This window comes from Aminobacter sp. BA135, assembly GCF_050859125.1.
Taxonomy (GTDB): domain Bacteria; phylum Pseudomonadota; class Alphaproteobacteria; order Rhizobiales; family Rhizobiaceae; genus Aminobacter; species Aminobacter ciceronei.
In genome coordinates this window covers 5,427,074-5,484,744 of the sequence record NZ_CP139572.1, presented here as the reverse complement: position 1 = coordinate 5,484,744, position 57,671 = coordinate 5,427,074, and the positions used below count along the sequence as shown (strand labels likewise).

General features: G+C 59.7%; 47 protein-coding genes, 5 pseudogenes and 1 riboswitch (2 of these 53 running past the window's edge). Of the genes and pseudogenes, 22 read left to right on the top strand and 30 right to left on the bottom strand.

Translation table 11 applies throughout. The features are described 5' to 3' along the window. The 4 genes from thiC to queC form a co-directional block, all read right to left on the bottom strand. Positions 1-858: the beginning of a phosphomethylpyrimidine synthase ThiC gene (thiC, locus tag SLT36_RS26615; protein WP_143974698.1), read on the bottom strand. The gene continues 978 nt to the left of window position 1, outside the view; the window shows 858 of its 1,836 coding nt (coding positions 1-858); it begins with the start codon at positions 856-858; its stop codon lies beyond the left edge, outside the window. 103 nt (positions 859-961) lie between these two features. After that, positions 962-1,078: riboswitch (TPP riboswitch) on the bottom strand. A 281-nt stretch (positions 1,079-1,359) separates the two neighbouring features. Further along, entirely contained in the window at positions 1,360-2,097 is a 738-nt protein-coding gene (gene queE / locus SLT36_RS26610) for a 7-carboxy-7-deazaguanine synthase QueE (protein WP_143974697.1), read from the bottom strand. Continuing rightward, positions 2,094-2,450 (bottom strand): 6-carboxytetrahydropterin synthase QueD, encoded by a 357-nt coding sequence (gene queD, locus SLT36_RS26605; protein ID WP_027055667.1) that lies wholly within the window; start codon positions 2,448-2,450, stop codon positions 2,094-2,096. Before queD ends, queE begins: the two co-directional genes overlap by 4 nt. Further along, the gene (gene queC / locus SLT36_RS26600; RefSeq protein ID WP_143974696.1) at positions 2,450-3,148 is read right to left on the bottom strand and encodes a 7-cyano-7-deazaguanine synthase QueC; all 699 of its coding nucleotides are present in this window, start codon (positions 3,146-3,148) and stop codon (positions 2,450-2,452) included. Before queC ends, queD begins: the two co-directional genes overlap by 1 nt. Positions 3,149-3,678: 530 nt before the next feature. On the opposite strand from queC, the gene SLT36_RS26595 reads away from it, so the two are divergent. The 3 genes from SLT36_RS26595 to SLT36_RS26585 all read left to right on the top strand — a co-directional run bounded on the left by SLT36_RS26595 (position 3,679) and on the right by SLT36_RS26585 (position 7,486). Further along, positions 3,679-3,960, top strand: a complete 282-nt coding sequence (locus SLT36_RS26595; RefSeq protein WP_246135729.1) for a hypothetical protein — start codon at positions 3,679-3,681, stop codon at positions 3,958-3,960. 677 nt (positions 3,961-4,637) lie between these two features. Next, on the top strand, positions 4,638-6,071 hold the full coding sequence (locus SLT36_RS26590; RefSeq protein ID WP_432285004.1) for a phosphomannomutase: 1,434 nt from the start codon (positions 4,638-4,640) through the stop codon (positions 6,069-6,071). Further along, positions 6,071-7,486: a mannose-1-phosphate guanylyltransferase/mannose-6-phosphate isomerase gene (locus SLT36_RS26585; RefSeq protein WP_027055671.1), complete on the top strand. Its 1,416-nt coding sequence runs from the start codon at positions 6,071-6,073 to the stop codon at positions 7,484-7,486. Before SLT36_RS26590 ends, SLT36_RS26585 begins: the two co-directional genes overlap by 1 nt. Before the next feature lie 1,296 nt (positions 7,487-8,782). Here SLT36_RS26585 and SLT36_RS26580 read toward each other — a convergent pair. Further along, the gene (locus tag SLT36_RS26580; RefSeq protein ID WP_027055672.1) at positions 8,783-9,043 is read right to left on the bottom strand and encodes a helix-turn-helix domain-containing protein; all 261 of its coding nucleotides are present in this window, start codon (positions 9,041-9,043) and stop codon (positions 8,783-8,785) included. 791 nt (positions 9,044-9,834) lie between these two features. On the opposite strand from SLT36_RS26580, the gene SLT36_RS26575 reads away from it, so the two are divergent. Further along, positions 9,835-10,920: a cytochrome-c peroxidase gene (locus SLT36_RS26575; RefSeq protein ID WP_097576033.1), complete on the top strand. Its 1,086-nt coding sequence runs from the start codon at positions 9,835-9,837 to the stop codon at positions 10,918-10,920. Positions 10,921-11,538: 618 nt separating this feature from the next. After that, entirely contained in the window at positions 11,539-12,225 is a 687-nt protein-coding gene (locus SLT36_RS26570) for a transposase (protein WP_097576031.1), read from the top strand. Positions 12,226-12,985: 760 nt separating this feature from the next. Here SLT36_RS26570 and SLT36_RS26565 read toward each other — a convergent pair. Further along, entirely contained in the window at positions 12,986-14,479 is a 1,494-nt protein-coding gene (locus SLT36_RS26565; protein ID WP_051355484.1) for an NAD-dependent succinate-semialdehyde dehydrogenase, read from the bottom strand. 290 nt (positions 14,480-14,769) lie between these two features. Then, positions 14,770-15,136 (bottom strand): annotated as a pseudogene (locus tag SLT36_RS26560) (IS6 family transposase); the annotation flags it as partial. Between the two features lie 600 nt (positions 15,137-15,736). On the opposite strand from SLT36_RS26560, the gene SLT36_RS26555 reads away from it, so the two are divergent. Together SLT36_RS26555 and SLT36_RS26550 are read left to right on the top strand one after the other, a co-directional pair. Beyond that, positions 15,737-16,594 (top strand): sterol desaturase family protein, encoded by an 858-nt coding sequence (locus tag SLT36_RS26555; RefSeq protein WP_097576030.1) that lies wholly within the window; start codon positions 15,737-15,739, stop codon positions 16,592-16,594. Positions 16,595-16,796: 202 nt separating this feature from the next. Further along, a pseudogene (locus SLT36_RS26550) lies at positions 16,797-17,002 on the top strand (transposase); the annotation flags it as partial. Between the two features lie 88 nt (positions 17,003-17,090). On the opposite strand, the gene groL reads toward SLT36_RS26550, so the two are convergent. Then, positions 17,091-18,755, bottom strand: a complete 1,665-nt coding sequence (gene groL / locus SLT36_RS26545; RefSeq protein WP_143974689.1) for a chaperonin GroEL — start codon at positions 18,753-18,755, stop codon at positions 17,091-17,093. Positions 18,756-18,820: 65 nt separating this feature from the next. Further along, entirely contained in the window at positions 18,821-19,117 is a 297-nt protein-coding gene (gene groES, locus SLT36_RS26540; RefSeq protein WP_006333965.1) for a co-chaperone GroES, read from the bottom strand. 809 nt (positions 19,118-19,926) lie between these two features. On the opposite strand from groES, the gene SLT36_RS26535 reads away from it, so the two are divergent. The 4 genes and pseudogenes from SLT36_RS26535 to SLT36_RS26520 all read left to right on the top strand — a co-directional run bounded on the left by SLT36_RS26535 (position 19,927) and on the right by SLT36_RS26520 (position 23,537). Further along, positions 19,927-20,202 carry an acyl carrier protein gene (locus tag SLT36_RS26535; protein WP_432285003.1) on the top strand — a complete coding sequence of 92 codons (276 nt, stop codon included), beginning with the start codon at positions 19,927-19,929 and terminating at the stop codon, positions 20,200-20,202. Beyond that, positions 20,203-21,405: pseudogene (locus SLT36_RS26530) on the top strand (beta-ketoacyl-[acyl-carrier-protein] synthase family protein). Positions 21,406-21,725: 320 nt separating this feature from the next. Further along, the gene (fabG, locus tag SLT36_RS26525; protein WP_432285002.1) at positions 21,726-22,463 is read left to right on the top strand and encodes a 3-oxoacyl-[acyl-carrier-protein] reductase; all 738 of its coding nucleotides are present in this window, start codon (positions 21,726-21,728) and stop codon (positions 22,461-22,463) included. A gap of 483 nt (positions 22,464-22,946) precedes the next feature. After that, positions 22,947-23,537 carry a NodA family N-acyltransferase gene (locus tag SLT36_RS26520; RefSeq protein WP_432285001.1) on the top strand — a complete coding sequence of 197 codons (591 nt, stop codon included), beginning with the start codon at positions 22,947-22,949 and terminating at the stop codon, positions 23,535-23,537. A gap of 989 nt (positions 23,538-24,526) precedes the next feature. On the opposite strand, the gene panD is transcribed toward SLT36_RS26520, so the two are convergent. From panD to bioB, 6 genes are read right to left on the bottom strand one after another with little or no spacing between them, the layout of a single operon-like run. Continuing rightward, positions 24,527-24,979, bottom strand: a complete 453-nt coding sequence (panD, locus tag SLT36_RS26515) for an aspartate 1-decarboxylase (protein WP_097576706.1) — start codon at positions 24,977-24,979, stop codon at positions 24,527-24,529. Between the two features lie 56 nt (positions 24,980-25,035). Next, entirely contained in the window at positions 25,036-26,019 is a 984-nt protein-coding gene (locus SLT36_RS26510; protein ID WP_027056584.1) for a beta-ketoacyl-ACP synthase III, read from the bottom strand. Continuing rightward, positions 26,016-27,281 carry an adenosylmethionine--8-amino-7-oxononanoate transaminase gene (locus SLT36_RS26505; protein ID WP_172234426.1) on the bottom strand — a complete coding sequence of 422 codons (1,266 nt, stop codon included), beginning with the start codon at positions 27,279-27,281 and terminating at the stop codon, positions 26,016-26,018. Before SLT36_RS26505 ends, SLT36_RS26510 begins: the two co-directional genes overlap by 4 nt. Then, complete coding sequence (gene bioD / locus SLT36_RS26500; RefSeq protein WP_027056582.1) at positions 27,281-27,916, bottom strand: dethiobiotin synthase; 636 nt, start codon at positions 27,914-27,916, stop codon at positions 27,281-27,283. Before bioD ends, SLT36_RS26505 begins: the two co-directional genes overlap by 1 nt. Positions 27,917-27,927: 11 nt before the next feature. After that, positions 27,928-29,067 carry an 8-amino-7-oxononanoate synthase gene (locus SLT36_RS26495; protein ID WP_432285000.1) on the bottom strand — a complete coding sequence of 380 codons (1,140 nt, stop codon included), beginning with the start codon at positions 29,065-29,067 and terminating at the stop codon, positions 27,928-27,930. Beyond that, entirely contained in the window at positions 29,064-30,059 is a 996-nt protein-coding gene (gene bioB / locus SLT36_RS26490) for a biotin synthase BioB (protein ID WP_143974328.1), read from the bottom strand. Before bioB ends, SLT36_RS26495 begins: the two co-directional genes overlap by 4 nt. Before the next feature lie 47 nt (positions 30,060-30,106). Here bioB and SLT36_RS26485 point away from each other — a divergent pair, with 47 nt between their 5' ends. Next, complete coding sequence (locus SLT36_RS26485) at positions 30,107-30,430, top strand: hypothetical protein (protein WP_208866582.1); 324 nt, start codon at positions 30,107-30,109, stop codon at positions 30,428-30,430. Positions 30,431-30,548: 118 nt separating this feature from the next. Here SLT36_RS26485 and nadC read toward each other — a convergent pair whose 3' ends face one another. The 4 genes from nadC to SLT36_RS26465 all read right to left on the bottom strand — a co-directional run bounded on the left by nadC (position 30,549) and on the right by SLT36_RS26465 (position 34,968). Continuing rightward, positions 30,549-31,430 carry a carboxylating nicotinate-nucleotide diphosphorylase gene (gene nadC / locus SLT36_RS26480; RefSeq protein ID WP_109671345.1) on the bottom strand — a complete coding sequence of 294 codons (882 nt, stop codon included), beginning with the start codon at positions 31,428-31,430 and terminating at the stop codon, positions 30,549-30,551. A 1-nt stretch (position 31,431) separates the two neighbouring features. Then, positions 31,432-32,973, bottom strand: a complete 1,542-nt coding sequence (locus SLT36_RS26475) for an L-aspartate oxidase (RefSeq protein WP_109671346.1) — start codon at positions 32,971-32,973, stop codon at positions 31,432-31,434. Then, the gene (gene nadA / locus SLT36_RS26470; RefSeq protein WP_027056576.1) at positions 32,970-33,944 is read right to left on the bottom strand and encodes a quinolinate synthase NadA; all 975 of its coding nucleotides are present in this window, start codon (positions 33,942-33,944) and stop codon (positions 32,970-32,972) included. The genes SLT36_RS26475 and nadA overlap by 4 nt, the downstream gene beginning before the upstream one ends. A 64-nt stretch (positions 33,945-34,008) precedes the next feature. Continuing rightward, positions 34,009-34,968 carry an NUDIX hydrolase gene (locus tag SLT36_RS26465; RefSeq protein ID WP_027056575.1) on the bottom strand — a complete coding sequence of 320 codons (960 nt, stop codon included), beginning with the start codon at positions 34,966-34,968 and terminating at the stop codon, positions 34,009-34,011. Between the two features lie 178 nt (positions 34,969-35,146). On the opposite strand from SLT36_RS26465, the gene panB reads away from it, so the two are divergent. Together panB and SLT36_RS26455 are read left to right on the top strand one after the other, a co-directional pair. Next, positions 35,147-35,992, top strand: a complete 846-nt coding sequence (panB, locus tag SLT36_RS26460) for a 3-methyl-2-oxobutanoate hydroxymethyltransferase (RefSeq protein WP_027056574.1) — start codon at positions 35,147-35,149, stop codon at positions 35,990-35,992. 191 nt (positions 35,993-36,183) lie between these two features. After that, a complete protein-coding gene (locus SLT36_RS26455) occupies positions 36,184-36,699 on the top strand; it encodes a pantoate--beta-alanine ligase (RefSeq protein ID WP_209444691.1) in 516 nt (171 codons plus the stop codon). Between the two features lie 15 nt (positions 36,700-36,714). Here SLT36_RS26455 and nifA (SLT36_RS26450) read toward each other — a convergent pair whose 3' ends face one another. From nifA (SLT36_RS26450) to SLT36_RS26440, 3 genes are all read right to left on the bottom strand, one after another. Further along, complete coding sequence (nifA, locus tag SLT36_RS26450; protein WP_432284999.1) at positions 36,715-38,457, bottom strand: nif-specific transcriptional activator NifA; 1,743 nt, start codon at positions 38,455-38,457, stop codon at positions 36,715-36,717. 631 nt (positions 38,458-39,088) lie between these two features. Then, the gene (locus tag SLT36_RS26445; protein ID WP_027056572.1) at positions 39,089-40,120 is read right to left on the bottom strand and encodes a LacI family DNA-binding transcriptional regulator; all 1,032 of its coding nucleotides are present in this window, start codon (positions 40,118-40,120) and stop codon (positions 39,089-39,091) included. A 318-nt stretch (positions 40,121-40,438) separates the two neighbouring features. Then, positions 40,439-41,872 carry a dicarboxylate/amino acid:cation symporter gene (locus tag SLT36_RS26440; RefSeq protein ID WP_027056571.1) on the bottom strand — a complete coding sequence of 478 codons (1,434 nt, stop codon included), beginning with the start codon at positions 41,870-41,872 and terminating at the stop codon, positions 40,439-40,441. Between the two features lie 274 nt (positions 41,873-42,146). Between SLT36_RS26440 and SLT36_RS26435 the strand changes: the two genes are divergently transcribed. The 3 genes and pseudogenes from SLT36_RS26435 (at position 42,147) to SLT36_RS26425 (ending at position 46,024) form a co-directional block, all read left to right on the top strand. Continuing rightward, positions 42,147-44,000: a sensor histidine kinase gene (locus SLT36_RS26435; protein ID WP_432288504.1), complete on the top strand. Its 1,854-nt coding sequence runs from the start codon at positions 42,147-42,149 to the stop codon at positions 43,998-44,000. Next, complete coding sequence (locus SLT36_RS26430) at positions 43,997-45,364, top strand: sigma-54-dependent transcriptional regulator (RefSeq protein ID WP_432284998.1); 1,368 nt, start codon at positions 43,997-43,999, stop codon at positions 45,362-45,364. The genes SLT36_RS26435 and SLT36_RS26430 overlap by 4 nt, the downstream gene beginning before the upstream one ends. Before the next feature lie 66 nt (positions 45,365-45,430). Continuing rightward, a pseudogene (locus SLT36_RS26425) lies at positions 45,431-46,024 on the top strand (IS3 family transposase). A gap of 248 nt (positions 46,025-46,272) precedes the next feature. Here SLT36_RS26425 and SLT36_RS26420 read toward each other — a convergent pair. Further along, positions 46,273-46,434, bottom strand: coding sequence for a hypothetical protein (locus SLT36_RS26420; protein ID WP_432288537.1), 162 nt, complete (start codon positions 46,432-46,434; stop codon positions 46,273-46,275). Between SLT36_RS26420 and SLT36_RS26415 the strand changes: the two genes are divergently transcribed. Both SLT36_RS26415 and SLT36_RS26410 read left to right on the top strand, forming a co-directional pair. Next, a complete protein-coding gene (locus tag SLT36_RS26415; protein WP_432284997.1) occupies positions 46,406-46,639 on the top strand; it encodes a methionine adenosyltransferase domain-containing protein in 234 nt (77 codons plus the stop codon). The two genes, SLT36_RS26420 and SLT36_RS26415, sit on opposite strands and share 29 nt — an antisense overlap. 133 nt (positions 46,640-46,772) lie before the next feature. Continuing rightward, the gene (locus SLT36_RS26410; RefSeq protein WP_432284996.1) at positions 46,773-47,939 is read left to right on the top strand and encodes an NAD(P)/FAD-dependent oxidoreductase; all 1,167 of its coding nucleotides are present in this window, start codon (positions 46,773-46,775) and stop codon (positions 47,937-47,939) included. Positions 47,940-48,013: 74 nt separating this feature from the next. Here the strand turns inward: SLT36_RS26410 and SLT36_RS26405 are convergent. Then, positions 48,014-48,387 (bottom strand): annotated as a pseudogene (locus tag SLT36_RS26405) (IS481 family transposase); the annotation flags it as partial. 498 nt (positions 48,388-48,885) lie between these two features. Here SLT36_RS26405 and SLT36_RS26400 point away from each other — a divergent pair. The 3 genes from SLT36_RS26400 (at position 48,886) to SLT36_RS26390 (ending at position 52,159) form a co-directional block, all read left to right on the top strand. After that, positions 48,886-49,875 (top strand): nodulation protein NodZ, encoded by a 990-nt coding sequence (locus SLT36_RS26400; RefSeq protein WP_432284995.1) that lies wholly within the window; start codon positions 48,886-48,888, stop codon positions 49,873-49,875. Positions 49,876-50,017: 142 nt separating this feature from the next. Further along, positions 50,018-51,118, top strand: a complete 1,101-nt coding sequence (gene gmd / locus SLT36_RS26395) for a GDP-mannose 4,6-dehydratase (RefSeq protein WP_109671350.1) — start codon at positions 50,018-50,020, stop codon at positions 51,116-51,118. A gap of 72 nt (positions 51,119-51,190) precedes the next feature. Next, complete coding sequence (locus SLT36_RS26390) at positions 51,191-52,159, top strand: GDP-L-fucose synthase family protein (protein WP_097574882.1); 969 nt, start codon at positions 51,191-51,193, stop codon at positions 52,157-52,159. Between the two features lie 1,025 nt (positions 52,160-53,184). Here SLT36_RS26390 and SLT36_RS26385 read toward each other — a convergent pair. The 6 genes from SLT36_RS26385 to nifA (SLT36_RS26360) all read right to left on the bottom strand — a co-directional run. After that, positions 53,185-54,093 (bottom strand): SIR2 family NAD-dependent protein deacylase, encoded by a 909-nt coding sequence (locus tag SLT36_RS26385; protein WP_432284994.1) that lies wholly within the window; start codon positions 54,091-54,093, stop codon positions 53,185-53,187. Between the two features lie 41 nt (positions 54,094-54,134). After that, positions 54,135-54,347 carry a putative nitrogen fixation protein NifT gene (gene nifT / locus SLT36_RS26380; RefSeq protein ID WP_097574884.1) on the bottom strand — a complete coding sequence of 71 codons (213 nt, stop codon included), beginning with the start codon at positions 54,345-54,347 and terminating at the stop codon, positions 54,135-54,137. Next, complete coding sequence (locus SLT36_RS26375) at positions 54,344-54,670, bottom strand: nitrogen fixation protein NifZ (RefSeq protein ID WP_097574885.1); 327 nt, start codon at positions 54,668-54,670, stop codon at positions 54,344-54,346. Before SLT36_RS26375 ends, nifT begins: the two co-directional genes overlap by 4 nt. A 90-nt stretch (positions 54,671-54,760) precedes the next feature. Continuing rightward, positions 54,761-54,955, bottom strand: coding sequence for a 4Fe-4S dicluster domain-containing protein (locus tag SLT36_RS26370; protein WP_027056561.1), 195 nt, complete (start codon positions 54,953-54,955; stop codon positions 54,761-54,763). A gap of 32 nt (positions 54,956-54,987) precedes the next feature. Continuing rightward, positions 54,988-56,469 (bottom strand): nitrogenase cofactor biosynthesis protein NifB, encoded by a 1,482-nt coding sequence (gene nifB, locus SLT36_RS26365; RefSeq protein WP_097574886.1) that lies wholly within the window; start codon positions 56,467-56,469, stop codon positions 54,988-54,990. A 249-nt stretch (positions 56,470-56,718) separates the two neighbouring features. Next, on the bottom strand, positions 56,719-57,671 hold the 3' portion of the coding sequence (gene nifA, locus SLT36_RS26360; RefSeq protein WP_432284993.1) for a nif-specific transcriptional activator NifA. Its footprint extends 808 nt past the window's final position; the window shows 953 of its 1,761 coding nt (coding positions 809-1,761); its start codon lies off the right edge, out of view; it ends in the stop codon at positions 56,719-56,721.

The window sequence follows — 57,671 nt, the reverse complement described above, 5'->3', positions numbered from 1 at the left end:
CTCCCAGGTAAGGTCCTCGGCAATGCCGTTGACCTTTTCGAGCGCCTGATAGAGCGGCACCGTGCCGATCGGCACCGGCGCATTGCGTACGATCCATTCGCGGATGTTGTGGATGTTGCGGCCGGTCGACAGGTCCATCACCGTGTCGGCGCCCCAGCGGATCGCCCAGACCATCTTTTCGACCTCTTCGGCCATCGAGGAGGTGACGGCGGAATTGCCTATATTGGCGTTGATCTTCACCAGGAAATTGCGGCCGATGATCATCGGCTCGCTTTCGGGATGATTGATGTTGGCGGGAATGATCGCCCGCCCGCGCGCCACTTCGTCGCGCACGAATTCGGGTGTGACGAAATCCGGGATCGCCGCGCCGAAAGCTTCGCCGTCGCGCTGCAGCTTGCCGCGCAGGATCTCTCGGCCGAGGTTCTCGCGGATGGCGACGAACTCCATTTCAGGCGTGATGATACCGGCGCGCGCATAGGCAAGCTGGGTCACCGCCTTGCCCTGCTTCGCCCTGAGCGGCCGGTTACGAATGGGAAATTCCGGTGTCAGGCGCTCGCCAGTCGCAAATCCGTTGTCCTCCGGCCGCACGTGGCGGCCACCATGGGCCTCGACATCGCCGCGCGCCATGATCCAGTCGTGGCGAAGTCGGGCAAGGCCCTTTTCGATGCTGGTTTCGACAGTCGGGTCCGTATAGGCGCCGGACGGATCGTAGACGGTGACCGGCGGCTCGCCGGCTGTCGGATGGACGGAGATTTCGCGCATCGGCACTTTGATGTGCGGATGGAGGACGCCAGACTTGTGGATCTTTCGCGAGGCGGGCAGTGGTCCCGTCGACACGGCGGGGGTGAGGGCATCCATCTTGAGGCTCCTTTGCTCATGCATTGGAGACCCAGTTCTGTGCCGGAAGGATGAAAAGACGCTTCTGCCGACCTGCCGAAACAGGATCTCGGGCGTAAACCCCCGCAAAGCGCTTGCACCGTCCCTACGCCAGTATGAACTGGATCAGGTTCAACGGGTCACTGCGCCGCGAAAGCCAGCAGTATCTCAGCCCCTTGCCGGGACTCCCCTGGTGAATGCGCCGAATTGAACGGGCCGGCGCTATTTTGTCAAGCGCATTCGTCCCGCAGCGGTGATCGGCGACCAAACAAACCCAGCGGAAAAGCATGGTAGTATCGAGAGCAAGTCACGCTCCAGAGGAGCGGTGAAGCGCCCCCAATAAGGCGAGCCCTCATGCTGATTTCGGTGCCTTTTCCAGCACGGTGTTTTCGGGGCTTTCCGGAACAACACTGCTGCCGCCCAGTTGGCTGAGATTGCTATAGATGTCTGTCTTGCTCGTCGTCGGCAATCCTTCCCCTTCGGCTAGACGCCCCGTTTGTTTCCCCAGAGCAGAACATGAAGCTGCGGCAGTACACGCGCCTCGAACCACCTGTCACGGGTCACCTTTTCAACCAGCCATTCCATGCGGCTCATCACACCGGCCATGTCGATGAACGCGTCTTCGTTGCCGGGACGCGGCGGCGTGTGATTGCCGGGCTGCAGATAGACGGGTAATTGCGGGTAGCGCGCCGCGGCGTCTTTGGCATAGGCATAGTCATCATCGTCGAAGACGACGAGCTTGAGCGCCATCTGCGGCTTATCCTGCGCCGCCTCTAAGCAGGCGTCGAACGCGGCCCAATCTGTCGTCATTTCACTTGAGGGCGGCTTGGGGCTGAGCACCAGCACGTCGAGATCCGCGAACCATTGCTTAGACACCGAACCTTGGGTTTCCAATGCAAAACGGTAGCCCTCGCTATGCCCGCGGTCGATCAAATGGCCAAGCGGCTGGATGGCCGGATTGCCGCCCGACAGCGATACCATGACGGGCTGACCGCCGGAAAGTGCAATGACCTTTTGCCAAACCGCGTCGGGAGACATCATCTCCCAATCATGGCGGAAGCGACGGTCCACCGCATGCAGGCTGTCGCACCAGGAACAGCGATAATCGCACCCGCCGGTTCTTACGAACACCGTCGGCAAGCCGATCAGCACGCCTTCGCCCTGAATGGTCGGCCCAAAAATCTCGCTCACCCGGATTCCGGGATGCAAGGCGCAAGTCATGGCCGGTATTCCGCCCAGGTTTTCGGCGTCTCGCTCACCCGCACGGCGGAGGTTTCGGGTAGCCGCACCTTGCACCAGTCGTAGAAGTGCCTGGCCAGGTATTCCGCTGTGGCATGGTCATGCCCCAGCACGTCGTTAAGATGCCGATGGTCGAACGTCCCATCGATGTAGTGCTTGAACGCCGCCAGATCTTGGTAGTCGCGCACAAAGCCGTGTTCGTCCAGTTCGCCACCTGAAAGCTCCACTACGACGATGTAGTTGTGGCCGTGCAGACGTGCGCACTGATGATCTGGTGGCAAGGAGGTGAGCTGATGCGAGGCCGAGAAGTGGAACTCTTTGGTAATGCGGAACATCACGCGCTCCTTGTCTGGATAGCGTGGAGCCAGAAGTCCGCGTCCTCATAATCTGTCGGGTCGGCAATGCCGGCCAGATTGAATGCTTCGCGCCGTTCGACGCATGTCCCGCAGCGACCGCAATGACGTGCGCCGCCCTTGTAGCAGGACCACGTCGCCTCGAACGGTGTGGCGTACTTTGCCCCCTCGCTGACGATGTCGGCCTTCGACATATTCACATAGGGAGCGTAAAGGCGGATATCGGCGTAGCCTGCGAGCGCATGGTTCTGCATCGTCTGAAAGGCGTCGATAAAAGCGGGCCGGCAATCGGGATAGATGAAATGATCTCCGCCATGGACGGCAGTGGCCACCGCATCGGCCTTCTGCGCGGCGGCAACCCCGAAGGCGATAGCCAGCATGATGGCGTTCCTGTTCGGCACCACCGTGATCCTCATGGAGTCTTCGGCATAGTGCCCGTCGGGCACGTCCACACTATCAGTCAGCGCCGAGCCGCTCAGGTTCCGGCCAACATCGCGGATATCGACGATCTGGTGCGGAACACCCAGCCGCTTGGCGCAGATGGCGGCAAAGCCGAGTTCCTTTTTGTGCCTCTGGCCGTAATCGAACGAAAGCAGGCCAATGAGTTTCTGCTCGGTCGCCACCTTGTGAGCGAGCGAAACAGAGTCCAATCCGCCGGAGCAGATGACGAGGGCATTCATGGTTTGAATCCTTGTTTTGACCGGGTAAGGCTGCGACCGGAGATTTCTCTGCGTTCCCACTACTCCACGGAGCCGGTTTTGTGAATGGGGTGGACGCGATTGAGCGCACGTACCTTGTTGTCAGCGTCCCCAAGATGACTTTGCACGCGACTTGTCGCGCATCTTCGACCGCTGGGGGGCTGAGTCCGGCGCTGCGTATGTAGGCGTATAGACGATGCAGAAATCACTGCTGTGGCGCAGCAGCATTCCCGACACACCTTCGGCTTGTCCGGTTTGCCCCAGAACTTGTATGTCCCGAGTTTCGGCGACAACGCAAGGGTCGACCGGCAGTCCAGTGAAAGGCTTCTGCCGCGTGCTTTGCCGTTTTCTGGTCTGCGCATAGATCGCCTCGAGCCGCCGCGCCTCGTCATTGGTCAGAGCTGGGAATTCCTTTCCGAGGGCGCGGCTCGATAGGGGCCACCATTCTGGTTAAGGAAACGGAAGAGCAGATCGATCAGCCGCTCGGGCATGTCGATAAAGGCATTCACCTATTGCCGGAATTGATCGTAGCGCTGCAGAAAAGCTGTTTCGTCAGGGAGGTACCGTTCGATCGTCCGCCGAGCGCAGGCAAAAAGAAATTCGGCGTGCGGGGTTGCATCGAAGTGTCAGTAGAAATCCGCGGTGTCATTCAGCACCCGGACGTTGAATTGCGGCGTCAGTTCCCATTCGACCAATGGCAGAAGGCGCTTCGAATAGCTCTCCAGCATACGCCTGTACTCGTCGATCTGGTCCAGGATCGCGGCCGATACGGGAACACCACTCCCGGCGATTGAAGCGGTGCATGGCAAGGACGTGGTGGATCAGGTAGCGGTGAATGCGGCCGTTTCCGTCCTCGAACTGATGGATGTAGACAAAGCCGAAGGCGAAGATTGCGGCGGCGACGACTGCATCAAGGTTTTGCGCTAGGCCTTGATCGAACGCAATTCCAGAACAACTTTCCTAGACTGAAGGCGTCGCAAGGCAAGACATTGTCGGCGCTGATCGTCATCCCAACTGATCCAAGCATCGGTTCCTGCTTCTTGGGTCTGGTCGGCGAGCGCTCTGGCTGACCTAATCCAAATACCTAAGAATCACACGGTTCCATTGCGCTGATCGAGACGGCCTTCTAGCCCTATCCATGCCATGGATGCATTCCATCCAAACAACCAAGTTTACGGACCTGTCATGATGCTGCATAGCGAAATACCGGCAGGCACCGATCGATCACTCCACTGCCTTGATCATTAGATGAGCGCGCCAATAGATTCCAATAGAAGGAGAACTGTGGATGCCCCTGTGCCAGTGGATGCCCTGCTGTTCGGCGGAACTCTGAGGGGTCCTTACGCCACACCGTGTTGTAGAGACCGCATATCTAAACAGCAGGTGGCTGACAACGATGGCGCTTGCAATAGAAAGTACTGGCCCATTGCAACATGACCCCACCCTGCCTGTCCACTAACAAAGCGAAATCATGAAATTCGGGTCAAGCGGCGTTCGAGGATTGGCTTCGGAATTGGTCGGCAAGGCCAGCGGACTTTATGCCGAAGCTTTCGCTTGGCGTTTGATTTCCAGCCGGGTTCAGCCGAATAGTCCGGTCTTCATAGGCCGCGACCTACGTGACAGCAGTCAGGCGATAGCCGACAATTGCATGGCGGGGTTGGCCGCAAATGGTTTCCAGCCGATCGATTGCGGCACCATACCTACGCCTGCCCTGGCACTATATGCATGCAAACACGGCGCGGCGGCTCTTATGGTCACCGGGTCGCACATTCCAGCCGATCGCAATGGCATCAAATTCTATGGCCCGAATGGTGAAATCAGCAAGGCGGATGAGGCCGCGATTACGCGCTTTGTAGCCGAAAGATCAATTGCGTATTGCTTACCAACGGCTTGTCTGGGAGCGACGTGGCCTATGCACCGTGAAGAAGCGATCGCGTCTTATCGAGAGCGCGCCCATGACATGCTGGAGCCGGGCTCACTTTCCGGCATGAGACTTGGTGTCTATCAGCACAGTTCGGTCGCGGCGGAACTGTTGGTACAGGTTCTTCGATCGCTCGGTGCCAGCGTGGTCGCCGTCGGGAAAACCGGGACCTTCGTACCTGTCGATACCGAAGCCGTGGACGCAGCAACAATCGCAAAATTGAAGAAGTGGGTCCGCGAATTCGGTCTCGATGCCATCGTGTCGACCGATGCGGACGGTGATCGGCCACTCGTCGCTGATGAAAATGGCGATCTTCTTCGCGGCGACCTGGTTGGGCTTGCAACGGCTCTTTTCCTGAAGGCAGACACGATCGTGACGCCAGTGACCTCCAATTCGGGAATTTCGAAGGCCTTTGGTTTCGCGGTCCAGAGGACGAAAGTCGGGTCTCCATTTGTCATTGAAGCAATGGAAGCATTACACGGCGCCGGCGGCGTCATCGTCGGCTTTGAGGCCAATGGTGGTTTTCTGCTGGGCTCGGATTGTGCGGTGAATGGGAAGACATTGACTGCACTGCCGACGCGGGACTCATTCCTCCCGATCCTGGCCGTCCTCGGTACCATGGCGTCGACAAAAAAGAAGCTGTCGCGACTGCGCGGGCTTTGGAATCTTCCTGTGTGCGCCAGTGACCGGCTTCAGAACTTCCCTGCGGAAAGTTCACGCAGATTGATGGATCATCTCGCAAGCCGGAACGCACTGCAGCACTTTCTTGCCTCGTTCGGGACCGTCGCCGAAGTTGACGAAACCGATGGCCTCAGGGCGCGGATGCTTTCAGGTGAGATCATACATCTGCGGCCTTCCGGCAATGCCCCGGAACTGCGCTGCTACTCGGAAGCTTCGACCGAGAGCAGGGCCATGGCGATCGTCGCCTCGACGCTGCAAGGGGCACAGGCATTCGCGCTTACAGACGAGATAGAGGACCTTTGATGAAAGTGGTTCCGGTCATCATCAGCGGTGGAGCTGGTTCGCGGCTCTGGCCCGCCTCAAGGCAATCGCACCCCAAACCTTTCCTCAAGGTGGCGGATGGACTTTCGCTCATCCAGCACACCGTGTTGCGCGCCGCTTCGATGCAGCATGTCGTGGAGCTTGTTACCGTGACGTCCACGGGGCACCTCTTCCTTACGAAAGACGTTTTCGACGAGCTGGATTCCGTTGTTTTGCCACGCACCTTTCTGCTTGAGCCTGAGGGTCGGGATACCGCCGCCGCCGTCGCTGCGGCAACCGTCCATGCCAAGGCAACACAGGGTCCCGATGCTGTTCTGTGTATTTTTCCCGCCGACCATATGATTGGTGATCTGCCCGCATTTCAAACCGCCATGAACCGGGCAATCGAACAGGCGCAGCAGGGGCGTATCGCAACCTTGGGCATAACCCCGGATAGGCCAGACACCGCATTCGGCTACATCGAGGCCGACGGTGAGAAAGTTGTCCGGTTCGTCGAGAAACCGAACGCCGAGACTGCCAAATCTTATGTCGCGTCCAAACGTTTCTTCTGGAACGCCGGCATCTTCTGCTTCAAGGCACAGGTCATGCTCGACGAAATGGCTGCGCATTGCCCGGAGGTGATCGATGCCGTTCTCGATAGCTATGATAACGCTCGCGTCAGCCACGGCGAACATGTTGCCAGCGTCGAACTCTCATCTGAGCACTTCGCCATGGCGCCGCGTATTTCACTCGACCGAGCGGTGATGGAAAAAACCCACAATCTCTCCGTCGTTCCCTGCGAAATGGGGTGGAACGACATTGGATCTTGGAACGCAATGGCCGAACTGGTCGCCGCTGACGGGAGCGGCAACAGGATTCGCGGCGATGTCCACGTGGTCGACACCGTGGGCAGTTACATAAGCTCGGACAAACGCGTCATCGGCACCGTCGGCATCAGCGACCTGGTGATCGTGGATTCCCCAGATGCATTGCTTGTTGCATCCCGTGATCGCGTCCAGGACGTCAAGAAACTCTTCGAGGGCCTCAAGGCTGCGGGACATGAAGCGCATTTGCTTCACAGTACCGTGCACCGGCCCTGGGGCACCTACACGGTTCTGGAGGAAAGCGAGCGCTTCAAGATCAAGCGCATCGAGGTGAAGCCGGGCGGACGCTTGAGCCTGCAGATGCACCATCACCGCTCCGAGCACTGGGTCGTGGTCAGCGGCACTGCGAAAATAGTCAACGGCGACCAGGAGCTACTCCTGACCACTAATCAATCCACCTATATCCCTTGCGGCCACAAACACCGGCTCGAAAACCCCGGCAATATCGGACTGGTGATGATCGAGGTCCAAAGCGGCGAGTATCTCGGCGAAGATGACATCGTGCGGCTTGAGGACGTATACGGTCGAACCTGACAGTCCAACGTCACATGCCCTACGGTGGCTTGCAGACCGAACCTGCGTCGGCATGTGGGCTGTCAGGCGACCGGCTGCTAGGCGAGGCAAACCAGAACAGGTTTTATGAGTACGGCTAGTGAGCGATGTCGAACGACAGGCTGGCCGAATTGTTGAGACGGCAGTTTTCCGGCGAGATTGTCAGACGACACTTGCGCATCCGCTGCAACGGCATGCGCTGCTACAGCCGCTCGAGTTGCGGAAGGTGATCGGCAATATCAGTCGATCAGGTGCGCGATAAGGTTCGTTGCCATGTACGGCAGGCGCGACATGAGCGGCCTGGCACTCTGACGGGGTAGGCCAGCATGCGCCGGGCTGACAGGCGGGGGCCCGGAAGAGAAACGCGGCACCGGCTGACGAAGATAATACGCTCCTGCGCGCCGGTGACGGACCGGGGCCATTAGACGTAGGCGCATCGCTATCGCCATGCCAAGTGAACAATCCTATTCGGGCTGGGCAGATGGACGGTAATTCCAGCTTTCGACGGCGTTGACTTCGTCGATGCAGACCGGCCCCGATGCACCGCAGTCCTCGCATTTCATCACAACGCGCGCCTCGTCCGTCTCATATGGCCTAACCTCGCAGCTTGTGCAGAACGGGCAAGGGATCGCTTTCATCGTGACGAACCTTCCTGATGGCCTCGGGCGGTTTCGCCGAAATCTTTCGTCTAAGCCGCTCGACTTCGCAAGAATTGATCGTTGTGCCGTAGTTCGGCGCCACCATCGGGTAGGGATATTTTGTCCACATGCCCTCGTACCGGCCGGTGTGCCAGTGCAGCTGTTCGCTCGGATTCTCTCGGAACTTTGTGATCCATTCATCGTGCACGGCTTTGGCAAAGTGATGCGCCTCTCGGTCGCGACTTATGCTCGTTCATAATGGCCGCCGGCGCGCCACGTCCCGGATCATTTCCATTTTCTAAGCGGTGTGTGAACCGGATAAATTCCCACTCGCGCTCAAATTCGACAGGCACCCCTGCGTATGTTTCGCTTGGCCTCCTTTGGTCTTTTGTTCCCAAGTTCTTGTGGCTTCCTTGGGACCCATCAACGCGGCTAGCCGGTTCTCTCTATCCACAGATCTGGCCTCTCATGCGGGCCAAGGTTACATCCGCGTCGCCCAGCATGAGGCCGATCTTCCGCAGAGCGAATCGATTCCGTAGAAATAAGAATTCTGACACCGCCCGCCGCCGTAAGGGTATTGATATACCCGTGGGATTTTGATCCGACCTGGCAGGCGGCGGGTAATCTTCAGAGGTCGACGTCAGGCAGCGTTCGGGATACCCGAGATTTCATCGAAGATACTCTCAGCCACGCCAAGCGCCCGAGCGATCCGATCGCGATAGCCCTTGTCGAAACAATGGCCAGATTCGATCAGCCCGACCTCCTCGACTGTCAGACCGCTGGTCACGGCAATGTCCTCGGTCGAATAGCCAAGATGTTCCCGATATGCCTGAATTACGGGTTTTCCGTTTGAGATTGCGGTAAGCACTGCCTCGGGCAGCGCGAAAGGCGTTGCGGTCATTTTGCCTCCAAATGCAGAGAACGGCCATTCGATAACTCGAAACAAGCGGCGGCCGATGTTGAAATAGGATGCCGAAACAGCCCGAGCCGGCGGCATCCAAAAATGCGATCACTCTCGAACGTGTGAGAGGCGCTGCGCTAATATGGCGGCCGCCGCCGTTTAGATCAAGAACCTTGGCCCGCTTTACGACGATTGCTCCAGTGGCCACAATTCGACGACACAGTTTGCAGCGCCGTCATCACGTTCACATCGATGATTGCGAGGCCCCTTTCAACGCGCGCCGGCTTACCGGCGCGATTGAGGAGCCGCGCGATCTGGCGGTCGGGCACTAGGCGCACCAGCTCGCGGACCAGCGTCAAAGTATCTGCGGGGACTGTCTAGCGATGCTTGCCGGCGGCGTTCATCTTGAGCTGTACCGTGTGGTCCCCTCCCGCCCATGCAGGAGGCCCGGCGCCCATCGGACAAGACGCTGAGGGACCAACATTTCTCTGTTTCAGCCCGACTGTTGGCTGTCAGATTCGCGACACCGGAGTAGGGCTGCGCTTCGCTGCGACTTCGTTCAACCTATTGAATGATGACCAGAAAATCCCCCGGAGGTTCCCTCTGCTAAGTTGGCACGACTTTTGATGCTTCTCGAGAGGCGACAGGAGATACCGACTGGCGTTCATCGTGGGTGACATCGCGCGCAATGCAACGAAGGAAGACAATATGTCAGGTCCGCGTCAGAATCGATTTTATGCAAGGAGGATTGCCGCCTTTAGCGCAAGGCGTTCACGAACCGCATATCAACAATGGCTTCCGTGCAAAACGCAGGGAGATCACTTGTGAAAATCCTATTCACTACGGTGGCTGTCGCGTTGCCGGCCATCGCTTTTGCTGCGCAAACGATCCCCGTATACCTCAGAGAAACGGCACGGGCCACCTTCAAGGCTCTACCGTCCATCACGCCGACAGTCGCCAACAACCCGATCACACCGGAGAAGATAGCCCTAGGCAAGGCAATGTTCTTCGATCCACGCGTCTCGGCGTCGGGCGTCTTGTCGTGCAATTCGTGCCACAACTTGGCCACCGGGGGCGACGACAATCATGAAAGCTCGATCGGCCATGGTTGGCAGAAGGGACCGCGCAACGCGCCGACGGTACTGAACGCTGTCTTCAACATCGCGCAGTTCTGGGATGGTCGTGCTGAAGACCTAAAGGCTCAGGCCAAGGCACCGATCCAAGCCGCTGTCGAAATGGCCAACACACCAGGTCAACTCATCGCCACGCTCAAGTCGATGCCGCAATATGTCGAGTGGTTCAATTCAGCTTTCCCGGGCGAAGCCGATCGCGTCACCTTCGAAAACGTCGCCAGGGCAATCGAAGCCTTTGAGGCGACACTGGTCACACCGGCGCCCTTCGATGCCTTCCTCAACGGCGATGACGCCGCTATGACTTCCGAACAGAAACAGGGCCTGACGCTTTTCATGGACAAAGGCTGCTCGTCCTGCCACGGCGGTATCAACGTGGGTGGGGAGGGCTATTACCCATTCGGCCTCGTTGAAAAGCCCAGCACCGATGTTCTGCCGGAAAACGACAAAGGCCGATTTGCCGTCACCCATGAAGCCGACGATTCCTATGTTTTCCGCGTGGCGCCGTTGCGCAACGTAGCACTCACCGCGCCATACTTTCATTCGGGCAAGGTTTGGGATCTGAAACAGGCCGTCGCCATTATGGGGACCACCCAGCTCGGCCAAGAATTGACGGAAAAAGAAGTCGACCTGCTCGTTGCCTTCCTTAATTCGCTGACCGGAAAAGTACCGGAGGTCGCCTATCCCATCTTACCCGCCGAAACCCCGACAACGCCTCGACCTGTATTGCATATCCCCGCGCAATGATTGGCCGGAACTGGCTAGGGAAGGTCGCAATCAGGAACGATTGCGACCTTCACTGGGACGAGACGATCATGACTTTCCGGCGAGGCCTATCCAACTGGAGAGCGAGGTGGACTTTCATTTCCGAATTCAATTGAAACGCTAAGTGAAAACCTGACCGTCGACGCCCACATGCGTCACGACAGCATGACCGCCTTGCCGGCCAGTCGATCAGACGCTCCGACTAGCCGACTGTGTCGTGATATGTCGCTGCATGCACCCCCCGCCTTAGATTCGCTGCCAAGCTCGCAACCACCTGATCGAGCCATCGCGGACAATATTCCGCGCGGCGTTGGCGTGCGCCCAGCAGAAACCGGATGCCTTCAGATCCACCCCTTCAAAACGTGCTCGATGGCGTTGCGACGCGCGAGCAGCTGTTCCAGCTCTGCAAACGCACCGATATGAAAACAAAGCTGCGACCAGCCAGCGACGTGGCTCGAGCATTTGTCAATGTACACCGCAAGTGCCGCTTGCTCTCGGGCTATCTCATCCATATAGCTCGGCGCAACCGAGGAAGCGCCAGTTGTTCAGTCTTCGTCAGCCGCGACCTCCTGTGCAATTCGTTCCAACAAGGAAGAAACTATGAGGCGGCAGACCCGACCGTTCACTGTGGAGGTCAAACAAAAGCGCAATTATCAAAAACGGGGCCATTCCATCTGGGGCGATGTCGATCTCTCCGCAGCTATAGCCGACACAACAAGGGAGCTCAAAGACATGGATCTGCCAAATCGTCGGCTGATTGACTCTAATGTCATAGCCCTTGATGCTGAACACGCGCACAAACCGCGAGCGGAGTATCTCATGGCAAATCCCCTAGACGCTGAATCAGTAGAAACTGCAACCGAACACGCTCCCAAAGGAAGGACGCCTGAAACGAAGAAGAAAACCCCACCGTCGCGGAAGGCAAAGACTGAGCCCGGTCGCAAGAATGGCGCCAATACGGCGTCCCCGGCGAAGGAAGCAACAGCAACAGCAGCGGCCGTGCGGAGCGCCCGGAAGGTCTACTCCGGAGAAGAGCGCGCCCAGAAGCTCGCTCAGGTCGAGACGTCGATCAGCGGCGGCACCACTCTCAAGAGTGCCGTAAAGCAGGCCGGTATATCGGAACAGACCTATTATCACTGGAAGAGGGCCGCGGCGCCTAGATCCGATGGCGACGATCTGAAGGACCTGGTCGCCCTCGAGAAAGAAAACAAGCGATTGAAGAGCCTGCTCGCGGAACGCCTGCGCACAGAGAACGCGGAACTGAAGAGGAAGCTAGGGCTGCAATAAGGCTTCAGAAGATGCCGCCATTCGACCAGACGGATCGTAGAACTGTGATCGAAGGCTCGCCGGCTGTCGGATGGACGGAAATTTCGCGCACCAGCACTCTGATGTGCGGGTGGATGGCACCGGGCTTGTGGATTTTCCGCGAGGTGGGCAGTTCGGCCTGCCTATTTTACAAGGTTTTCGTGCATCGGACCTCGCAAAGCGCCCGTACGTTCTACGCCAGTATGAACTGATCAGGCTCAATGGGTCACTGCGCCGCGAAAGCCAGCAATATCTCAGGCCCTTGCCGGGACTCTCCTAGTGAATGCGTCAAATCGAGCGGGCGATTGGCCATCTTGTTAAGCGCATTCGGCTCGCGGCGGTCATCGGCGGCCGGTCGAACCCGAGGGACGCTCGCGCATGTGTCGGCGACAAACCAAGCTCCGGAAACAATGGGCGGATTAAGGGGACCGCCGTGCCGTCGGACTAATGATCAATCCAGCGCGGTGAATTCCTTATTGCGAGCACGGCTCGACAGGTGGCGAGCACGCCCCTGTGCTCGTTGATCTGGTCCAGTATCGCGGCCGAGACAGGAAAACCACTCCTGGCGGATTACATGGCAAGCACGTGGTGAATCAGGTAGCGGTGAATACGGCCGAAGGCGAGGATGGCGGCGGCGATGACGGCATCAAGGTTTACGCTGGGCCTTGATCGAAGGCCACCATTCCATGATGGCCGCGGCGGATTGTCAGCGCGATGTCAATGGGACGCGGATGCTGCGGGATTATAACCCACCCATGCACAGGTACTTCATTTCGAGATAATCCTCGAGGCCGTGGCGCGACCCTTCACGACCAATCCCTGATTGCTTCATTCCGCCAAAGGGTGCGGCCTCGGAGGACATGCGTCCCGTATTGATGCCGACCATTCCGTATTCGAGGGCTTCAGCCACGCGCCACACACGCTTTAGATTGGAAGCGTAGAAGTAGGCTGCAAGACCGTAAATCGTGTCATTCGCCTCGCGCACCACCTGGTCGGGATTGTTGAAGCGGATTATGGGAGCCAGCGGTCCGAAGGTTTCTTCCTGAGCAACCCGCATTGTCCTTTCGACGTCGGTGATCACCGTGGGCTCAAAGAAGGTTCCCGATTCGCCGATACGGTTGCCACCGCAACGGATCTTCCCACCCTGCCGCACAGCATCGCGAATATGATCTTCAATCTTTGCAAGCGCGCACTTATCGATCAGGGGACCGATCGAAACTTCTGGCTCGAAACCGTCACCGACGCGCAATGCACTGACGCGCTTGGTGAATTTGTCGCAGAATTCATCATACACGCTGGACTGTACGTAAAGCCGATTGGCTGAAACGCAGGTCTGGCCGGCATTCCGAAACTTTGCCTGTACCGCACCATCGACGGCAGCGTCTACGTCTGCATCATCAAAAACAATGAAAGGAGCGTTACCACCAAGTTCGAAGCTGGTTCTTTTGATCTGGTCCGAACACGCCCTCATGAGCAGCCGCCCTACCGCGGTCGACCCCGTGAAGCTAATCTTGCGGACCTTCGGGTTCGAGCAAAGTTCACGCCCAACCGCATCGCCTTCCGATGCGTAGATCAAGTTTAGAACGCCATCGGGAAAACCTGCCATCCGGGCAAGCGTGAACATAGCACCCGCGACAAGCGGTGTTTGCTCCGCGGGTTTCAGAACAATCGCGCAGCCGGCGGCAAGCGCCGGCGAAATCTTGCGAGCCACCATCGAGGCGGGAAAATTCCAAGGAGTAATGGCACCGACAACACCGATCGGCTGTTTGATTACCAGCATACGCCTGTCGTTAGAAGGCGGCGAAATCGTCTCGCCATAGATGCGATTGGCCTCCTCGGCATACCATTGGAGGTAGGCTGCAGCATGGGCGATTTCAGACTTCGCCTCTGCAAGCGGCTTACCCATTTCGGCCGTCAAAATGGCTGCAAGATCCTCGCTGTGGTCGAGGATCAGTTGGTGCCATTCCCATAAGATGTCGGAGCGCTCGCGCGCGGTGAGCGCCGCCCAATGTTCCTGCGCAGCTTCGGCCTTGTCGATTGCCAAGGAAACGTCCCGGACATCCATATCTGGAAGCTCAGCCAACAGCTCGCCTGTTGAGGGATTGAACACCGAAAAGCGCCTCGTGGCTTGCTCCGCATTCCGACCAGGCACACCGGCCAGATCGTCAAATAGCTCGGGATTTTTGAGACGTCTCGTCAGCGACTGTGTCACGGTCAAACCGTGGTCCCCCTTCATGGCTAAGTTACTAGCTGCGCTAGTGTACTAATAAGCACACCTTGTGCCGGACGATCGGACGAGATCGACCGGCCCTCCGTCTTTGCAAAAGCACTTCCTGATTAGCCGAGAGCAATGACAGCCTCAATCTCGATTCGCGCTTCGGAAAGCTTTCACTTCATGACAGGCACACGCGGGACGGGCTCGTGAAGAGCATCGCGAACCCCTTTTGCGGTGCTGTCACGTTATTTGAGGTACGGGCGCGCAAGTTCCCGCTGTGGCTTTTCAGGCAAGCCGATAAGCAACGGCCCCTGTCGCGTCCGCTCTCGTTTTCGGTACGGAAGGTGGGAATTCTCTGCTCGGTTGTTCAATCCTTTGTGCGATCGGTGTTCCACGTTCGGCATGACCTGGCGTCTTGCCGCCCCGTAGGAGCGCAATTTGTCGGTGATCCGCTTTGGCGCGATGCCCTGGTTCTTCAGAAGCCGCATCAGCAAGCGCCTGGCAGCCTTGGTGTTGCGGCGCGTCTGGACGATCTCGTCGAGCACATAGCCCTCTTGATCGACTGCTCGCCACAGCCAGCATTTCTGACCGTTGATGCCGCACCACGACTTCATCGAGATGCCATATATCGTCCTTCGCCGGCGCCTTCCCACGTAAACGACGCGCATAGTTGGGTCCATGCTCTAATAAGGAGTTTTCGATTTCCATCATCAACTCCAGTTCCCGAGTTGCATCCTTGCCGGGACGCTGCGCGGATGAGGTCGCTCCCATGCATGCGGTCCTACGGAACCGCGAACACCAGTTCGACCCCACCCGTTCCAACGCAAACATGCGGCGATCCTTGCAATCGACCTCGGAGAGAACCCTGAGCCCGGCAGGCGCTGCACCAACGAGGAGAGAAGGAGCCTATTGACGAAGGCGATTAGAGAACTTCCTGAGACACGATCTCCGTTCGCAACGCTGCTGGCTATGCAACCTCTGCTGCACGCCTCATCACTGGCGCATAGCTGGTCGTTTTGCGCAAACCACTTCGTCTACTGGGGCTCCTCCAACCATTTGGGAGATGGATGGGTCTATCCAAAAAACTAATTTTAACTCTCTGTGAAAACTGCATAGCACATCCCTGCCGTGCGCCGTGATTTCTGCGCGGATATCGGTCCGGATGCCGACTCGAGTTTAGGGCTGCGCCGGAGAGGCATAACATTGGTCTCGCCCTCGTGACGAAGGCACTGCGTTGATGAGAGCCCCTCATTTTGAAGGATTCGCAGGAGCAAAGAAATGCACATTCTCGATATTAACCAAATGACCCAGATCTTCGTGTATTCGCTTGAGATGGTTGTAATCTTCGCAACGTTATGCGCCGCGCTGGAGCTAACCTTTCCGGCTTATCGATACAGTTTTGCTTCATACGCTCGCGGCGTGCGAAATTATATTATTCGCCTCGGATGTGGTGCCTTTATGTGGCACTTCTACGCTGTGAGCGTGGGCTGGTTAGGGATAAAGCCGCTTGTAACGATCAATTTCGGTACGTTGCTTCACTCTGACAACGCAATCATTAATAATGGATTGGCCGTCCTTTCAGGCGTTTTGGTCGCGATTGCCGGCGACTTCTTCTACTACTGGATGCACCGCGCTCAGCATGCTGTTCCATTCCTCTGGCGCATGCACGCTACTCACCACTCGATCCGCGAATTGACGGCATGGAATTGCCATCATCACATTTCCGAGCCACTCGTTGCCGCAGGGTTGGTGTCACTACCACTCACGCTGTTCCACTTCGAATCTGGCGTAGTGCCTTTTGTTGCCATGACGCTGATTACTTTTCAGGTCCATCTTTCACACTCTAGCACCCGCATCAATCTTGGGCCGCTTCGATATATCATTGGCGACAACAAGTTCCACCGCATTCACCACTCGTTGGAACCCCATCACCAGCGCCGAAACTACGGGTTCTTTACAACTATCTGGGACACGATTTTTGCAACGGCATACTGGCCAAAAAAGAACGAGTGGCCGGAAGTTGGCCTCCGAGACCAATCCGAGCCGCTCACCGTGCGCGATTTCGTTATGTTTCCATTTGATCGACGTCGCTGGCGTAGAGCTAAAGTCGGAAGTGGTGAAAAGGCTGGGAATTAAACGAACGCAGCTTTACGCTTCTAATCCGATTGTCGAGGTCGGAACCCATCAACTGGACCTAGAAGGGGACGGATCCTTGGCGCTGGCCTTATCGGAGACGTAGGATCTGGAACTACCACAGGTGGGCAATGCGCGGACGACTGGCCTGCCACGGGTAGTTTCCCCCACCTGAGGAGTCCGGCCTCGATTGAAGGACGGACTGATGAAGAGAAAGCGGTTTACGGAAGAGAGCAGATCATCGCGGTTCTGCGTGAGCATGAGGCGGGAGCAAAGGCGGGCGACCTGGCGCGCAAGCATGGGATCTCCGAGGCGACGATGTATAACTGGAAGGCGAAGTATGACGGGATGGACGTCTCCGATGCCAAACGGCTGAAAGCCTTGGAAGACGAGAACGCAAAGCTGAAGCGCGAGCCCCAAACCTTTTCCGACCGGCTCCATTCCAAAAAAAGGGGGCGGCATTGCTGCCGCCCTTCGAGATTGGTGAGAGGCGCGGACCTTAGAAATCCATGCCGCCCATGCCGCCCATGCCGCCCATGCCGCCGCCGCCCATGCCGCCAGTCATGCCGCCGCCAGCCGACTCCTTCTTCGGAGCCTCGGCGATCATGGCTTCGGTGGTGACCAGCAGGCCGGCGACCGAGGCCGCGTCCTGGAGAGCCGTGCGCACGACCTTGACCGGATCGATGATGCCCATGGCGATCATGTCGCCATATTCGCCGGTCTGGGCGTTGAAACCGAAGGTCGCGCCCTTGTTCTCGAGGATCTTGCCGGCAACGATCGAGGCTTCTGCACCGGCGTTGGCCGCGATCTGGCGGGCCGGAGCCTGCAGCGCACGACGCACGATGTTGATGCCGGCGGCCTGGTCGGAGTTGACGCCGACAGCGTTGATGGTCAGCGACGCGCGCAGCAGGGCAACGCCGCCGCCTGCAACGATGCCTTCTTCCACGGCCGCGCGGGTCGCGTTGAGGGCGTCATCGACGCGGTCCTTCTTTTCCTTGACTTCGACTTCCGTCGCGCCGCCGACGCGGATGACGGCAACGCCGCCCGCGAGCTTGGCGAGACGCTCCTGCAGCTTCTCCTTGTCGTAGTCCGAGGTGGTCTCCTCGATCTGCTGCTTGATCTGGGCGACGCGGCCCTGGATCTCTTCCTTCTTGCCGGCGCCGTCGACGATGGTGGTGTTTTCCTTGGAGATCGACACCTTCTTGGCGCGGCCGAGCATGTTGAGGCCGACGTTCTCGAGCTTGATGCCGAGGTCTTCCGAGATGACCTGGCCACCAGTGAGGATGGCGATGTCTTCCAGCATGGCCTTGCGGCGATCACCGAAGCCCGGCGCCTTGACGGCGGCGATCTTCAGGCCGCCACGCAGCTTGTTGACGACCAGCGTGGCCAGAGCCTCGCCTTCGACGTCTTCCGAGATGATGAGCAGCGGCTTCGAGGTCTGCACGACGGCTTCGAGAACCGGCAGCATGGCCTGGAGGTTGGAGAGCTTCTTCTCGTGGAGCAGGATGTAGGCGTCCTCGAGATCGGCAACCATCTTGTCGGCGTTGGTGACGAAGTAGGGCGACAGGTAGCCGCGGTCGAACTGCATGCCTTCGACGACTTCGAGTTCGGTCTCGGCGGTCTTGGCTTCCTCGACCGTGATGACGCCTTCGTTGCCGACCTTCTGCATCGCTTCCGCGATCATGGCGCCGACCGACTCGTCGCCGTTGCCGGCGATCGTGCCGACCTGGGCAACCTCTTCCGAGGTCTTGATCTTCTTGGCGTTCTTGATCAGCGTCGCGACGACGTCGGTGACGGCGAGGTCGATGCCGCGCTTCAGGTCCATCGGGTTCATGCCGGCGGCAACCGCCTTGTGGCCTTCCTGGACGATCGACTGCGCCAGAACGGTCGCGGTCGTGGTGCCGTCGCCGGCAATGTCGTTGGTCTTCGAAGCAACTTCGCGGACCATCTGTGCGCCCATGTTTTCGAACTTGTCTTCGAGCTCGATTTCCTTGGCGACGGTGACGCCGTCCTTGGTGATGCGCGGGGCGCCGAACGACTTGTCGATGACGACGTTGCGGCCCTTCGGACCCAGCGTGACCTTCACCGCGTCGGCGAGGATGTTGACACCGCGCAGCATGCGCTCGCGGGCATCACGGGAGAATTTTACGTCTTTGGCAGCCATTTTGTACTCCTGGGCATTTCGCCCGAAATTCAGATTGGATGGTACGGATGAAAGGCGGCGGCGTGTTAGCCGATGATGCCCATGATGTCGGCTTCCTTCATGATCAGAAGGTCTTCGCCATTGAGCTTGACTTCGGTGCCCGACCACTTGCCGAACAGGATGCGGTCGCCAGCCTTGACGTCCAGCGGGACCAGCTTGCCGGCTTCGTCGCGGGCGCCGGAACCAACGGCGATGATCTCGCCTTCCTGCGGCTTTTCCTTTGCCGTGTCGGGGATGATGATCCCGCCGGCGGTCTTGGATTCGGATTCGACCCGGCGAACGACCACGCGGTCATGAAGCGGGCGGAACTTCGACTTTGCCATTTTTTCTTCCTCGATGAGAACGGTGGGAAAAGCGTCCGGCAGCGCCGGACAACCTACAAAGCTCGGCTATGCCGGACCTACTGTTAGCACTCACCAAGGACGAGTGCTAACATGGTGACGGCATAAGGCCTAGGCTGGGGCTAGTCAAGACAAGAGGTGGGCGATCACGATATTCCGGGCGATGCAGGCCTGAAAGAGTTCGAGCGAATCGATGGTGTTCGGAAGCTCGGCCCGAAAGATAATATCCGCCCTTTCGGATCGCTAACCCCTTGGGCCTTCAGCGATGCGCAAGCGCCGTTTCGTTGCACCGGAGAGAGCGAGTGTGAGGCGCTGAGCATCTAGTAGCGACCGAGACGTGCCCAGCTTTTGCGTGGGGTGGCCATGCGGGATGTCTCCTGTAGCATTATCGCCCGCACCAGAGGCTTGCCCGTTTATTGGACTGTATTTCTATCCATAGGGTGGATGCATCTCATCGAAACAAACGATTTTCTCAATCTTCCGGAATCTCGCATTGACAGCACCTCACACGTCCTGATTGCCCGCTACCCTCATCGTGTGACAACTGCGAAAAAAGAGCCTGAAAGGAGAAGATCTTTCCATGAGCTCAGACGTGCGATGGAAGTTGCCGCGGGAAAATGAGCTGCAGTTGGATGCCAACGCCTCAGAGCAACCGGAACTCATCCGGTCTCCATAATCCGATTGGTGTTGGTGGGTTGCACAAGCCTGGTCAGGGACGATTTTTGCGACGTGACTGGCAGAGGTATGGCGCCGCACCCACGTCAAAAGGCATTGCTATGGAAAGGAACACAATGGCTGATCAACTCGCAACGGAAATCATTGCCACGATCAAGAACCGCGTCGAATCGGAGAGCGGCGAGAGTGCGTCCATCATCGGCGAAATAACGACTGCCACGGAACTGACCTCGCTCGGAGTCGATTCGCTGGGTCTGGCGGATCTCCTCTGGGATGTGGAGCAGGCCTACGACATCAAGATCGACATGAACGCGGCGGATGCCTGGTCGAATCTCAAGAATGTCGGCGACATGGTGGAAGCTGTCCGCAGTTTGCTCGCGAAGGGGGTCTGATTGGACAGGCGAGTCGTCATTACTGGGATGGGCGGGCTTTGCGGCCTAGGCAACAACGCCGCCTCTATCTGAAAAGAGATGCGCGAAGGTCGCTCCGCCATCCGCCCGATGGTCACTTCTGCGCTTCATGAGATGAAGGGCACTGTCGGTACCGAGATCAAGGAGCTGCCCAAGCACGACATCGGCCGCAACCAGCTCGTCTCCATGGACCGCCACAGCTTGCTCGCTGTGCTTGCAGCGCGCGAAGCCATGCAACACGCCGGACTTTCCTGCGATGAGGGAAATCCGTATCGCTTCGGCGCGACAGTGGGCGTCTGCGGCTGGGGAACGGTCGAAGAAACCTACCGCGACCTCCTTTTGGGCGGGGCGAAGCGTGCTGGCATTTACACTGCACCAAGGGGGTTGCCGAGCGCCGCTGCCAGCCAGGTCAGCATGAGTCTCGGCCTGCGCGGCCCGGTCTTTGCCATCGCCTCCGCATGCGCATCAGCCAACCATGCGATCGCTTCGGCCGCGGATCAGATCAGGCTCGGCCGGGCCGACGGGATGCTTGCCGGAGGCGCCGAAGCGCCGCTCGTATGCCTTCAGATGAAGGCATGGGAAGCAATGCGCGCGCTCGCTCCGGATACTTGCCGGCCCTTCTCCGCCGACAGGAAGGGAGTGGTGATAGGCGAGGGTGCGGGCATGGCCGTGCTGGAAAGCTATGAGCATGCCGCCGTACGCGGTGCCACAATGCTTGCCGAGATCGCAGGCATCGGCCTTTCCGGCGACGCCTTCCACATCGTCGCGCCGTCTATCGAGGGGCCGGAGGCCGCGATGCGCGCTTGCCTTGCCGACGACGGGCTGAATGCCGAGGACGTGGACTACCTCAACGCCCACGGCACCGGCACCAAGGCCAACGATCAGACCGAGACGGCGGCGATCAAGCGCGTCTTCGGAGACTATGCCTATTCGATGTCGGTCTCGTCCACCAAGTCCATGCACGCGCATTGCCTGGGCGCAGCGAGCGCACTTGAAATGATCGCCTCCGTGATGGCGATCCGGGAGGGCGTCGTGCCGCCGACCGCTAATTATCGCGAGCCAGATCCCGATTGCGATCTCGACGTCACGCCCAATGCGGCGCGCGAGCGCAAAGTGCGCGTGGCACTGAGCAACGCCTTCGCCATGGGCGGCATGAACGCAGTTCTGGCGTTCAAGCAGGTGTAAAAGCGATGCGAGATGCCTCCAGTGACTCTATCTTCGGATCCAAATGCTTGCCGGATCACGATTGTGAAGGACCTGCCCCTTGGACCGCCTCGGTGAATGCGCCAAGTGGCAGCGGAAGCTGGACAAGCCGGGCCCCATTTTTTGGTAAAATTCTCAACTGTTGAAGCGACGTGGACGTACCGCTACCCGGAAGGTTAAGCGAGGCCCTTCGAGTCCGGCTCGGGGGCCTGTCCAAAGCTGTACCCGATAATGTCTGGAAGGCGCATGGCCGCCAGTGACCGCTTCCGTGCGAAGCCGGTCCTTAGAAAGGGAATCGATAAATGTTTGATCTGACCGGCCGCAACGCGCTCGTCACCGGAGCAAGCGGTGGAATCGGCGAGGCCGTGGCGCGGGCGCTGCACGCGCAGGGCGCAACCGTCGGCCTGCACGGCACGCGTGTCGAAAAGCTCGAGATGTTGGCTGCCGAGCTTGGCGGGCGGACAAGACTGTTTCCGGCGAACCTCTCGAACCGCGACGAGGTCAAGGCGCGGGGCGCAAACGCGGAAGCCGAACTCGAAGGCGTCGACATACTGGTCAACAATGCCGGCATCACCAAGGACGGGCTTTTTATCCGCATGTCGGACGCGGACTGGGACGCGGTACTCGAGGTCAACCTGACCGCCGTGGTCCGGCTCACCCGCGAACTGACCCATTCGATGAGGCGCCGCCGCAACGGCCGCATCATCAACATCACCTCCGTGTCCGGCGTAACCGGCAATCCCGGCCAGGCGAACTATTGCGCGTCAAAGGCTGGCATGATCGGCATGTCGAAATCGCTGGCGCAGGAGATCGCGACACGCGGCGTGACGGTGAACTGCGTGGCGCCGGGCTTCATCGAATCGGCCATGACCGACAAGCTGAACGACAAGCAGAAACAAGCGATCATGGCCGCCATTCCGGCCAGGCGCATAGGCACCGGCGTGGAAGTCGCCTCGGCTGTGGTCTACCTGGCCTCGAACGAGGCCGCCTACATCACCGGCCAGACCATTCATGTGAACGGCGGCATGGCAATGATTTAGCCTGAAAAGTTCAGTGCGCCCCGATGACGCGTATCAACAGTGGAGGAAGGTTCCCACCCAGATAGCTGTCGGTTGGTCTGGCAACTGACGAGCGGGTCGGTCGGGGCAACTGGCCGGGTCGAAGCCTCGTGATAAAGGCTGCCTTTGGGGCCGCGGCTAGACAAGCTCTTTGAAACGCATGCTTTCCTATCCATAGCATGGATGCATTCATCGAAACAAAGGATTTTGCCCATTCTGCAGAACGTCGCATAGAAAGATTTCAAAGATGTAAGCCAAAGGTAATTATCGATGTTTGTATTGGCTCCGAGCTGTATTTTTGTGATGTACGCCTTCCGGCGTGCTCGGAACACAACGGAGTCGCATGTTCATTGCGGCTAGTTTCTTCGGTGACCTGCGCAAGCTACATCGAGCCGGCTCGATGCGACAAGCGTCCCCCTGCTAGGCGCTTCCCCAACAAAACAGCAACAAAGATGAGGTCTTTCCATGTGCTCTGACGTGCGGTGGAGGTTGTGCTGGGAAAATGAGTTGCAACAGGCCGATCATGTCGAACTCTCCGAGTTTTTCCGAAAGACCTACGGACCGACTGGGGCCTTCAACGCAGAGCCATTCGAAGGCGGCCGTAGCTGGGCCGGTGCGAGACCGGAGCTCCGCGCAATCAGCTACGACGCGTACGGCGTAGCGGCTCATATCGGCATACTACGCCGCTTTATCAAAGTTGACGAGGTCGAGCTCCTGGTGGCCGACCTGGGGTTGTACGGGGTGCGACCGGATCTTGAGGGACAAGGGATCAGTCATTCAATGCGCCTTGTATATCCAGTGTTGCAGCAGCTTGGGGTTCCATTCGCTTTCGGCACCGTTCGGCACGCGATGCGGAACCATATGGAGAGGTTCTGCAGAGACGGCCTGGCGGCGATTGTGTCGGGCGTTCGTGTGCGGTCCACTCTCGCAGATGTGTATCTCGACCTGCCGCCCACGCGCGTCGAGGACGTGCTCGTCGTGGTTGTGCCGATTGGACGCTCGATGAGCGAGTGGCCGTCCGGCACCCTGATCGTTCGGAACGGTCCGGAGCTATGAAACATCTTGAAGGTGCCGGGTGATGGCGCTGAGGCACCAGAGCGGCGGATTTTCTGCTGAGCTACTCGGACTGAATACGCGTTCCCATTCACGTTAGCTGTGGATAATAAGGCTGAATTAACATGCAAAATCTGCGCATCTAAGTCGATCCGAGCACGAGGTTGCGCGCGCACGGACTTTGCGGACCTCAATCGCCGTCACCCTGAAATCGACGAGGCATCGGCTATCCCAAAATTGGGGCTTGACGTTACGTAAGGTCCCATGTTTTCCGATGTGCGGGAACGGCTTCCAGTCTCATCCTAAGGGCGACGAAAATGAGGGGCAGTAATGGTGGCTGGCGAACCTAATGACGTGCGCGTCAAGCGGTGCGGTGGGGGATGGGTCGTTCATACTGTTGAGGACGGCAAACTGACAGTTCTTCGGTTCAAGACACAGTCTCCCGCCGAAAATTTCGCCGATGGCCAACGAGCCAGGCTCGGCCTTGCTGCCAAGCCGCCGATCGACGAACGCTGATATGCAACCGGATCAGGCGTTAGATGGCTGGTGAGCCCATGGTGCCGGCGGGAAACACTTTGCCGAAGGCCCACCTCAGTGCTGCTTGCGACCGTTCGGCTAGCCATATTCGCGATGATGGTTGGCACCGCTGCCGATGCGGAAGACGATGGCCTGCTTGATCGACACGGCGGCAAAGATCATGAAAAGCCAGGTCGTCAAGGACCCAGCCGCGGCGCTTGAGAAGGCAGCAAGAATTTGCAAGCCGCCACCGCAAGTAACCTGAGACAAGGGTCAGACATGCAAACCGCTGTTCGCCGATCAGCAGATGCGAGACATTGCGCCATCCCACGAAGGCCCACGGTGCCCAAGGCGCAGTGGGCATCAGCCTTTCGAAGCTGAGCGTCAGCAACTTCGTCGAGTCTTAGACTAGACGCTCTTCAGTGCCGAGCACGTTGCAACGGGGCGAAGAGGCTCGCACATCTGTGGAGCGCGGCTCACGCCCCGGAGACCAGGGCAGGAATGACCAAAGGCTCATCCGCCTCGTCAAGAATCGCGAAACTGTAACGGCCGTCTGTGTCAATATCGACGGAGTAGCTCAGGCGGTCGAGTATGTGGTTATCCTGGTCGAACGTGACGATCCGCGGCTTCAGCGAAGTGATATGCGCTTCGTCCAGGTAGATGGAGCTGCAGACGATAATCGGGTCGTCGGGCTGACAGGTGCGAGCCGCCGCTCCGTTGAGGATGCAGCACCGTGAACCGCGCTCGCCGAGGATGACATAGGTCGAAATCCGCGCACCGGAATTCTTATTCCATATCTCCACGAATTCCATCGGCAGGATCCCGGCTGCCTCGCAGTGGTCGGGGTCGAGCGTTATCGAACCATGGTAGTTGAGGTTCGCTTCGGTGACGTGAATGCCGTGCAGCTTGCCGGCCACTATTTTTCGCATTGGTTCTGTTGTCCTCATCATCATACAAGGTGAATCTTGGCAGCTGGTTCGCTCGGCTAAATTCCGACGACGAGGGCACCGCCGCTGAGGCCCGCGCCCGCCGCCGCCAGAAGAATTTTCTCGCCCGGCCGAAACGGCTGCATCCGATGGGCCAGCGACAGCGAGAGCGGGATCGTTGCGGCGGAAGAATTGCCATAGTCGGCGATCGTCTTGACGATCGCGTGATCGGCTATGCCTAGGTTCCTCCCGACCGCGTCGAAAATGCGGGCGTTGGCCTGATGCGGCACGAACCGATCGATATCCTGCGGCCGCATTTGGGCTGTAGCGAGCGCGTCCTCCGAGCAGGCAGTCATCATCTCGACCGCCTTGCCGAACACTTCACGGCCGTCGGTGATCGTCATGCGGATCTGCTCGAGATCGAGGTCGCCATGGAACGGTCTGTTGCTTCCTCCCGCCGGAATCTGGATCAGCCCGTAGCGCGAGCCGTCGGAATCCACCGAAGCGCCGAGAATGCCTCGATCCGGGTCATCGCACGGACCAATCACCACGGCGCCGGCGGCATCGGCAAACAGCACGGCGCTGGCGCGCTCGGCCGGATTGATGCGGCGGCTGAGGATGTTAGCAGCAATGACAAGGCTCGCTTTGCCGTGGAGGCGGGTAAAGCCTTCGGCAAACATCAGCGCATAGATGAAGCCGGCGCAGGCACCGGTCAGATCGATCGCTCCAGCACGACCCAGTCCCAGCCGATGTGCGACCAGTGGCGCGCTCGGCGGCAGGAGGTGATCGGGTGTCGAGGTGGCGAGCAACAGCAGGCCGATGTCGCTCCGGTTGATGCCCGCATTTGCCAGCGCCATGTCGCCGGCATGCGCGGCAAGGCCCGACAGCGTGTCTTCGTCCGTTGCCCAGAAGCGCGACCGAATCCCGGTGCGCCGCTCGATCCAGCCGGGTTCAAGCCCGAGACGATCTTCGATTTCCGGGTTCTCCACCTTGCGCGCCGGCGCATGATGACCAAACCCGAGAATGCGCGACGACCGGCTCATGGCTTTGAGCCGAAGCGTTCGCCGGCCTCCTCGATGGCGTCATAGAGCCCGTCCAACTCGTCTCCGGTGATGCAATAGGGTGGCAGAAGATAGAGGACATTGCCGAGCGGGCGCACAAGCAGGCCGCGCTCAAGGAAGAATGCGCGCAGTTTTGGCCCGATTTCGGCCAGATAGCCGGCAGAGTCGGTACGCAGATCGAGGGCGGCGATCGTGCCGGTCGCCCGGCTGTCGGAGAAATATGGATTGTCCCGGAAGCGTTGAAGCCCGGCGGCCTGCTTCGCGCTCAGGGCCGCGATCCGCTCGGCCACCGGCTCGTCCTGCCAGATCTCGATATTGGCAAGTGCTGCCGCGCAGGCGATCGGATTGGCGGTGTAGGAGCTCGAGTGGAAAAAGGTCTTCTTGCGGTCCTCGGAATAGTGAGCCTGGAAGATGGCGTCATTGGCAAGTGTGGCGGCCAGCGGGATGGCACCGCCGGTCAAGCCCTTCGAGGTGCACAGGATATCAGGAGATATGGACGCCTGCTCGCAGGCAAACATGGTTCCGGTGCGTCCCCAGCCGGTCATAACCTCGTCTGCGATCAAGAGCGTGCCGGAGGCCTCAGTGATCTTCTTCAATTCAGCCAGAACCGAAGCCGGATACATCAGCATGCCGCCAGCGCCGAGCACGAGCGGCTCGACGATCAGCGCGGCGACGCGCCGGTCACGGCTGACAGCCTCGAAACGATCCAGCGTTTCCTGCTCGCGGCCGGCGGCCGGGAAGGGGATGGTGTCGACCTCAAAGAGCAAAGGCTCGTAGGCGGCGTTGAACACGCCGCGGGCGCCGACGCTCATCGTGCCGATGGTGTCGCCATGGTAGCTGTGCTCCATGACGGCAATGCGCGAGCGCGGCGCGCCGAGGTTGCGGAAATAGCCGAGCGCCATTTTCAACGCGACTTCGACGGAGGTCGAGCCGCTGTCGGAATAGAACACCCGGTCGAGGCCGGGCGGGGCGAGGCCGACAAGCGCCTCTGCCAGCTGCTCGGCCGGCTCGTGGGTGAAGCCGGCGAAGATGATCTGGTCGAGGCTCGACGCGGTCGTCTCGATGGCCTTCATGATGCGGGGATGGCGGTGGCCATGGGTGACGACCCACCAGGAGGAAATCGCGTCCAGGATGCGGGAGCCGTCGGCCTTGTGAAGATAGGCGCCTTCCGTCCGGACAATCTCGGGGATTGCCGGCTCGAGCGCGTGCTGGGTGAAGGGATGCCAGACTCGAGACTGCGTCATCATTCGCCTCCTGCGATCGCTGTGAGGTCGAAGCCGGCAACCATCGCTTCCCTCAGCGTCTCACTTGTCAGCGGATCGAGAAGCGGCAGTCTGCCAAGCTGGCGCACGCCGCTGAATTCCACGATCGTCCTCTGCGTATCGGCCACCTCATCGCCGATGAAGGCGATGCCGATGAGCGGGATGGAACGGGCCCTGAGCGCTTCGATCGACAGCAAGGTGTGATTGATCGTGCCGAGCGTGGTGCGGGCGCACAGAATGACCGGCATCCGCCACTGTGCGAATATGTCGACGAACTTGGTGCGCCGGTTGAGCGGCACCATCAGTCCCCCGGCACCTTCGATGACGATCGGACCCGGCAAGTCCGGAAGCGAGAGCTTTGCCACGTCTATCGCGACGCCGTCGAGTTCGGCTGAACGATGCGGCGACAGCGGCTCCTTCAGGCGATACACTTCGGGCAGGACGCGCCCCATCGGCAGGCCGGCGAGCCGTTCCACAACCTCGCTGTCGGTTTCGCCGTCGAGGCCCGATTGCACCGGCTTCCAGTAGAAACCGTCGAGCAGGCCGGCGAGTCCTGCCGAAAACACTGTCTTGCCAATTCCGGTATCTGTTCCGGTGACGACGATGCGCTTGGTCATGTCGGCTCCGGTCATGTTTGGGCCAACACCTCAACGAGCGCCTCGACCATGGCGGAAATGTCGGCTGCGCCGACGTTGAGCGTCAGCGAAATACGCAGCCGCGACGTGCCCTCGGGAACGGTCGGCGGACGAATGCCACGTATGTCGAAACCGCGAGCCTGCAATGCCGCCGCCACCGCCATGGCGCGCCTGTTGTCGCCGATGACAAATGGCTGGATCTGCGAGCCGCTGGGTACCACGCCGCAACGCTCGGCCAGTTGGCGGCCCGCGAAGGCAACGCGTTCCTGCAACTGAACGCGGCGCACGGGCTCGTCGGACAGCATGGCGAGCGCTTCGCGCACTGCCACTGCCATCAGTGGCGATGGCGCGGTGGCGTAGATGAATGGCCGGCAGCGATTGACGAGATAGTCGCACAGCGTTCGTGGTGCGGTGACAAGCGCGCCGGAGGCGCCAAGCGCCTTGCCGCATGTATGGAGCGCGATGATGTTGTCACGGCCCTCGAACGCGGCGGCCAGCCCCCGGCCGTCCGGCCCCCATACACCCGTGGCGTGCGCCTCGTCGACCACGATGAATGCTTCATGCCGATCGGCAAGCGCGACGAGGCTCTCCATCGGCGCGCGGTCGCCATCCATGCTGTAGAGGCTTTCGACGGCGATCCAGACGCTGCCCATGCCGCCGTCGGCGCGCCAGCGGGTGATCGCATCCTCGACGGCATCGACGTCGTTGTGCGCGGTGAGCTTGAACTCGGCGCGGCCACCGCGGGCCCCCTCATGCATGCTGGCATGAGCAAGCTCGTCGAGGATCAAGAGGTCGCCCTTTTGCGGCAGCGTCGTCAGCAGAGCGAAGTTGGCGATGTAGCCGCTGCCGAAGAACAGCGCGCGCTCGGCTCCGAAGAACGCCGCCGCGTCCGCCTCCAATTGCTCATGCTCCGGTGCATGGCCGCGCAACAGCCGCGATCCGGTCGCGCCCACCGGCGTGCCCCGCGCAATCGCCGCCGCAACCGCCTCGCCAAGTCTTTTGGAGGCGGCAAGTCCGAGATAGTCGTTCGACGAGAAGTCGAGCCCGGCGCGCGGCACAAGTGTGCGCAGCCGGTCCTTGCGCGCCAGTCCCTGCAAGGTCGCGTCATAGCGGGCAAGTTGTGCCCCGTTCATTGCGCCCCGAGTTCCATCGGCTCGATGCCGAGACGGCGGAACAGAAGGCTATCCTTGTCCTCGCCCGGATTGTTCGCCGTCAGCAGCGTGTCGCCGACGAAGATCGAGTTGGCGCCGGCAAAGAAGCACAGTGCCTGCATCTCGTCGGTCATGGCGGTGCGGCCGGCCGAAAGCCGGACATGCGATTTCGGCATCATGATGCGCGCCAGCGCGATCACGCGCACGAATTCGATCGGCTCGATGGGTTTAGCTTCGGCCAGCGGGGTGCCGTCGATCGGGATCAGCATGTTGATCGGAACGCTTTCGGGATGCTCCGGCAGATTGGCCAGCGTCACCAGCATGTCGATTCGGTCGATTGGCTCCTCGCCCATGCCGACGATGCCGCCGCAGCAGACCTTGATGCCGCTGTCGCGGACATTGGCCAACGTATCCAGCCGGTCGGCAAACGTGCGGGTCGAAATGATCTCGCTGTAGTAGCGCTCCGACGTGTCAATGTTGTGGTTATAGTAGTCGAGGCCCGCCTGTTTCAGTCGAGCGGCCTGCTCGAGATCGAGCATGCCGAGCGTCATGCAGCTCTCCATGCCCAGCGCCTTGACGCCTTCGACCATCGCCACCACCGCATCCATGTCGCGCGCCTTGGGGTTTCGCCAGGCAGCACCCATGCAATAGCGGGTGGCGCCGGCGTCACGCGCCTTGGTCGCCTCGGCGATGACGCGCCTGACCTCCATCAGCTTCGACGCCTTCAAACCGCTTTCGTGATGCGCAGACTGGCTGCAATAACCGCAATCCTCGGGGCATCCGCCGGTCTTGATGCTGAGCAGCCGGCTGAGCTGGACCTTGTTGGGATCGAAATTCTGGCGATGCACGGTCTGCGCTTGAAACAAAAGGTCGTTGAAGGGCGCGTCGTGGAGCGCCTGGGCTTCCGCTCGCGTCCAGGGGGGAAGCGCCCAACCGATTGGATCCGAGGTCAGGTCTGGGCTGAGTTCGTTCATAAGGTCTTGTTCTCCATAATCTTCCGTCCTTGGCCTGGAGCGTTGCAGTGGATGCTGAAGACAAGGCGCATGCCAGCGGGAAGTCTTCTATCGAAACGCGTGAGCGGACTCTCCAACTGCTGCCCGCAGGCTCAACTCACGTCATCCGTGGGGATTACGGTTTCCGTTATTTTACTTTGAGCACAGGAATGCTCCTTTCTGATCGCGTCGCAGGATTCGGTGAAGGCGACGTCCAGCAGATAACCCAGAAGTTCCAGCCCGTGAGAGGCCGCCAACTGGCGCATCTCGTCGAGTCGGCAGATGATGACGCCAAGGGCTGCGACGCGGCTTTCTGTGCCTTGCTGGTCCGTCCCTCCCGCCTCCGTTGTTGAAGCGTGTCGCTTGGCGCCGAGAAGGCTTGCGTCGGCTGTTGGTGGAACCGGGGACGTGCTGACGCAGGTTAGCCTGCCACCAAAGGAGTTCCTGCGATCCCGGTTCATGTCCTCTCCATCAGTTCAGATGCCTGTTGCAATTTCGGTCGGCCGGCATGTCGAGACCGATGTCGAGAATGGGCGCGCTGTGGGTAAGCCAGCCGACCGATATGAGGTCGACGCCGGTCGCCGCAATTGCCGTGGCGCTCGCCCGCGTTACCCGGCCCGAAGCCTCGGTGATCGCGCGGCCACCGACCATAGCCACAGCCTGCGCAAGGTCCTCGACCGACATGTTGTCGAGGAGCACGGCGTCGACGCCCGCTGTAAGCGCGATCTCCAACTGGTCCAGCCTGTCGACCTCGACCTCGATCTTGACCATGTGACCTATGGCGCTACGCGCCCGCTCGATTGCGGTGCGGATATCGCCGGCAATGGCGATATGGTTGTCCTTGATCAGTACGGCGTCATCGAGCGCGAAGCGGTGATTGGCGCCGCCGCCCGCTCGCACCGCATATTTTTCCAGGACACGCAGGCCGGGCGTTGTCTTTCGCGTGCACACGATCTTTGCGTTATAGCCGCGCACCGCGTTTACGAGCGTAGCCGTTGCCGTCGCGATGCCGCTGAGCTTGCACAAGAAATTGAGCGCCGTGCGCTCTGCGGTCAGCAAGCTGCGGGCCGGCCCGCTTACGATCGCAATCGTCTCTCCGGCCGAAACCTTACCGCCTTCAGGACACCGCAGCTGCATGCTGATCCCGGGATCAACCAGCAGGAAGGCAAACATGACCAAATCGAGCCCGGCAACAACGCCGGCCTGCCGGGCATTCAACGCCAGCGTCGCTTTGCAATCGGCGGGGATTATCGCATCGCTCGTGATGTCGCCGGCTCTGCCCAAATCTTCCAGCAGGGCGTAGCGCACGATGGGCTCCATGATGATCTGTGGAAGCGGTGCAAGTGAAGTCATGTCAACGGCTCCGTTCGGATGCTTGCCATCTGAGCGTGACGGCATTCTCAAAAGCTGTGCAGAGCGTCAGTCGCGAAGGGAGGGCGGCGGCATCGCGCCCGGGGAAATCAGACCGATAATGCGAACCGCGGCTCTCTTCGCGTCGAAAAGCTGCGATCGCCATCAACAGTGCCACCAGGGCCGGATCGGCCGCGGCCGTCTCGCCGACAGAGATCGGCAGCAGTGTCGCGACCGTGTCGCGCAATGATTTCCCATTCCGAACAATGCCAAGCGCATTGGACACAATCGGGCGAATAGGTGAAGGGTCGGGCCGGATGGGAACAGTTGCCGGAAGCCTAGGCCACTGCCAACCCGCAGAGGTAGCCGCGACGCTTTCAGCCACCCAGGCGGCGGTTGCAACCGCTTCGGTCAGCGAGTTGCTGGCAAGCCGGTTGGCGCCATGCAGTCCTGTGCATGCGACTTCGCCACAGGCCCACAGGCCGCTAACGGAAGTTCGCCCCTCGGCGTCAACGGCCACGCCGCCCATGTGATAGTGAGCAGCGGGACGCACGGGAATGGGTTCCACCGCCGGATCGATGCCGGCATGCTTGCAAATAGCGTCGATTGCCGGAAAGCGCCTTGCGAATTTCTGCCCGAGACAATGTCGGGCATCGAGATAGACGCCATGCCCGGCGGCGAGCTGATCCGAGATCGCCCGCGCAACCACATCGCGCGATGCGAGTTCTGCCCCAGGCGTGTCTGCCAGGAAGCGATGGCCGTGCTCATCGATCAGCACCGCGCCTTCGCCACGCACTGCTTCGCTGACAAGCGGCATTGGCCGGCGCGCAATGTCGAGGGCCGTCGGGTGGAATTGCACGAATTCGAGATCGGCTAGTTCCGCGCCAGCACAGGCTGCAAGCGCCAGGCCGTGCCCGAATGAGGAGAGCGGGTTGGTTGTATCGCAAAACAGGCCGCCTATACCACCGGTGGCCAGCACCACGCGGCGTGTGGGCAATGCGAACACGGCGCCATGCAGGACAGTCAGCAAGCCCACAATGCTGCCTTCCGCGACAACCAAGCGAAGCGCTGTCATGCCTTCCATGATCGTGATCGAACGGGTTCGCCGCGCCACGCCGAGCAGCGCCCGAAACAACTCGCGGCCAGTTGCGTCGCCGGCGGCGTGCACGATGCGGCGACGCGAATGCGCCGCTTCCAGGCCCAGCCGTAGCCTCCCGTCTAGCGACCGGTCGAAAGGAGCACCAAGACGAATGAGGTTCTCGACGGCTTGAGGTACGGCCTCTACCACCCGCCTGGCCATTTGTTCGTCGCAAAGCCCATCGCCGGCAGCAAGCGTATCGGCGAGGTGCAGGTCGGGGCTGTCGTCCTCCCCCAGACTCGCTGCGAGCCCGCCTTGGGCGAGCGTGCTCGAGGCTTCGGTTCCGAGCGGGGTCCCGGACAGAAGGACGACTGTTTGCGGCGCCAAGTGTAGCGCCGTCATGAGCCCGGCGATACCAGCGCCGATGATGACCGGCGCTCCGCCAATGTGATGGATGTCCGCCGTCATACAAAGAGCATGCGTTCCACGGCCCAGCGGGCCCGTTCAGCGACATGAGGATCGATCGTGACGACGTGGCGGTTCTCCTCGAGCGCGGTCCGGATGTTGGCGAGCGTGATGCGCTTCATATGCGGGCACAGATTGCATGGGCGCACGAAATCTACTTCCGGATGCTCGACCGCGACGTTGTCGCTCATGGAACATTCCGTCATCAGCACCACACGCGCCGGCCTATGCCGCGCGACATAGTCGGACATCGCCGCCGTCGAGCCGGCGAAGTCGGCTTCCGCGACCACTTCAGGCGGACATTCGGGATGGGCAAGTATGCTGATGCCGGGATGGGCCTCACGCAGCTCGCGGATGTCGGCCGCCGTGAAGCGTTCATGCACCTCGCAGCGCCCCTTCCAGGCGATGATCTCGACTTTGGTTTGCGCCGCGATGTTCTTTGCCAGATATTCGTCGGGCAGCATGATCACGCGCGGGACCCGGAGCGACTTCACCACTGCGAGCGCGTTGCCCGAGGTGCAGCAGATGTCTGACTCGGCTTTCACCGCGGCGGAGGTGTTGACGTAAGTGACGACCGGAACGGACGGATAGCGCTGCCGCATCAGGCGTACGTCTTCGGCGGTGATCGAGTCCGCCAGCGAGCAGCCGGCGTTGAGGTCCGGGATGAGCACTGTCTTGTCGGGATTGAGCAGCTTGGCTGTTTCTGCCATGAAATGCACGCCGGCGATCACGATCACATCGGCGTCGACTGTCATCGCCTTGCGGGCCAGCGCCAGGCTGTCGCCGACGATGTCAGCCACGCAGTGAAAAATCTCCGGCGTCTGGTAGTTATGCGCCAGGATGACCGCATTCCGCTGTCGCTTCAGATTCAGGATTGCGTCGATATCCTCGACGAAGACCGACCACTCGATCCGTGGGATAACGCGCCGAACGCGGTCGTACAGTGAGGCGCTCGAAGGCAGGACGGCGCTCATCGAGCCTCCAGTTATAGTCCACCTGATTATAAGACGTTTATAATCGTTGTGACTATAAGGGGTGTCAAGCCCGTGCGAGCGGTAATTTTGTGCCGGCCACAGGCCTCTCGTCGAGAATAGTATGGTGGAAGCGGTAGAGCTGCGCAGGCCGGCCGCCGGTCTCGGCGGTCGTCGCCCCGGTCTTCTCAACCAGTTCCTGCTGCTCTATGAGCCGGCGAAAGTTCGGCTTGTTGATGAGCCTGCCGGAGAGCGCCTCCACAGTTCGCTGTAGCTGCAAAAGCGTGAAGAGCGGCGGCATCAGTTCGAACACAACAGGCCGGTATTTGATTTTGGAGCGCAGTCGCGCAATAGCCGTTGCCAGAATGCGGCGATGATCGGCGATCATCGATCTGCCCGGCACCGAAGCGAGGATGGCCGAAACTCCGCCGCGCTTCGCCTCCTCCACCAGGGTGGCTTCGTAGAGCAGCTCGTAGCGCTGCAGCGCGAGCTCTTCGTTCCATGCCCGGCCGTCCAAGGCAAAGGCAACCGCCGCTCGCCGTCGGCGATCGAAGCGCGTCGCGCCGTCGTCCGCGCCGTCCGCCCATTCGATAAGGCGCGGCCGCAATTCTTCCAGCACTATCGGGGGCCTGCCGGAGCGATGATCCTCCCAGGGGAAATAGTCGTACCAGCTGGCCCAACTGCGCCTGCCCGAGGCGCCCGTATCTTCTTCGCGGGTGAGTGCGAGATAGCTGATCGAGATCACGCGCTGGTTGGCGCCGACCCGATCGCGATCGGCAAAGGTGTAGAGCTGCTCGATATAACCGAGAGGCTGACCGGTCTGCAGTTCCACCCATGCCCTGAGGCCCGACTGGAGCGAACGATGAGCGAGCTCAAACGGGCCCGAGGGAAGGGCGCCGCCCTCTTCGATGGTCAGAACACAAGGTCCAGCGTCGTTCACGGCAACGACGACTGCGATGAGGTCCGCGTTGACGTCGTTGGTCTTGCCTATGGCTCTGCCTTTCCTTGGTCCCTTTGCCTGATCCATAGTTCCTGACCTACTTGGCAGAGCTCCGCCTGTCTAAACCGATTTAGTTCTGTTCTTTATCATACCACTCGTCGCGTCAACACCACGCGCTCTGGCGATTTTACCTCTTCGCACCTCGACAAAAATATGCCAAACGCGACACTGGCCGTGGGTGACGCTGGGTGAGGAGAGACGTGGATTGAGCGCCGCAGGTGTCGTCAAGGCGATCACGCCGCCGAACATCCGTGCGCGAAAGGGCAGCACGCCGCTGGTCTGCCTGACGGCCTACACCACGCCGGTCGCAAGGTTGGTTGACGGCCACTGCGACATCGTTCTTGTCGGCGACAGCGTCGGCATGGTTCTCCACGGCCTTCCCTCCACGCTCAGTGTCACGCTCGATATGATGATCATGCACGCCAAGGCGGTTCGGCGGGGAATGGAGCGGGCGCTCCTGGTCGTCGACATGCCGTTCGGCTCGTACGAGGAAAGCCTAGAGCAGGCCTTCCGCAATTCCGCGCGCCTTATGGCGGAGACCGGATGCGCTGCGGTCAAGCTCGAGGGCGGCGCGACGATCGCCGAGACGATTCGCTTCCTCACAGCGCGCGGAATCCCGGTCATGGCGCATGTCGGCCTGACGCCGCAGGCGGTCAACGTGTTTGGCGGATATCGCGTGCAGGGCAGGGGCGAGGATGCCGAGCGCATTTGGCGCGATGCTCTTGCGGTCAGCGAGGCTGGCGCCTTTTCCGTCGTACTGGAAAAAGTGCCCGAACCGCTCGCCCGCCGCATCACCGAGAAAATCCCAATCCCGACGATCGGCATCGGCGCCTCGGCGGCCTGCGACGGGCAGATCCTGGTCGTCGACGACATGCTGGGCCTGTTCGGCGACTTCCGCCCGAAATTCGTCAAGCGCTATGTCGAACTGGGAGAGGCCGCTTCGGCAGCGATCGAGGCCTACGCGTGCGACGTGAAGGAGCGCCGGTTTCCGGCGGCCGAACATGTCTTCGGCGATGAACCGAAAGCCATCAAAGGAGGAGAAGCGACATGAGCACACCGATCGTCCGGACCGCCGAGTCGCGCAAATCCGTGGCGGCATGGCGCAGGCAGGGCATGAAGGTCGCGGTCGTGTCAACCATGGGCGCCCTTGCATGAAGGCCATCTCAGCTTGGTGCGCGCCGCACTTCAGCGCGCCGACCGGGTGATCCTTACCCTCGTCGCAATTGAACGACGCAGACGAGAGTGGTTGCCACCGTGGTCTCGGTGAGAGGGGTGAGCGGCGGCCTGTGCGGCGCGGCCCAAGCCATTTCGACGGCGTGGGGGAGATTGGTGACGAAGCTCTTTTTCCAGACCGGCGCCGTCCGCCTTCTTCGGGGAGAAGGATTTTCAGCGTTGCAAGTGCCCCGGCTTGCCCGCGACCTCGACATACCGATCGGGATCATCGCCTTTCCGACAAGGCGCGAAGCCGATGGCTTGGCGATGTCGTCGCGCAACTCTCAGGCTGTCGGCCGCACAGCACAGAGCGTGGCGGCGCCAAAGCGAAATTCTCTTGAAGCGGCCGAGAGGTTGGCACCGCCACGCGAAGCTGTATTCGCCGCGGCGACGCGATCCTTGCCGCCGGCTACAGAGTCGTTGAATATCTCGAATTACGGGCCGGCGCCGAGAGGAGGCTGCACCGCCTCACCGAGCCGAACCAACGCACGCTTGATTTGTCCCAGCTCTTCGCCTCGTTCGCTATGTCGCGGCCCGACATACTGAAGTTCGACAGCCGGTTCAGAGATTCTTGATCTCGATACCGTATTTCCTCAGCGCGTAGCCAATCTGGCGCGGCGTCAGTCTAAGCAGGCGCGCTGCCTTTGCCTGTACCCAGCCGGATCTTTCCATGGCCGCGATGAGACGCTCGCGATCGGTCATCTGCGCGTCGCTTACGAGGGCTACCCGAACAGGCGCTGGCAGTGCCTGCTGGCTGTCAACGGGCGGGGCCGCAAAGGCGGCCGAAGCAAAATCACCAGACGAACGCATGGCCGGGTTCAGTGGCGATGGTGCGATCGGCTCCGATTTCGGCGCAGTCTCCTTCGATGCGTGCTTCCATAGCATCGCGGAAAGGCATCGGCCGTGGCAGCAGTCAAAGTCGTTTCTGCCGATTGACGCTCCCGCTGCCAGGGTCGCTGTCCTCTGCACGCAATTTTCAAGCTCGCGGACATTTCCGGGAAAAGCACAGTTCATCAGCACTTCAGTCGCACTCGCATCGAAGACCATCGTACGGCCGTTCTCGCTGTTGAAATTCTTGAGAAACTCAGCGGCAAGAAGCGGAATATCACCGCGCCTTTCGCGCAATGGCGGCACCAGCAAGGGAACAACGCTGATGCGGTAATAAAGGTCGGCGCGAAACTCGTTCCTTGCAACCGCGTCTTCCAGGTTCCTGTTCGTGGCAGCAATCACGCGAACGTCGACCTTAATCGTCTGGTTGCTGCCGACGCGCTCGAACTCCTGCTCTTGCAGCACGCGCAGCAGCTTTGCCTGGAACGAGGCCGAAATCTCACCGATCTCGTCCAGAAACAACGTTCCCTTGTCGGCGAGCTCAAAGCGCCCCTTGCGCGAGTTGAATGCACTGGTGAAGGCACCCTTTTCGTGACCGAACAGTTCGGATTCCAGGACTGTCTCAGGGAGCGCTGCGCAATTGAGCTTGATGAACGGCCGCTTGGCGCGCCCCGACAGCTCGTGAACGGCCTTGGCGACCAGCTCCTTGCCGGTCCCGGATTCCCCGCGCAGCAAAACGGTGCTGTTGGACCTGGCTACTAACGCGACCTTCTCGAGCAGCCCGCGCAGCGCCGGGCTGTCGCCAACGATCCCCTTGACATGAGCCCTCTTGCCCTCATGCCCAGGCTGCTTGAGTTCGCCGAATTGCTTTTGCATCCCGATTTTCTCGGCCATCAGTCGCTCGCGGTCGGACGCGAACATGCGATGCAGCTTCACTGTCTGCCCAACCAGATTGGCGATTATGGTAAGGAGGCGGAGGTCATGATCGAGAAGGGAACCTGATTTGTTGTCCAGGATGCGGTCGATGGTCAGCGTGCCCACGACGTTCGCATCGACGTGAATGGGTACGCCGATGAACGACACTTTCATGTTGTCGGACGCCCCGAGCACGTCCTTGTCGGCGGCGTTGAAGGCCGGATCCAGCGCTATGTTCTCGGCGACCAGCGCCATGCCCGTCGTTATGATTTGGTCGATCGCCGTCCGTGGCAGATGCTTCCGGTAGCGCTCATCGTTGTCTTCGCTCCAGCCGGCGCCGACGGTCATGTCCGGTATGCCGGTACCGTCGCAGAGCGAGATGATGCCGTGCCGCACCTGCACCAACGATGGCAGGAGATCGACGACGTTGGCCAACGTGGCTTCCAGCCCAGACGGAGCGGTGAGCGCTTTCGACGTTTCAAAGATGTCCAGCGCCCTCTCGTGCAACGGCACAATAGGGACCCCGTTATTCGTCTCGGACTTTGAATTGGGCCTTTTCATTTTTGGAAGCGATATGCAGCGTGACGAGATCTGCCTGGCACTTTACTCGGAGTTGCGAGCAGCGTGTTGCATGTGATCATCCATCTCGCGCCATGAAATCGATGCTCGAGGCAAGTGCGCCTATCCTCCAGCGCGTGGATGTCCTTGGCGGATCGCATTCGTGGGCGTCTTCGCTCCGCAGGCCACTGCACAATCGACGAGTTTGCTCGCCTCGACCTGGCACGCGGGGACTCATTGAAGCACGAAAAGGCGTTGATGAAGATAGTCGTGACGATTGATCCGTCAGCAAGACGGACGTCTGCAGCCGGCTTTTCGCGAGCAATGAAATTGCCATCGAGATGATAGCTAATGTCGATGCCAGTCAGGCCCGGGCCGCGGGCAAGTGCGGTCCTGGCAAGTTGGGGCGGCGTCATGCGGTCGATCGCAAAGCGGAGCGATGCTTGACGCATGGCTTTCCTTTCTCTTCCATGAAGTGCGGGTCGTCGTTCTCGGCTGACTGGCTTCCGCCGCGCAGCAATCATTCGTTGTTAAACGAGACCGGAATGAGGCAGGTGAGTCAATCAAACTCCCGCTGCTTTTCTTTCATGAATGAAAGGAAATTAGGCTCTCATGATAGTATTTTATCAGTTTTTCAGATGTTTTCCGGCAGATAGATCTCAAACGGCAGAAAAGTCTGCCCAAGCGTCTCCGAAGTGCCGACCTTGATGGCCTGGGCCATCAGCGTCATCAGTTCCTGGCAAAGCAGGCGCTGGGGCGTGGCGACCGACATCGTGATCATGCCATCTGCGAGTGCTGCCCGTGACTCCGGCGTGATCTCGTTAACGATCGCGACGAGACCCCGGCTTTCGCCTTCTTCACGGAGCGCGGAGATCGCTCCCTCCATACCTCCGCCGGCCACATAGAAGCCGGTGAGTTCGGGTTCCCGTTGCATGAGATCCAGCGTGGCCTCGTAGGTGATCTGCCGTGCCTCAAGGTTCACGAGCGGATCGAGCAGCTCGAATGCCGGTGCATTCTCACGGAAATAGGAGCGAAAGCCGACCTCCCGCAGCTCCTGCCCCTGAAAACGGTGGCTGCCGACAAAAACCGCCACCTTGCCCGGCCGTCTTGCGACCTTTGAAAGCATCCACGCTGTCGTCCGCCCGACCTTGCGGTTGTCGAGGCCGATATAACCCTCACGAACACCTTCGGCGAAATCGGAAAGCAGCGAGAAAACGGGGATGCCTTTTGCCTTGAGTTCTTGGACGGCTGCCGTGATCGCCGGATGGTCCGGCGCCACCATGGCGATCGCGTGGCAGCGCGCGCCGAATTCCTTGAGCAGTGGAACAAGGTCGCACGGCATGTGCGACGGCGCGAATTCGATGAGCGAAGTGCCATGGAAGCACTTCGCCGCGTTGACCGCCACTTCGGCCTCACGCGCGAAGCCCTGGTAGAAGTGGTGAGTCGGTTTTCTCAAGATGAAGCCAAGCCGATATTGCGGCAGGTCCGGCTGCAGGCGCTGCTTGATAAGACCTGCGGCGTGATATCCGATGGCCTGTGCGGCCGCTAAGACCCGCTGCGCAGTCTCCTTCCGCACCGGATGACGGGCATTCAGAACTCGGTCAACGGTGGCAACACTTACCCCTGCTTCCCGGGCGATATCAGCAATTATAGGTCGCTTCGCCATTGTTCGAGTCTGATTAAACGACATCAAGAAGAAATCCGGCAAAGGTCGGTTCAGTAAAATCTGTCATTCCTGCATTGATCCTGTTCGCTACCGAATTCTTGTCGTGGCGTGGTGCGAGGTAGAAGCCGAAACGTAGAGCGTGGGCGAATTGTTCAGCCGTGCCGACGGCTCCGATCGAGCTCCGCGCCCGGTTCCACGAACCGTCGCAAACTTCGGAGGCATTAAGCGCATCATCGATGGCTTGTGTGTCGTGACCGGTGCAAGACCTTCGCAAGGCGCAGATGATTTTGCACCCACTGCATTTCGGGTTTCTTGATTTCATCGGCCCGCGAGAGTTTGTTTGGAACCCGCGGCCCGATCGTCCGGCGTTTGGGACCAGCCAGGCGATTCAACCGGCAGCGATGCTGCCGAGTTGCTCGGCGCGGGCGTTATCAGTGGCTGGCCGGTTGATGTCTCGGCAGGCTGGTGGCCGCAGAATGCAGCTTTCAATTGCGCCTGATCCAGTTCGCCTTCCCAGCGGGCGACGACGAGCGATGCCACCGCGTTACCGACCAAATTCGTCAGTGCCCTGCATTCCGACATGAAGCGATCGACGCCAAGGATCAGCGCCATTCCAGCAACGGGAACTGCCGGCACTACGGAGAGCGTAGCGGCCAACGTGACGAAGCCGGCACCTGTGACACCTGCTGCACCCTTGGAGGAAAGCATCGCGACGAGCAGCAGCAGGACCTGATCGCCAACTGACAAATCCGTATTCGTCGCCTGCGCGATGAAAAGGGCCGCGAGGGTCATGTAGATATTGGTGCCATCCAGATTGAAGGAATATCCGGTCGGGATAACCAGGCCCACGACCGAGCGCTTGGCGCCGGCCTTTTCCATTTTCTCCATGAGAGAGGGCAGCGCAGCCTCGGAGGAGGACGTTCCGAGGACCAGCAGCAGCTCTTCCTTTATGTAGCGGATAAGAGAAAAGATCGAGAAGCCGTTGTAGCGACAGACTGCACCGAGAACCCCGAATACGAAGAGGAAGGCCGTGAGATAGAAGGTCCCGACCAGCATCGCAAGGTTGGCTACCGAACCGATGCCATATTTGCCAATCGTGAAGGCCATTGCTCCGAAAGCACCGATCGGCGCGGCTTTCATCAGGATGCCGACCAATTTGAAAACGGGTGCAGTGAGGTCCTGAAGGAAGGAAAGAACCGATTTGCCCGATTCTCCGACCATCGCCAGCGCGATGCCGAAGAGGACGGAGAAGAACAACACCTGTAGAATGTCGCCTTCCACAAAGGCGCCGACAATCGTGGTCGGGATCATGTTCATGAGGAAGCCGGTCACGGACTGCTCATGGGCCTTTGAGGCATAGCCATTGACGGCTTGGACGTCGAGCGAGGTCAGATCGATGTTGAGGCCGGCGCCAGGCCGAATGACATTGCCGACGATGAGGCCGACGATAAGCGCGAGCGTCGAGAAGGTGAAGAAATAGACCATCGCCTTGCCGGCAACACGGCCGACCTTCTGAAGATCGCTCATGCCGGCAATTCCAGTCGACACGGTCAGAAAGATAACGGGCGCGATGATCATCTTGACGAGCTTGATGAAGGCATCGCCGAGCGGCTTCAGGTTTTCTCCGATTTGCGGATAAAAATGGCCAACCGCAACTCCGAGGAGGATTGCGACAAGCACCTGCACGTAAGGCTTGGCAAAAAGGGTCTTGCGGGGTGCGCGCTTTACGCTTGGAGCCAGTGGGGTCAACATGTAAGTTTTCTCTCCCTGACCGGTTTGGGGCGGGCTGTTCCTCCCCGCGGCTTCTCCCATCGCGGCGCCCCGGTCGAACGCTGCTGCGTTGTTGACCGCAAGAGCCGTGCCAAGCCAAGAGAGCGCGGAAATCGCCGGAGCCTCAGGTATCTTCAACAAATCGCGCAGCAAGATTGTGCGGTTTTCCGCACGGATCGCCTTCCCTTCTGGCAGAACCCCGCACTATGGTTCGTCGATGATCGGTTTTAAGAATACGATGGCAGAAGAAGAAGACATGGGTAATGGCGCCTTCCAGCGCGCCCCATTGGTCTTCCCTGGTAGATCCGGCGGTCGATCTCTCTGGCTTGTGGTTTTGCTTGCAATTCTTGGTGCGGCGCTCTGTTTCGTCGTCTTTGCAACGGGACGCATCGCCGGCACCAGAGCAGAGTATGCCCTACGCGACCGTGCTCTTGCCGCGTTCCCGCTTGCAGCCGACAGTTTGAAAGGAGAGATCGAGAAGCAGCGAATGATTCCGCTGGTTCTGGCACGCGACGGTGCCGTTCAGGAGATGCTTCGCAGTCCGAGCACTGCCAACGAAGCCGCGCTTGATGAGAAGCTTCGCGCCATCGCGCGCGACGCCGGCTCTTCTATACTCTACATCATTAATTCTGAGGGCGTAGCGGTTGCTGCGAGCAACGCCGGCGAGCCGACCAGTTTCGTCGGCAGCGATTACCGCTTTCGCCACTACTTCATCGAGGCGATGGCGGATGGCGCGGCTATGCAATATGCGCTCGGCACGGTTAGCGCGCGCCCTGGTCTCTATCTGTCGAGCCGGGTCGATGGGCCGGAGGGGCCGCTCGGTGTGGTTGTGGTGAAGGTGGAGCTCGACCGCGTCGAGTCGCGTTGGCTGGAGAGCGGCTTCGTGGTCTTCACGACCGATGAGCGAGGCGTGGTTCTTGCCACGAGCGTGCCCCAATGGCGTTTTGGCGCTCTCTCACCGCTTTCCGCAAAGGAGAAGCAAACCGCTCGCGATCGTCTACAGCTACCGGGCGTGACTTTCGAGCCGGTGCCGCTTTCCCGCCGCGGCGACAACCTGGTCACCGCAACTCCTGAGAGTCGATCAGCCGGTTTCGTTGCGGTTTCGCAGGATCTCGGCAAAGCAGTTCCGGGCTGGCGCATGTCGTTGCTCATCCCCGCCGACACCGAGATCTCCTCGGCGGTCATGACAGCCCGCGTGACAACGCTGCTTGCCCTCGTTCTCGTTGGATTCGTCATTTTCATCATTGTTCGACGGCGGCGCGCGGCCCGGCAGCGGCAAGAAGTGCTTGTGTTGCTGAATGCGGAACTGGAGCATCGCGTCGAACTGCGCACGGCGGAGCTCCAGAGCTCGAACGCAGCGCTCGCCGGTGAGATCGCCGAGCGAGAGAACGCTGAAGCGAGAGTGCGTCGCCTGCGCGACGAACTCGCCCAGGCGAACCGCTTGTCAATCCTGGGACAGATAACGGCCGGGGTCGCCCACGAGATCAACCAGCCGGTCGCCGCAATCCGCACCTATGCTGAAAATGCCGCGCGTCTTCTAGGGATCGGCCGGTCGCAAGAAACCGCCGAGAATCTGACCTCGATCGTCGCCATGACCGGCAGGATCGGCACGATCACTGAAACGCTAAGGTCCTTTTCCCGCCGCGCCAGCGGATCGATGGGACCGATACTGGCGGACGACGCGATCGACGGCGCTCTGTCGCTTCTTTCAGGCCGAATTCGCGATTCCGGGGTGACGATTGAACGGAAGCGGATCGATCCGTCTCCAATTGTCATGGCAAGCCGCATGCGACTGGAGCAGATACTCGTCAACCTTCTCCAGAACGCGCTTGACGCTCTGAAGGATCAACCGGAGCCCCGCGTCGAGATAGCGCTCGCCGAAAACGGGGAAATGGTCGCTATTTCCCTTCGGGACAACGGCCCCGGCCTTGCCCCCGACATTCGCGGGAGCCTCTTCATGCCGTTCGTTACCAACAAGGAAAAGGGTCTCGGTCTTGGCCTGGTCATTTCGCAAGAGATCGCACGTGAGCTCGGCGGCTCGTTGCGGCATGATGATGCCGGCCACGGGAGAGGGACTTCCTTCACGGTCGAGCTGAGGCGAGCGGCATGAGTGCTGAATCAGGACCGGTCATTTTTATCGACGATGACGAGGATGTGCTTCGCGCAGCCACGCAGATGCTGAAGCTTGCCTCGTTCTCACCGAGCGTGTTCGGTTCGGCCGAGGCCGCACTCGCCAGAATCGACGGGAACTTCGATGGCCCTGTCGTGAGTGACATCCGTATGCCCGGGCTGAACGGACTTCAGCTCTTCGAGCGAGTGAAGGCGATCGACCCGGAAATTCCGGTTGTCCTGATCACCGGGCATGCCGACGTCGAGCTGGCCGTTGCCGCCATCAAGGATGGCGCCTACGATTTCATCTCGAAGCCATATGCGAACGACCGGCTTCTCGTGACGCTGCATCGCGCTTCGGAAAAACGGCGCCTGATCCTGGAAAACAGACGTCTTAGGGATGCGGTTGTCCGATCTGCGGGCGATATCCCGCTGATCGGGGAGGCACCGACCATGATTCGATTGCGCGAAACTCTCCGCCAGATCGCCGATACCGATGTGGATGTCCTTGTGGAAGGCGAGACGGGCACGGGCAAGGAGGTGGTCGCGGATCTGCTTCACCGCTGGAGCAGACGACGCACGAAGCCCTTCGTTGCCCTGAATTGTGGAGCGCTGCCCGAAAGCGTCATCGATAGCGAACTTTTCGGGCACGAGGCAGGCGCCTTTACTGGCGCGCAGAGGCGCAGGACCGGTCGCATCGAGCATTCGAACGGAGGGACGCTCTTCCTCGACGAAATCGAGTCGATGCCGCCAGCACTCCAGGTGAAGCTTCTGAGGGTGCTTGAGACCCGGCAGATCACGCCGCTTGGCACGAACGAAACCCGCAGCATCGACCTTCGTGTCGTGTCGGCTACCAAGGCCGATCTCGGCGATCCGGCCGCCCGCGGAGATTTCCGGGAAGACCTTTATTTCCGGCTGAATGTGGTGACGCTCCGCATCCCGCCGCTTCGCGAAAGGCGCGAAGACATCCCGATGCTCTTTGGGCATTTCCTGGAACGCGCCTCCAAACGCTTCAGCAGGCCAGTTCCGGACATAAGCGCTGGCGTGCGCGATCGCCTCGTGAGCCACAATTGGCCCGGCAATGTCCGTGAACTCGTGCATTTCGCCGATCGCGTTGCATTGGGACTTGAAGGGCTAGGCACGCCCATTGCATCAGGTCGAAAGGAACAAGCGGTATCAAGCCTCCCCTTGTCCGAGAAGGTCAGCCTTTATGAGGCGACTGTCATCCGCGATGCCTTGCAGGAATGCGGCGGCGACGTGAGGCGCACGATCGAAGTCCTGGGAGTTCCCCGCAAGACCTTCTACGACAAGCTGAAACGACATGGGATAGACGCGGCCGATTATCGAAAAACCGCCATTGGCTGAAGCCTTCTTGCTCGCATGTCGCGGAAAAGAAATTTCGCCATTCTCGTCCGACTCAAAGGATGCACTATGGGCCAGGTTCTGCATGGAGCGCCACAACGACAGAGGCGATCCGTCGAGCGATACAACATAGTGAAGCGAGCCTGAGGTCGCTTTCGAAGCGCTATGGCATCAACCCCAAGACGGTCGCGAAGTGGAGAAGCGGAATTCGACCCGATCTGTCCGCCGGCCCCAGGGAGTCGACAGTTCTGTCTGCCGAGGAAGAGGACCGTTGTTGTGGCCTTCCGCCCCAACAGGCTGCTGCCGCTCGACGATTGCCTCTACGCGTTGCAGCCGACGTCCCGCATCTGACGCGCTCTTCATTGCACCGCTGGCTGCAGGCAAGCATCGGCCGATTGCCAGATGTCGACGGCGACAGGCCGGCGAGAAGAGTCGAGAGAATGAACCGGACCATCAAGACGCAACCGTCAAGCGCTTCCACTACGACGATCGCGACCAACTGCGTCGGCATCTTGCCGACTTCGTCGCGGCCTACAATTTCGGCCGCAAGCTGAAGACCCTCAAGGGCCTCACGCCCTGCGAGTTCATCTGGAAGGCATGGGCTTCCCAGCCCGAGCGTTCACTTTCAATCCGCTCCAGCAAATGCCGGGACTAAACATTTAGCAAATGGCGGATGAGGTGCACGATGCAAGTTAGCACGTCGCCTGGGGAACGGTGCGCCGATCGCCTCCCTCTTGGCCAACCAGTTCCAGCTTGCCTTACCAGGCCCCCGCCAATCTCGTTGCGTTCTTGTTTAGCGTTGCAACAGATCCTTCAAAGAAATTCATGGAATCTTTGCGAGCGCAAATCGCTGTCAATGGTACGCTCATCACAACTTTCGAGATCAGTGGCGGCAGAAATCTGGTGTCGTTTTATGTTCCGCCGCCAAACAGCATACGATACTCGATATTGGCTACGACGACGATGCCATCGGCTTTGATGGCCGAAGTTGCGCCGTCGTTCAGGCTCTCACTGGGCAGTCGCCCGACATAAGCCAGGGCGTTGATGAAGGACGATGGCAGGATCTCGAGCAAGGGCGGGATCAGGGCCTCATGTTTGGATTCGCATGTTTTCGATCTCCGACCGAAAGGCATCATCAAGATGCTTGATCTCTTACGCCCGATATACCGCAAGACGGGGACATACGGAAACTTCGGCCGTGAAGAGCCTGAGCTCACCTGGGAGAAGACGGACAAAGCCGACGACTTGCTGCGTGAAGCAGGACCGGCAGCTGCGTGAGGGCCGCTGGATCAAGCGCATGCGGCAACCCATTTCAACTCGCTAGGCCCGCGCCCGGCCGCGGCACGCGCTTCGACATCATGCTGACGGCTGTGTGATCGACACGGGCGGTTACCGGAAAGGCGACAAAAAAGTGCGTTACGACATCGTCATCATCGGCGGGGCCATCGTCGGCTCCTCGATCGCCTATTATCTGCGTGAGGAAGGGTTTTCCGGTTCGATCGCGCTGATCGAGCGCGACCCGCAATTCGCCCATGCGGCAACGACGCTGTCCTGCGCCTCCATTCGCCAGCAGTTCTCGATCCCGCAAAACATCCGCCTGTCGCAGTTCACGCTGAAACTGTTCCGGCGGCTGAAGGAGGAATTCGGCGCGGACGCCGACATCGGTTTTCGCGAGGGCGGTTATCTGATCCTGGCAGGCGAGAACGGGCTGCCGATCCTGAAAGCCAATCACGACGCGCAGATGGCCGAGGGCGCTGACATCGTGCTAGAGGACGCCGACCAGCTTACGCGCCGCTTCCCTTGGCTGTCGACCGAAGGTATATCCGCCGGCGCCTATGGCCGCAGCGGCGAAGGCTGGTTCGACGCGCATGCCATGCTGACGCTGTTCCGCAAGGCGTTGCGCGGCAAGAACGTGGACTTTATGACCGCCTCGGTCATCGGCATCGAGCGGCGGGACGACCGGGTGACAGGCGTCAGCCTCGACAATGGCGAGACGATCGAAGCCGGCACCGTCATCGATGCCGCCGGGCCGAATGCCGGCAAGGTCGCCGCTCTCGCCGGGCTGGCGCTGCCGGTCGAGCCGCGCAAGCGCAATGTCTTCGTCTTCGAGGCGCGCGAAAAATATGCCGACATGCCGCTGCTGGTCGATCCCTCCGGCATTTATGTTCGGCCGGAAGGCTCGGTCTATCTCACCGGCGGCGCCGAGCCGGAAGAGGGCGACGGCCCGGCCGATCCCAAGGATTTCGAGGTCGAGTGGCCGCTGTTCGAAGAGGTGATTTGGCCGGTGCTGGCGACCCGCATTCCGGCCTTCGAGGCCATCAAGCCTACCCGCGCCTGGGCCGGGCACTACGATTACAACACGTTGGATCAGAACGCGGTGATCGGCCCGCATCCCGAAGTCGGCAATTTCCTCTTCGCCAACGGATTTTCAGGCCACGGTCTGCAGCAGGCCCCGGCGGTCGGCAAGGCGCTGGCCGAGCTTCTCGTGCATGGCCGGTACAGGACGGTGGATTGCTCGGCGTTTGGGTACAGCCGCGTCGCGGAGGGGCGGGCGTTTAGGGAATTGAATGTGATCTAGCAACACCGGCGCCGCGACGGTCTCCTTTGGTGCCGGCGGGACAGAGGGGGCGCGAAGGTTTGCGACAGGCGGTGCCGCGGTACAAAGGCCTTGATGTTTAGCTTGCCCTGTTCGGTTGGGACCTCCGCAATATCAATGTGGAAAAAGCCGATGCTTGCGCTGCAGACATCGGTGCAATGAAGAGCGCGTCAGATGCGGGATCGTCGGCTGCAAGGCGTAGAGGCATTCGTCCAGCGGCAGCAGCGTGTTGCGGCGGATGGCCACAACAACGGTCCTCTTCTACGGCAGACAGAACCTTCGGTCTCGTCTCCCTGGGGCCGGTGAGCAGATCGGCGGTCTAACTCCGCTCCTCCTCTTCGCATAGCGCTTCGAAAGCGACCTCAGGCTCGCTTATCGCTCGACGGATCGCCTCTTTCTTTGTGGCGCTCCCATGCAGAACCTGGCCCAGTCGAAGCTCAATCTTCTTGCCCGCACACAGAGGAGATCGTTGGGATCGTGGCCGCGGCCCGCGCTCATGGCCGGCTCACTTAGGTCGATGCTGCGTGCTGTCACCGTGAGGTTCCGCTGGGTTGGCGGTGCGTCGAGCACAACGAGAGGTTCACAGCCAACGCCCTGGAACCCATGTCACTAGTCATCCATGGCGTGGATGCGTTTCATCGAAACAGACGATTTTACCGATGTTACGGCGCGTTGCATAGAAAGAATTCAAGAATGTAAGCAGCCTTAGGGAAAGTGGTTGATGTTTGCGTTGGCTCCGAAGAGCATTTTCTGGTCTGCGCCGAAGACCAGCCCAGGCGCGCGTCCATCGCGGCCAGGCACTTCTGCGATAGACGCAAGCTACATCGCATTGGCGCAGCACGACAAGCTTCCCCGAATTGCGCAGGCGCTTGCCGCAAAGGCAGCAGCAAAGCTGAGGCTTGTGGTGTTCTGGAGAGAGGCAATTTAGATGCTTGTTGATCGCTCAAGGAACGATCGGTTCGTTGTTTCTCGACGGCGCACGGGTCTCGGTGATTGCCTGTGGTCTCTCGCGTCGGCTTGGGACTACGCACATCGGACGGGACGAGCTTTAGCAATAGATTGGCGCGGCTCTTGTTACCTTGACAACCCGTTTGCGAATGCCTTTCCAGCTTTCTTCAAGCCAATTGAGGATATCGGTGGTGTACGGGTCATTTGCGATGACCAGATCAACCACGTCTCATTCCCTGGTCCCTTCTTCCCGTCGTGGTGGAACAAGCCATCCATCGACAGCGTGTACCGTCCGGATGAACAGATTTTCCAAGAACGTGACGAGCTTAACGATCTTTTCCAGGCCCAAGATGATTGTGAAGCCAACACGGTAGTGTGTGATGCTTGCTTGATGTGGCGCTGCGATGAAAAGGCCGAGCGAACCATATTTAGGAGCATCACACCGAGGGTCGAAATTGAGGATCGCATTGAAGCGCTCTACCAGGAACATTTTGACGGGCACAGCATAATTGGAGTCCATGTCCGCCACGGCAACGGCGAAGATATTATGGATCACGCACCTTACTGGGCTGATCCGAAGGTTGCCTTAGAGCAGGTATGCACTGCCATCCGTATGGCCAAGGCGCAACCGCATTCAAGACCTGTAAGGGTGTTCTTGTGTACAGACAGCGCCAAGGTTGTTGATCACCTGTCGGGCGTATTTCCCGAACTTTTCACCGTCCCAAAACGCTTCCAGGCGGATCAGGCCGGCCCCTTACACAGTGCAGCACTGGGCACCGACGGGGGTTTTTCCGCTCTCGTTGAGATGTATCTCCTCGGTCGATGCGACACTGTTATTCGCTTTCCTCCGACTAGCGCCTTCACCCGCTATGCCCGCCTCTTCGTGCCACGAATTGTCGAATTCGATTTGAATGACCCGCGTCGTTTGATCTTGATCGACAACTCTTTCGAACGTTCCCCGGCTCCATGAAAGGCTGGCATCCCGCTCGAACTCTCCCTTGCCTTCGCGCAGAGGCCCCCGTTCGCCCTGCTCAATGCGCCCCTTTCTCGCCACGCAATCCCGCCGCAGGCGAGCATTTTCATGGGCGCGTCAAAATCAAAAGGATTCAAGCTTGTCAAAGAGAAAAGTCGCTTTAATCACCGGAGTCACCGGGCAAGACGGTTCCTACCTCGCAGAATTGCTTTTAGAAAAGGGCTATTCTGTGCATGGGATAAAGAGACGATCGTCTCTTTTTAATACGGGCCGTATAGACCATCTCTATCATGACCCTCATGAAGGTGGCGTTGATCTTACACTTCACCATGGGGACTTGACAGACTCGTCCAGCCTTACGCGCGTCATCCAACTGGTTCAGCCAGACGAAATTTACAATTTGGCAGCTCAGAGCCACGTTGCAGTCTCCTTTGAAGAACCAGAATACACCGCAAACTCCGATGCCTTGGGTGCGCTGCGTATTCTCGAGGCAATTCGGATCCTGGGGCTCGTCAAGCATACGCGCTACTACCAAGCCTCGACGTCTGAGCTCTACGGGCTGGTGCGGGAAACGCCACAGACCGAGACGACACCGTTCTACCCCCGATCACCCTACGCTGTTGCCAAATTGTATGCTCACTGGATCACCGTAAACTATCGAGAATCTTACAATTTTTATGCATGTAACGGCATTTTATTTAATCACGAGTCACCTGCGCGCGGAGAAACATTTGTAACTCGCAAAATCACGCGCGCCTTGACTCGGATTAAGCTTGGAATGCAGCCCACTCTATTCTTGGGAAATCTTAATGCGCGTCGCGATTGGGGGCACGCTCGAGACTACGTCCAGATGCAGTGGTTGATGCTGCAGCAGGAGCAACCTGAAGACTTTGTGATCGCTAGCGGTGAGCAACATTCGGTGCGCGAATTCGTCACCGTCGCGGCCGCTGAACTCGGCATCGATGTTCGTTGGATGGGGGAAGGGGTCGACGAAGAGGGGTACGATGCAAAGACGGGAGCTCTGATCGTAAAAGTAGATCCCCGTTATTTTCGTCCTGCAGAAGTCGAGACACTTCTCGGCGATGCCCGCAAGGCGAAAGAAAAACTTGGGTGGGAGCCCAAAATCTCCTTCATCGAATTGGTTAGGGAGATGGTTCGGGAAGATTTGCGCATGGCAGAGCGTGACGCAGTGCTGATGAAGCAGGGTTATTATTCACACAGTCCACGAGAGTTATGCTGACAACCGCGGCGCCATGCTGGCTTATTGTCAGTGCTATGGTGGCCTTCTTAAGGAGCGCCCGGAGCGTTATCAATGGAAAACAAAAAGATGAAGAAAGTCTATGTAGCAGGCCATCGCGGCCTTGTCGGATCCGCCACAATGAGAGCCCTCGAGGCATTAGGATCCTATGAGATAATAACACGTACTCACGACGAACTGGATCTATTTGACCGGAGCGAGACGCGCAAGTTCTTCATGTCGCGGCGGCCTGACTACGTCGTTATGTGCGCCGCAAAGGTTGGTGGTATACTGGCGAACGCTAGCTCCCCTGTCGATTTCCTTCATAACAACTTAGCGATTCAACTCAGTGTTTTTGATGCCGCTTACGCGTCCGGCGTCGAACGGATGATTTTTCTTGGCTCCTCGTGTATCTATCCACGCGACTGTCCGCAGCCGATACGGGAGGAATACCTTCTAACCGGTCCGCTTGAAGCGACGAATCGTCCCTACGCTTTGGCAAAAATCGCTGGAGTCGAATCATGCTGGTCTTTCAACCGGCAGTACCAGACACGCTATCTCGCGTTGATGCCGACCAACTTATATGGTCCCGGCGATAATTATCACCCCGAAAATTCCCACGTTCTGCCTGCCCTGATACGCCGTTTTCATCAAGCTAAAATAAACGGCGACACCTCGGTGGAGATTTGGGGATCCGGAAAGCCTCGACGAGAGTTTATGTATTCGTCGGATGTAGGCGATGCCATTGCGTTCCTGCTTGGCCTGCCAGATTCGGATTTTGACGCCTTGACAGCCCCCGACACTGCGCCCCTGATTAATGTTGGCGTTGGTGAGGATGTCACAATTCGCGAGGTAGCGGAACTCGTCAAGGCGGCAGTCTGCTGGGAGGGCAATTTGGTATTCGACACGACGAAGCCAGACGGTACTCCGCGCAAGTTACTGGACGTAACGCGCTTGCGTAACCTTGGCTGGAAAGCCAAAACGTCTCTTGGTGCCGGGTTGCAAGCGACGTATGAGGATTTTCTTCGCCTTCATGCGGCTTGATGTGGATGGGCGCATCCTGGTTGGACTGCATGTCCGACGGGGTGCAAGCTTGTTCAGTCAGGCCAAACAGAAGAGAGGGACGCGTACATACCGAGGCGGCCGCAATATTGGCCTGTGCTAACGTTGCAGACCGGACCTCTCTGCGACCGACGACGCAGAGGATCACCCAGAAGCTTGCCCAAGCCAATGGGAAGGGGGAAGGCCGCATAACCGGCCGCACCTGGAACGGCTGTGCGTGAGCGCCGTCCTCAAGTCGCCAGTTGGAACTGCTCGACCTCGCGGGAGCCGCTGCTTACGAAGCCGGCATCGACACGAAAGCCAACCAGGCCCGCATCATGCCTCAGGGCAGCCTTATCCAAGGCGGTGCATGCGGAAATGGCGGACGTCGACGTATGCTTTTCAACTAGCGCTTAGCCGTTGTCCCGCTGCGTGGTGTAGCTGGCGGCATTGGTCGCCGTGCTCTCCGGCATGGGCCGGGCTGATCGGATTGGTTCAGTCTGCACTCACTCGCCTCAAGGTCATGGCGCCACAAGCGCGGATTCGCGGCGCCGTGGTGCGGGCGTTTACAACTCATGCAGCAGCGGGTCTCGTTGATGGCGAAGAGGCCTGCCCTGAACCAATCGCTCGCGTCTGCAGCGCGCCAAGCTGTCGCGCAACGCGATCATCCTGACGCTCTGGGATGGCCGTGGCAGGTGACCGCCTATGCGGTGAGCACGCTTGGCCTTAGCTCGATTGGCATCGACCCCAACCGGCCTGATCATCGTGCCGTGCCACAGCTTTTACCGCCAAGTGAAGCCGATCAGCTGCGACCGCTCGCCGCGACAACCATGGCGCCAGACTATGGTCTGCTCGGCTGGTTCGAGCCCGTCGCCGCTGTGTTCATCCGCAGCGTATCCCATATCCGCTGCAGCCTCGAATGCAATAACCGTCGTAGCTTTTCAGAGCGCCTCTCGGAGTTGTTGAAAAACCCGGAAGTCAATTGCCCGTTTTACCTTTTCGGCAGTGTGGAGGCGTCTGGGAATGGCTCAAACGATTCCCGGTTTGGAATGCAATGTCTCGCCCAGTCCGACGAGACGGGCCGCGGCTTGACCCGTCGGCATGTCAATGACCGTGATTGCCCTTTCTGCAAGGAAGCGACGCTCGTTCTTGGTCAGCTGTGCTGTATCGATTGCCGCAAAATGTGGGCCATGGGAGCGCTTCATGATCTGTCGGGCATAGGTGCGCAGCATCTGATCATTGAAGCGGCAGCCGAGGAAGAAAAGACCACGGCTGGCTCGCCGTTCCTTCACCAGGTCAGGGATCGGCGTCTGGATGTCGATTTCGCTCAGCACTTCAACGTAGTCGGAATCTGCGACGAGGAAGTTTGCGGCCGGCCTGGCACCGCCGTGAGGGGCGTAGAGAACCGTCTTCGCCGCTGGTGCGGATTCGAGTAATATCCCGGACAAATCGTAGGCTTTCGTCCAAATGTCACCGATCTCGTGCGCCCGTGTTACGCCCTGTATTTCGACGACGTCGGTTCGGCGGGTCTGTATTAGAGCCGCGCGCATGGCACCGTCGTACCAGCTGTCGACGATCACGGAGAGCGGCAGCGTTGCAAGCCAGGCATGCAAGATGGTCGGCACCACCGGGGCCGCGAATATTTCGGCCATCCAAAGTTGAAGCGTCCGGCGGTGCCGGCGCTGTTCGATATACTGCGCTACCGACCACATGTTGGTGCGAATCTTCGAAGGGGCTGGCGCGCGCTTGTTGAGCGCTGCGGCAACGGCTTCGGGGGTATGCGGTACGGGCGGTCCCGCGGAGCGGATCTCAAGCAGACCCGGGCCGAGATAGGGAATGACCTGATCGGCCGCGAGCCCTTTCTTCAAAAGGTCAAGCTGCCTTTCGGCAAAACTGTCCCGAATGACGACGAGATGGCCCGAGGTCATTGTGTTCATGCTCGTATCCCTTTGCCGCTCTCTTTGTGTAAACCCGAAGGTCAGTCCTCGTCGGAAATCTTCCTTGCTTCGACGGTAATCGGCAAAGGCGTATCCCGCGGAAGGTCGGGCAGGACTAACCGCCAGCCGTTCTTCAGCGTCACGGCCCCACCCCATAAGTGTTCGTTGTCGACCTTGATGATCGGCTCTTCGAGATCCTTTTTGGGAATATAGGCCGACAAGCCAGCACCGGTCCTGCGGATCATTACCCTCATCGGGCCGTTCCTTCGTCAAACCCAGCACCGATTTCGGCACTGCAACGAATCCCAGCCGTCTCAAGGCTCATGAGTTCACGCGCACGCATGCCGACGACGGTGCCGCGATCGATCCATTCGACCGCATAGATGTAGAACTGCTGGAGAAAGGTGCCGATGTCGCGCACATAGCCCTCGTCGCCTTTGCGCACCAGATTTTCACCGATCTCCTTGCCCGGATAGGTGCCGTCATTTTTTATGTGGCGTGTGGCGCGGACCCGCTCACCCGGCATGAATCGCGGCGGTGTACGGATTTCGATGTCCTGTTCGCGTCCGAGGCTCATGGCCGTTCCTTTCTCTCGGCTGCAGCTTTCCAACAGGAGGTCAATGGTCCTGCGGAGGCGCCTCGACCGTGTCGGTAGCCGAAATGGAGGTCAGGCGGGGACGCAAGTCTTCGACACCGGACATACCGAGGCGCATTGCTGCGTTTCGAAGGTCCCCTCGCATTCGGTGCACTTTATCGGATCGATCACGTAGGTCTCGCCCTTGAACTTGATCGCGCCCGAAGGGCATTCGAACTCACAGGCACCGCACTGGGTGCATTGGGAAGCGATGATCTTAAAGGCCATTTTCAACTCCGGTTCGGTTAGAATGAGGCGGCTCAGGCCGTCGCAGCCAGTGGCTCACTCCCAAACTCGGCGGCGTAAAGCGCGCCGATCGCGGTCTCGATGTAGTCATACCCGTAAGCATCCGTTGCTCGGATCCCACCTTCCTTGAGACGATCCTCGGGGCAATTTCCAATTCTCGCGCACAGCACGATGTCTACGCCTTCGAGCGTAGAGATGACGCCGTCGAGGCTCTTGTCCTCGGCCCGGCCCCCGAGGCAATACTGCTCGACCTTGCGATGACCGACGAAGCTGATCCCTTTCGGCGAGGCCTCATAAACCTGGAATTCCTTCGCATGGCCGAAATGTTCGTTGATGCGGCCGCCACCCTTGGTCGCCACCGCGACCAGAAGCGATTTGCCGGAGCCCGCGGTCTTGACCATCCCGAGCGCCTCGCTCTTGGCCGCCATGCGGTCGCCCCGCTCGCGCGCGACCACTGCCCGATATGTCTCGCGCTTGCTGGCGTCGTACGTGACCTTGTCGGGAAGCCGGTCGAGCGTGAATTCCTGGCCACGATCCTCGCCGAGCAGGCCGACAGCATCGGCCCGGCACTGCCGGCAGTGGCGCATCAACTTGGCGCCGCCTTCGAGACGATCCTGAAGGGCCTTCAGCTCCATTGCCTTGGGGCCGCGCTGCCCGCTCAGGCCGTAATGCGTACCGTGTGCCGGGTCGGAAATCAGCGGCATGACATTGTGCAGGAACGCGCCGCGCTCCTTGACCCATTTATTCACCTCGATCAGGTGCTCATCGTTTACGCCGGGAATCATCACCGAATTGATCTTGGTGAGGATGCCGCGCGCCGTCAGCATCTCCAGCCCCGACATCTGTCGTTCGTGCAGGATCGTGGCTGCCTCAACGCCGGTATAACGGCGGTTGTCATAGAAGATCCACGGATAGATCTTGGCACCGATCCGCGGGTCGACCATGTTGATGGTGATCGTCACGTGATCGACATTCATTTCGGCAAGCTCGGCGACGCGGTCTGGCAGCGCGAGCCCGTTGGTTGAGATGCACAGCTTGATGTCGGCGATTTCCTTGGCGACCCGTTCGAATGTCGCCTTTGTGTTCTTCCAGTCGTAACAGGCATCGCCCGGTCCGGCGATGCCAAGCACGGAAAGCTGCGGCACTTCGTTGGCAACCCCGATCACCTTGCGCAGCGCCTGGTCGGGCGTCAGCCTTTCCGAAACCACCCCAGGCCGGCTTTCGTTGGCGCAGTCATATTTGCGATTGCAGTAGTTGCATTGAATATTGCAGGCTGGGGCGACCGCCACATGCATGCGCGCGAAATAGTGGTGCGCTTCCTCTGAAAAGCAGGGATGATCCTTGATCTTCTCCCAGACAGCCGAGTCCATCTCGTGCGGCTTTGCGAAGGAGCCGCAGGATGAAGATGCGCAGGCACCGGATTTCGCTCTCGCCGGCAACTGATCGAAGACTGTCGTGCCGGAAAGGCTCTGTAGCGAAATCATCGGTGCGGACATCGAACGGCTCCGTGCGTGGTGTGAACATCGCACTTCAGAGCGCAAGAGATATGCCAACTCGAAAAGCGGTCTTTATCCGTCATGCTGGCTTTACGTCGGCCTTTTGTGTCCAATTGTGTCCGTTTCCTGCGACACGGTTTTGTCAGGTCGCCGACAACGGTCAAAACCAACGCGACAGGTACCGTCTTGTCTCAGTTACGCCCAGTGCGGGGAGCAACCGCGCTCCCAAATGTGGTGTCATCAATGGCGTTAGAACTTCTTCACTTCGATATGATGCCGGCGCAGAGCATAGCCGACCTGCCGCGGCGTGAGACCGAGGAAACGAGCCGCCTTGGCCTGAACCCAGCCGGCTTTCTCCATCGCATCGATCAGTCGGTCGCGTTCCGTCAGACGCTGGTTCATTGCTGGGCAAGCTGGATGGTTGGGGTCGCAGGTCTCGCCGGGCGATGCCTCATTCTGGGAGGGGCCGACTCGCATGGCAGGCAGCGGCGATCCAACCGGCATCATATTGCCACGTGCGAACTTGTCGACGGCATAGGCGCCGTGCGAACGGCCGACTCCTTTCCACAGAAGCGAAGAAAGGCACTGGCTGTTCTGGCAGGCGAAATCCGACGCAGTTATTGTCATTGAACGCGCAAGTGTGGCCGTCCGTCGCACACAATTCTCCAACTCACGCACGTTGCCAGGGAAATAGCATTGCGAGATCAGGTCAAGCGCCGACGGCGTGAAGGCAAGATCGCGATGGTTCTCCTTGTTGAATCTATCGAGGAGAGCTTTGGCAAGGCGTGGAATATCGCCCGGCCGCTCTCTGAGGGGAGGCAGGACTATTGGCACCACATTGATGCGGTAATAAAGGTCGGCCCTGAACTCTCCATTCCGGACAGCCGTCTCGAGGTCCTTGTTGGTGGCGCATATGAGCCGCACGTCAACCTTTAGGGTCCTTGTGCCGCCCACTCGCTCCAGTTCTCCTTCCTGCAAGACGCGCAACAGCTTGGCTTGAAAGGCAGGCGAAATCTCGCCGATTTCATCAAGCAGCAGGGTTCCGCCATTCGCCAATTCGAACCGGCCGGCGCGCTGCAGGATAGCCCCGGTGAAGGCGCCCTTCTCGTGGCCAAAGAGCTCCGATTCCAAGACGCTTTCGGGCAGTGCGGCGCAGTTCAATTTGACGAAGGATTTCTCCCTCCGATGTGAAAGCCTATGGA

Bases quoted from the DNA above. Each gene is read 5' to 3' on its own strand.
- SLT36_RS26535 (WP_432285003.1), top strand. From the start codon at position 19,927: ATGGCTGATCAACTCGCAACGGAAATCATTGCCACGATCAAGAACCGC.
- nadC (WP_109671345.1), bottom strand. From the start codon at position 31,430: ATGACTTCACTTGCACCGCTTCCACAGATCATCATGGAGCCCATCGTG.
- queE (WP_143974697.1), bottom strand. From the start codon at position 2,097: ATGACTTGCGCCTTGCATCCCGGAATCCGGGTGAGCGAGATTTTTGGG.
- SLT36_RS26440 (WP_027056571.1), bottom strand. From the start codon at position 41,872: ATGTTGACCCCACTGGCTCCAAGCGTAAAGCGCGCACCCCGCAAGACC.
- SLT36_RS26430 (WP_432284998.1), top strand. From the start codon at position 43,997: ATGAGTGCTGAATCAGGACCGGTCATTTTTATCGACGATGACGAGGAT.
- fabG (WP_432285002.1), top strand. From the start codon at position 21,726: ATGTTTGATCTGACCGGCCGCAACGCGCTCGTCACCGGAGCAAGCGGT.
- SLT36_RS26575 (WP_097576033.1), top strand. From the start codon at position 9,835: ATGGCTTCCGTGCAAAACGCAGGGAGATCACTTGTGAAAATCCTATTC.
- SLT36_RS26465 (WP_027056575.1), bottom strand. From the start codon at position 34,968: ATGGATCAGGCAAAGGGACCAAGGAAAGGCAGAGCCATAGGCAAGACC.
- queC (WP_143974696.1), bottom strand. From the start codon at position 3,148: ATGAATGCCCTCGTCATCTGCTCCGGCGGATTGGACTCTGTTTCGCTC.
- nifB (WP_097574886.1), bottom strand. From the start codon at position 56,469: ATGTCCGCACCGATGATTTCGCTACAGAGCCTTTCCGGCACGACAGTC.
- groL (WP_143974689.1), bottom strand. From the start codon at position 18,755: ATGGCTGCCAAAGACGTAAAATTCTCCCGTGATGCCCGCGAGCGCATG.
- panD (WP_097576706.1), bottom strand. From the start codon at position 24,979: ATGCGAAAAATAGTGGCCGGCAAGCTGCACGGCATTCACGTCACCGAA.
- SLT36_RS26400 (WP_432284995.1), top strand. From the start codon at position 48,886: ATGCTTGTTGATCGCTCAAGGAACGATCGGTTCGTTGTTTCTCGACGG.
- SLT36_RS26390 (WP_097574882.1), top strand. From the start codon at position 51,191: ATGGAAAACAAAAAGATGAAGAAAGTCTATGTAGCAGGCCATCGCGGC.
- nifT (WP_097574884.1), bottom strand. From the start codon at position 54,347: ATGAGGGTAATGATCCGCAGGACCGGTGCTGGCTTGTCGGCCTATATT.
- groES (WP_006333965.1), bottom strand. From the start codon at position 19,117: ATGGCAAAGTCGAAGTTCCGCCCGCTTCATGACCGCGTGGTCGTTCGC.
- SLT36_RS26510 (WP_027056584.1), bottom strand. From the start codon at position 26,019: ATGAGCCGGTCGTCGCGCATTCTCGGGTTTGGTCATCATGCGCCGGCG.
- bioB (WP_143974328.1), bottom strand. From the start codon at position 30,059: ATGAACGAACTCAGCCCAGACCTGACCTCGGATCCAATCGGTTGGGCG.
- SLT36_RS26565 (WP_051355484.1), bottom strand. From the start codon at position 14,479: ATGAAGGGGGACCACGGTTTGACCGTGACACAGTCGCTGACGAGACGT.
- SLT36_RS26495 (WP_432285000.1), bottom strand. From the start codon at position 29,067: ATGAACGGGGCACAACTTGCCCGCTATGACGCGACCTTGCAGGGACTG.
- SLT36_RS26520 (WP_432285001.1), top strand. From the start codon at position 22,947: ATGTGCTCTGACGTGCGGTGGAGGTTGTGCTGGGAAAATGAGTTGCAA.
- SLT36_RS26555 (WP_097576030.1), top strand. From the start codon at position 15,737: ATGCACATTCTCGATATTAACCAAATGACCCAGATCTTCGTGTATTCG.
- SLT36_RS26385 (WP_432284994.1), bottom strand. From the start codon at position 54,093: ATGAACACAATGACCTCGGGCCATCTCGTCGTCATTCGGGACAGTTTT.
- SLT36_RS26570 (WP_097576031.1), top strand. From the start codon at position 11,539: ATGAGGCGGCAGACCCGACCGTTCACTGTGGAGGTCAAACAAAAGCGC.
- SLT36_RS26475 (WP_109671346.1), bottom strand. From the start codon at position 32,973: ATGACGGCGGACATCCATCACATTGGCGGAGCGCCGGTCATCATCGGC.
- SLT36_RS26415 (WP_432284997.1), top strand. From the start codon at position 46,406: ATGAAGGACGATGGCAGGATCTCGAGCAAGGGCGGGATCAGGGCCTCA.
- nifA (WP_432284999.1), bottom strand. From the start codon at position 38,457: ATGAAAAGGCCCAATTCAAAGTCCGAGACGAATAACGGGGTCCCTATT.
- SLT36_RS26435 (WP_432288504.1), top strand. From the start codon at position 42,147: ATGGGTAATGGCGCCTTCCAGCGCGCCCCATTGGTCTTCCCTGGTAGA.
- SLT36_RS26590 (WP_432285004.1), top strand. From the start codon at position 4,638: ATGAAATTCGGGTCAAGCGGCGTTCGAGGATTGGCTTCGGAATTGGTC.
- queD (WP_027055667.1), bottom strand. From the start codon at position 2,450: ATGTTCCGCATTACCAAAGAGTTCCACTTCTCGGCCTCGCATCAGCTC.
- SLT36_RS26585 (WP_027055671.1), top strand. From the start codon at position 6,071: ATGAAAGTGGTTCCGGTCATCATCAGCGGTGGAGCTGGTTCGCGGCTC.
- SLT36_RS26445 (WP_027056572.1), bottom strand. From the start codon at position 40,120: ATGGCGAAGCGACCTATAATTGCTGATATCGCCCGGGAAGCAGGGGTA.
- bioD (WP_027056582.1), bottom strand. From the start codon at position 27,916: ATGACCAAGCGCATCGTCGTCACCGGAACAGATACCGGAATTGGCAAG.
- SLT36_RS26505 (WP_172234426.1), bottom strand. From the start codon at position 27,281: ATGACGCAGTCTCGAGTCTGGCATCCCTTCACCCAGCACGCGCTCGAG.
- SLT36_RS26580 (WP_027055672.1), bottom strand. From the start codon at position 9,043: ATGACCGCAACGCCTTTCGCGCTGCCCGAGGCAGTGCTTACCGCAATC.
- SLT36_RS26370 (WP_027056561.1), bottom strand. From the start codon at position 54,955: ATGGCCTTTAAGATCATCGCTTCCCAATGCACCCAGTGCGGTGCCTGT.
- SLT36_RS26375 (WP_097574885.1), bottom strand. From the start codon at position 54,670: ATGAGCCTCGGACGCGAACAGGACATCGAAATCCGTACACCGCCGCGA.
- nadA (WP_027056576.1), bottom strand. From the start codon at position 33,944: ATGAGCGCCGTCCTGCCTTCGAGCGCCTCACTGTACGACCGCGTTCGG.